The following is a 55048-nucleotide window of genomic DNA, read 5'->3' as shown; positions in this document are numbered from 1 at the left end:
ACAACGATGAAAATGGGCCGTCGCGCCCTGATTGCAACTGCGGTTGCTACCTTGGGTCTTGGCAATGCAGCCTTCGCTGATGGCCACCAAGTCCTGGATGATATCCACTTCATTATTCCTGGCGGCGCTGGTGGCGGCTGGGACGGCACAGCCCGCGGAACCGGTGAAGCCTTGACCGAAGCTGGCATCGTCGGCACGGCAACATATGAAAACATGTCTGGTGGCGGCGGTGGCGTTGCGATTGGCTACATGATCGAAAATGCAGACAGCAACCACGGCACATTGATGGTCAACTCGACCCCAATCGTGATCCGCTCGCTTACAGGCGTTTTCCCGCATAACTTCCGTGACCTAACATTGGTTTCAGGAACGATCGGTGACTATGCTGCAATCGTTGTACCTGCGGGTAGTGACGTGACCAACATGGAAGAGTTCTTGGCCATGTTCGACGCAGACCCAGCTGGCACACCAATTGGTGGCGGTTCGGTTCCAGGTGGCATGGACCACCTTGTTGCTGCGATGGTTATGGAAGCATCCGGCCGTGACGCATTGGGTGTGAACTACATCCCATACGACGCTGGTGGTACCGCGATGGCGGCTTTGCTGTCTGGTGAAATCAAAGCACTTTCCACTGGTTTCTCTGAAGCGGTCGATCTGGCCAATCAGGGTGAAGTTCAAATTATCGGTGTGACATCAGACGCTCGCGTTGACGCGGCACCAGAAGCCATGACCATGATGGAGCAGGGCATCGATACAACCTTCGTCAACTGGCGCGGTTTCTTTGCGGTTCCTGGCCTGCCGGAAGAGCAGCTGACGGCGTACCAAGACGCGATTGCTGCGATGTATGACACCGAAGAGTGGGAAGCAGTGCGCGCCCGCAACGGTTGGGTCAACATCCACAACTCAGGTGATGATTTCCAAACGTTCCTCGAAGAGCAGGAAACAGTCATTGGTGATCTGATGACAAAATTGGGCTTCCTCTAAGCGAGGCACCTTTTGGCAGAGCGGCGCGTCCGCTCTGCCTCACTTCTTTTCTGAAAATTGGGGGTAGGCTGATGGCCTTAGATCGTTGGATCGCACTTGTCCTGTTGGGCATCTGCATCGTTTATGGGTACACCGCGTGGTTCACGATGGACGGTAGCCTTGCGCCTTTCATGCGTCGAAATCCGATCTGGCCTAGCACATTCCCGAAAGTACTTTCGATCATTGGCATCGTTGCCTCGCTCGTCATTTTGCTCGGGCTTGAGAAGGGCGAGGAGAAGATCGGCGATATCGATCACCGTCGTTTGGGCGACTACTTCATCGGGCAGGCCTTGTTCCTGTTAGGGCTGATGGTTGTTTACGCCCTATGTCTGCGCCCAATGGGATTTGTGTTCTCTACCTCGGCCTTTCTTATTGTTGGTTCGTTCATTCTAGGCGAACGAAAATGGCACGTTATGGTGCCTGTTGCGCTGATTGCGACGGGTGCAGTTTGGTATCTGGTTCAAGAGGTGCTCGGCATCTTCCTGCGCCCACTGCCGTTCTTCATGGGGGTGTAGAGCAATGTTAGAAGGTATTCTGATTGGCCTGCAAACGGCCCTATCCTTGCAGAACCTATTGGTCGTCATTGGCGGTTGTTTGATCGGGACATTCATTGGCATGTTGCCGGGCCTTGGCCCGATGTCGATCATTGCGATCATGATCCCAGTCGCGATTTCTATGGGTGATCCATCAGCTGCGCTGATCCTGTTGGCGGGTGTGTATTACGGTGCGATTTTTGGTGGGTCGACGTCGTCAATCCTTTTGAACGCACCGGGTGTGGCAGGAACAGTGGCTTCATCGTTTGATGGCTACCCGATGTCCCAACAAGGTAAAGCCGGTAAAGCCTTGACCATCGCGGCCATTGCAAGCTTTGCGGGTGGCACGATCGGTGCGATTCTGTTGATGATTTTTGCGCCAATGTTGTCGTCCGTGGCGTTGCTATTCCATTCGGCAGAGTATTTCGCGCTGATGGTCGTAGGACTGTCTGCGATTGCGGCCTTTGCCGGCCCGGGTCAGGTGACCAAGGCGGTTATGATGACTGTGCTTGGCTTGATCATGGCCACAGTGGGCGAGGGCGCATTGTTCAACATGCCACGCTTCACCGCAGGCATTATGGATCTTCAGTCCGGCTTTGGGTTTATTACCTTGGCAATGGCGATGTTTGCCCTTCCAGAAGCAGTTTTCCTTGTCCTGAAACCAAAAAACCTTGGGGACGATGGCGGCGAGATTAAGGATCTGCGCATTACACGCGCCGAAGCACGCGCCATCGCGCCCGTTATCGGACGCCAATCTTTACAAGGGTTCTTCATTGGGGTTTTGCCAGGTGCAGGTGCTACGATTGCGTCCTTCTTGGGCTATGCGGTCGAGCGCAACATCGCGCCAAAGGCCGAACAAGAAGAATTTGGTAAAGGGTCTATCAAAGGGTTGGCCGCGCCAGAAACAGCCAACAACGCTGCTTGTACGGGTTCGTTTGTTCCGCTGCTGACGTTGGGTATCCCCGGGTCAGGAACCACAGCGATCCTGCTTGGCGCGTTGATTGCATTGAATGTTACACCAGGGCCGCGCCTTATGGTCGATGAGCCACAAATTTTCTGGGCCGTCATCATGTCTATGTTCATCGGCAACCTTGTTTTGTTGATCCTGAACCTGCCGCTCATTCCGTACATTGCAAAGCTGTTGGCAATTCCACGGAACTACCTGATCCCGTTCATCTTGTTCTTTACTTTGATGGGCGCCTACATCGGGCAAAACAACGCAACCGAATTGCTGATCTTGGTTGGCTTCGGGGTTTGCGGAATTGCGTTGAAATTTGCAAACTTCCCGCTGCCTCCCTTGTTGATCGGGTTCATCTTGGGCGGAATGATGGAAGACAACTTCTCTAGGTCGATGCAGTTGTACGGTGGCGTTTCGTTTATTCTTGAGCGGCCAATGACACTGGGACTACTGGTAATCGCCGCTGGCCTGATCGTCTTGCCAATCCTGACGGCGCGAAGAACCAAGTCGTGAACGATAGGACACACACTTGAACAAACGCGGAAAGGTTGAGCTGATTTCCCGAAAATCCTTGTAGAAAGGAACGCCCGCGATCGTATCCGCGGGCGTCTTCGTTAACCCATTCGCTCGGATGCGAAGGAGCCAGGTGATGCGGGGAATACCACTGTTTTGCTGCCGTTGATGAATACACGGCGATGAATGTGGGCGTGGATTGCACGTGCAAGGACCGAGCTTTCGACATCGCGGCCCAACGACACGTAGTCATTTGGCGATTGCGCATGGGTCACGCGCACGATGTCTTGCTCAATGATTGGACCTTCGTCCAGATCAGCCGTCACATAATGCGACGTTGCTCCGATGAGTTTAACACCACGCTCATAGGCCTGCTTATATGGGTTCGCGCCCTTGAAACTTGGCAAGAAGGAGTGGTGGATGTTGATGATTTTGCCGGACATTTTCTGACACATCTCGTCAGATAGAATCTGCATGTATCGAGCTAGAACAATCAGATCGGCGCCCGCGTCATCAACCACAGACATAATCCGTGTTTCGGCCTCTGGCTTGTTCTCTTTTGTGACTTTGATGCAGTGAAACGGGATGTCGTTGTTCACGACGACCTTTTGATAATCCATGTGGTTAGAAATTACCGCGACGATATCAATCGGCAATGCACCAATGCGCCAGCGGTAGAGCAGGTCATTCAAGCAATGGCCGAAACGGGAGACCATGATGACGACCTTCATCTTTTCGGCCTCATCGTGGAATTGATACGCCATGTCAAAAGGCGCGGCGGAATCTGCGAACTTTGCGGACAAAGAAGCAAGGTCACCGTCAGAGGCCGTTTCAAAGCTGATGCGCATAAAGAAATTTCCCGTTTCCTTATCGTCGAACTGTGCGCTGTCGGTAATATTGCAGTCATTGTCTGCTAGATAATTGGCGATCGCAGCGACAATGCCGCGCTTCGATTGGCAGGTAACGGTGAGGGCGTATTGGCTCATTGTGGATGTCCTGTTCGGGTGGAAACGAAGTGCGTTGTTGCGTGAACATTGGCTTCAACCGTTCCTGATTGGGGGCGGTTTGGCTGGCGGGATGGAAGATTGCGTTGCTTAGTTTTGCAGATAGACCTCGGGACTTGTCATCAAGCGCATGTTTCCATTCTTTGAAGGCTTTGCAAGCGCCTTTCACGTCAAAGGAAAGATACTCGGTTTCCGAGATCAATTCTTTAATGAAATTGCCCTGATACAAGCTTGCGCAAAATCGCTTTCCCTACATCCTGTACAGTACCGAGGACGGCCACAAATACCCGCTCATATGCTTACGAATGGCCAATTCACATCGCAACAGATGCCAGCGCTCAGTCATTCACAAAGCTGATACCCCTTTGGATTGCTAAGAAATGGCTTGCCTGAAACGGTCGGTGTTGCGTTGGGAAAGCGTCGTTTGCAATGCGCACATTTTTTGGTCAGGTTAGCACAATGGAATTTCTTGAAGTCGACCATGACACGTTCTTGATTGTGATGGCCTGTGTCGTAGCGATGGCGGCTGGCTTTACCGGTCTGTCGATGACGCGTGACCTTTCGACCAAGCCGGTGTTTCACAAGAAGGCGCTTATCGCGCTTGCTTCTGTTGCCCTTGGCGGTGGAATCTGGGCAATGCATTTTGTGGCGATGCTGGGAATGCAGCTACCGATACTGTTTTATTATGATGCTGCAATCACGCTGGTCTCTGCTTTGACGGCAATACTGATCGTTGGGGCGGCGCTCATTATTTTGCACTTTGCCGAACGAACGCGGGCCACAATTGCACTGGCAGGTGGGATCGTGGGCGTCGGTGTTTTGGTTATGCATTACATCGGGATGGCGGGCTTAGAGCTGTGCCGAGCGATCTATTCGCCCCTAGGCGTGGCCGTGTCGTCCATTGTTGCCATAGGGCTTTGCATTTTGGCCTTCTGGGTCGCCTATGGCAAACGCACAAATCGGAACATTGCCCTTGGGACGTTGTGTTTCGCTGTCGCGGTTTGCTCGGTCCACTTCTTGGCGATGGCGGGTACCAACCTTGTGGCAGTTCCCAGCGGTGCGGAATTTGGCCCGTCCATGAGTAATGAGACCCTCGCGTTGGGTGTCATCTTCTTTAGCTTCGTGATCTTCGGGGCGTGTTTGTGGGTCAGTGTAACCTATTTTATCGCGCCAACGGGCACTCTGGGCGACGACATGGCAGACGGGCAAAACCAGTCCCCGCAGTTGCAATTTCCCTGTGAGAGGGACGGAGGAAAGGTTTACCTGACGCAAGGCGATGTCGTGTTTGTCCGTGCAGATGGTCACTACACCCAAGTCTATACCAAAGATGAAAGGTTGTTTTGCGCGTGGCCGATTGCCGAGGCGACAAAACGGCTATTGCCTGCCGGATTTCTACAAACCCACCGCAGTTATCTTGTGAACCCGGTCCACGTATCGCGGTTCGAGCGGACAAAGGACAAAGGGCGCTGTGTCTTTGCAGGGGCCGATTTGCCCCCTGCGCCTGTCAGTCGCTCTAAGCTCAAGGACGTCCAAGACGCGCTTGCGTCGCAGGTTGGTGCAATTCGTGCGAGCTGACGCGCATTTCGTGCAAAATAACCGTTTTTCATTGATTTCCTAAAGCCGCCGCATACCAGCGCATGCAGTAATCCCCCCTAGCCAGAACAAACGCTTTTAGGGAGGAGAGCCGATGATTCCAGCGGCATTTGAATACTATCGACCCAAGGATATGGCAGGTGTCTTGTCGATCCTTGTCGAGCACGGGGATGATGCCCGTGTCATGGCGGGGGGGCATAGCCTTATCCCGATGATGAAACTCCGCATGGCGGATGTTCCTCATCTTATCGATCTTCAGGACATTCCTGATCTGTCTAACATCACAGTGACAAGCGACAGTATTCGCATCGGTGCGATGGTGACGCAGGCGGACTTGATCGACGATGCAGAACTCTCCGCCGCAGCGCCAATCTTGCGAGAGGCAGCGCTGCAGATTGCTGATCCACAGGTGCGCTACATGGGCACGATCGGTGGCAACGTGGCCAACGGTGACCCAGGTAACGACATGCCGGGCCTGATGCAGTGCCTTGATGCGACGTTTCATTTAATTGGACCTGATGGCGAACGAGACGTCGCCGCTCGTGATTTTTACGAGGCGGCCTATATGACCGACCGCGAGGACGACGAAGTCTTGGTTGGCGTGACCTTTCCAACACCGTCGGGTGGGTATGCTTACGAAAAGCAGAAACGCAAGATTGGAGATTATGCGACAGCCGCTGCTGCCGTTCAAATCGTCAAAGACGGCGACACATGCACATTTGCGTCCGTGGCCATGACCAACCTCAGCGATACGCCGATCTATTCCGCTGATGCGGTTGACGCGTTGGTCGGCTCAAAGATCGATGATGCAGCCATCAAGGCAGCGATTGCCGCCATGTTGGAAGACATCGATCCATCAGAGGACAACCGCGGCCCAGTCGCATTCAAAAACCATGTGGCCGGCGTGATTTTACGCCGCACCATCGAACGCGCTTGGTCGCGGGCATAAGGGAGGGATCACATGTCTAATAAGAAACACGTCAAACTAAACGTGAACGGCAAGGACGAAGAATTCCTCGCTGAACCACGCGAATTGCTGATCTACACGTTGCGCGAACGCTTGGACATCACGGGCCCACACATTGGGTGCGAGACATCCCATTGCGGGGCATGCACAGTCACCATCGATGGCAAGTCCGTGAAATCCTGCACCATGTACACGGTTCAAGCCGAAGGTAAGGACGTCACGACCATCGAAGGTATCGGTGGTCCAGATGATCTACACCCGCTGCAGACGGCGTTCAAAGAACACCACGGCTTGCAGTGCGGTTATTGCACTCCGGGTATGATCACACGTGCCACAAAACTTCTGGAAGAAAACCCCACTCCGACCGAGGAAGAAATCCGGTTTGGTATGGCGGGCAATATTTGCCGCTGCACGGGCTACCAGAACATCGTGAAATCCATTCAGGCTGCGGCCACTGAAATGAATGCAGCCAAGGAGGCCGCAGAATGAAGGACGAAATTAGTCGCGAGGAACGCGTCGAAAACCTTAAGGGTATGGGGTGTTCACGCAAACGGGTTGAAGACGCCCGTTTCACACAAGGCAAAGGCAATTACGTTGATGACGTAAAGCTGGATGGAATGCTGTTTGGCGATTTCGTACGCTCGCCCTATGCACACGCCAACATCAAAAGCATCGACACCGAAGCGGCGCTAAAAGTGCCAGGTGTTGTGGCTGTTCTGACAGCCGCTGACCTGGAGCCGCTTGGCTTGCATTGGATGCCGACATTGGCCGGCGACAAGCAGATGGTTCTGGCAGACGGCAAGGTTTTATACCAAGGCCAAGAAGTTGCCTATGTTGTGGCCGAAGATCGCTATGCCGCGGCTGACGGTATTGAAGCCGTAGAGGTTGAGTACGAAGAGCTCCAAGTCATTGTTGACCCTTTCGAGTCGCTGAAATCCGATGTGATTTTGCGTCCTGATACCGTTGATGAAAACGGTAAGGCGGTTGACGGCGCCCACGGGCCTCGTGATCATCCCAATCACATCTTCACGTGGGAAGCCGGTGACAAGGACCCAACCGAAGAAGTTATCGCCAACGCAGACGTCGTTGCCGAAGAGGAAATGTATTACCACCGTACGCACCCTTGCCCACTGGAAACATGTGGCTGTGTTGCGTCGATGGATAAGGTCAACGGCAAGCTGACGCTTTGGGGTACATTCCAAGCGCCGCACGCCATTCGTACAATCGTTTCCCTGATTTCCGGCATTGAAGAACACAACATTCGTGTGATTTCGCCAGACATCGGCGGTGGGTTCGGCAACAAGGTTGGCGCCTATCCTGGGTATGTCTGTTCCGTCGTCGCATCCATCGTGACAGGTAAGCCTGTTAAGTGGATCGAAGACCGCATGGACAATCTGATGACCACCGCCTTCGCGCGTGATTATTGGATGAAGGGTAAGATTTCGGCGACACCTGAGGGTAAAATTACAGGTCTGCACTGTCATGTGACAGCCGACCACGGTGGCTTTGACGCCTGTGCTGACCCGACCAAGTTCCCTGCAGGGTTCATGAACATCTGCACGGGGTCTTACGACATCCCCACCGCCTATCTGGCCGTGGACGGTGTTTACACAAACAAAGCACCGGGCGGCGTATCCTACCGTTGTTCTTTCCGCGTGACCGAGGCTGTGTATTTCATCGAACGCATGATCGAGGTTCTGGCGATTAAGCTGAACATGGATTCAGCCGAGCTGCGCCGGATCAACTTTATCAAGAAAGAACAGTTCCCGTATAAAGCTGCCCTTGGATGGGAATACGACTCCGGTGATTACCACACCGCGTGGGACAAGGCGCTAAAGGCTGTCGATTATGACGGTCTGCGCGCTGAACAGGCCCAACGCGTTGAGGATTTCAAAGCCGGAAAAACCCGTAAACTGATGGGTGTTGGCCTGTCGTTCTTCACCGAAATCGTTGGTGCCGGTCCGGTTAAGAACTGTGATATCCTAGGGATGGGCATGTTCGATAGCTGTGAAATTCGCATTCACCCGACGGGGTCTGCGATTGCACGGTTGGGTACGATTTCCCAAGGTCAGGGTCACGCAACAACATTCGCGCAAATTTTGGCGACCGAGATCGGCCTGTCAGCGGACAGCATCACCATCGAAGAAGGTGATACGGATACTGCACCATATGGTTTGGGCACCTACGGGTCCCGTTCCACACCGGTTGCGGGGGCTGCTGCGGCGATGGTTGGACGTAAAATTCGTGCCAAGGCACAAATGATTGCGGCCTACTTGCTGGAAGTTCACGACGATGACGTCGAATTTGACGTTGATCGGTTTGTGGTCAAAGGCGCGCCAGAGCGGTTCAAGACGATGAAGGAAATTGCTTTCGCGTCCTACAATCAGGCGATCCCAGGTTTAGAGCCAGGTCTGGAAGCGGTCAGCTATTACGATCCACCGAACATGACCTATCCGTTCGGGGCCTACGTTTGTGTCATGGACATCGATGTTGATACGGGCGTCACCGAAATCCGCCGTTTCTATGCGCTGGATGACTGTGGCACACGGATCAACCCGATGGTGATCGAAGGCCAAATCCACGGTGGTTTGACCGAAGCACTTGCCGTCGCATTGGGCCAGGAAATTGCCTATGATGACATGGGCAACTGTAAGACAGCTACGTTGATGGATTTCTTCCTGCCAACTGCGTGGGAAGTGCCAAACTACGAAACGGACTACACTGTCACTCCATCCCCGCACCACCCGATCGGTGCAAAGGGTGTGGGTGAAAGCCCCCACGTGGGCGGCGTGCCGTGTTTCTCCAACGCTGTACAGGATGCGTTCCGCGCCTTTGGCAATACGCACACCAATATGCCGCATGATCATTGGCGGATTTGGAAGACAGCGAACGAGCTGGGCTTGCACGATTAATCCAACAGCGGGGGCGGGTTTTGGCCCGCCCCCAGACTGACCACCTGTAGGACCTGTTATGATCTGGACTGATTTACAAACCGCGCTGTCGCGCGAAGGATACGTTGCATCTGACGATCTGGCCGTTGCTTTGCATCTGGCGTTGACGTTGGGCCGCCCTTTGCTGCTGGAAGGCGCTGCGGGCGTGGGCAAAACCGAAGTTGCCCGCACGCTTGCCGCTGTACGCGAGGCGGAATTGATCCGGTTGCAATGTTACGAAGGTCTCGACGCCGCGCAAGCGATTTACGAATGGAATTACCAACGACAGCTTTTGACGATCCGTGCGGCAGCAGAAGATGGCGAAACGGGCAAGACGGTTGAGGATCGCATTTTCTCTCGTGATTTCCTGTTAGAGCGTCCGTTGCTGGCCGCGATTACAAAAGAAGCGCCACCAGTCCTGTTGATCGACGAGATCGACCGCGCGGATGAAGAGTTCGAAGCCTACCTGCTGGAAATATTGTCGGACTATCAGGTGTCTGTGCCGGAACTGGGGACGATCAAGGCGACCAGCAAACCGATTGTTATTTTGACCTGCAACGGTACGCGCGATTTGTCAGACGCGTTGCGTCGGCGGTGTTTGTACACCTATGTGGAATACCCTGATCGCCAAACCGAGTTGGCGATTTTGAAGGCGCGATGCCCACAGATTGAAGCGCATTTGGGCAACCAAGTCGTGGGGTTTGTGCAAAAGCTGCGCGAGGAAGATTTAGAAAAGACGCCCGGTGTCGCCGAGATGTTGGATTTTGCAGCCGCGCTGATGGGGCTTGGGATCGCAGATTTGACGGACGATCCTGCGACCTTGCAGCATACTTTGACCACATTGCTGAAAACCCAGAGCGACCAAGCACATATCACGCCTGAGGTTGCAGGTCGTATTGCGGGGAAAGCCGCATGAGCCGCGTCACCCGTTTTGCTGGACGCGACGATGGTGCGTCGGCCCGCGTGGCGGGGTTTGTGGCGCATTTGCGTGAAAACGGTTTGCGGTTGGGCGTCGCTGAGGCGGAGGTTGCGCTGACAGCGTTGACCCATGTCGAAGCCGCCAAACCCGATGAAACACGCCGCGCTCTAAAGGCCGTGTGCACAGGGTGCAAAGAAGAAGCCGAACGGTTCGACGAGTTGTTCACAAGTTACTGGATGGACATGGGCCGTGTGCGGCAGAAATCAGTGCCAAGCAAATCGAATGCGAATTCAGATGACGTACATTCATCGCGAGATGCGCAAGGCCAAGAGGCCGGATCAGCAGGCCAAGCGACAGCGCCTGATGATCACGGCCGCGACGACGCCGAAAGCGACGGAACCGGAAAACTTATTGCGACCGAGGTCCGAAACCTCAGCCGCAAAGACTTGCGCGACATGGTCCGTCCAGAGGAGATCGCTGAAGCCGAAGATGTCGCCCGTCGATTGGGTGCAGCGCTTAGGGATAAACGGTCTCGTCGCCGTATCGCGGCGCGCAAAGGCGACCGGTTGCACTTTCGCAAAACCATTCGCGAGAGCCTATCCACAGGTGGGGAACCTGTGCGCTTGCTGCGCAAAAAACGCCCTGACCGTACACGTAAGATCGTCGCCTTGTGCGATGTGTCGGGGTCGATGACAATTTATGCGCAGGTGTTTCTCGCGTTCTTGGCAGGGCTGATGCGTGCCGATACTGCCGCTGATGCCTATCTGTTTCACACACGGTTGATACGTATCACCGAAGCCTTGCGTGACCGCGATGCGATGCGCGCTATCGGACGATTGTCTTTGATGGCTGATGGATTTGGCGGCGGCACCGAGATCGGCCCGTCATTGTCGCGGTTCGCCGGCACCTATGCACGCCGGTTCGTGGATGGTCGCTCTGTCGTAATCATCTTGTCAGATGGCTACGATACGGCCCCGCCCGAAATCATGGGCGAGGCATTGGAAAAGCTGCGCAAACGTGGCTGCAAAATCATCTGGCTGAATCCTCTTAAGGGCTGGAAAGACTATGAACCGGTCGCCAGCGGCATGGCGGCTGCGTTGCCACATATCGATTTGTTCAAAGCGGCAAATACGCTTTCCGATCTGGCCCATTTGGAACGGGAGCTTGCCGCTTTATGACACCTGCTGAAATCATGTCCTCTGATCTTGCCGACGTTGCGCAAGAAATGCGCGATCGCGCCGAACCCTTTGCGTTTGCAACAATCGTGCGCACGGCTGGGTCTACGGCGGCGAAACCCGGTGCGAAAGCGTTGCTTGGCACGGATGGAGCGATACTGCACGGATGGCTTGGCGGTGGGTGCACGCGCGGGGCGGTTAAGAAAGCAGCCGTCGCTGCACTACAGGATGGGAAACCCCAGTTGATTTCGGTTGCCCCAGAAGAATTGCTCGCCGAGAGGGGTGTCAGTTCAGGGGATGAGGTTGATGGCACCACATTTGCGCGCAACGGGTGCCCGTCCAAAGGCACCGTAGATATCTTTATTGAGCCGTACATGCCGATGCCGCAACTCGTCGTGTTCGGTACCTCCCCAGTGGCCAATGCGCTTACCGCGTTAGCGCCGCAGTTTCACTGGGCGGTCACCGAAACGTCCACCGAGGCATTGGAACAGGCCGTGCCACAGCGCATGATCGTCATTGCAACACAAGGGCAGGGCGACGTTGCAGCCTTGGAAGCGGCGCTGGGCGTACAATCAAACTACGTTGCCTTTGTCGGCAGCCAAAGAAAGTTCAAAGCGCTCGCTGATAAGCTGGCGCAAAAAGGCATTCCACCAGCTCAAATCGCAGCAGTGAGGGCCCCCGCCGGATTGGACCTTGGCGCTGTGACACCGGAAGAAATCGCCTTGTCGATCCTCGCAGAACTCGTTCGCGTACGCCGTTCACCCGTTGAGGTGCCCGATGGGTGACGTCGCAGCAATCATACTTGCGGCAGGTCTTTCACGTCGCATGGGAACAGAAAACAAACTTCTGTTGCCTGTCGATGGGGTTCCCATGGTTCAACATGTCGTAGCGCAATACTGCGAAGCGTTGAGCGGACCGATTACCGTCGTCACGGGCCATGAAGCGTCCTTGGTTGAGGCGGCTCTCTCGGGCTTTGATGTGCGATGTGTCATCAACGACAATTACGCATCGGGACAGCAATCGTCTGTGGCGTTTGGACTGAAACATTGCCCTGACGCCGACGTTGTGTTGATCGGTTTGGGAGATCAGCCGTTCCTAAAATCGCAAGATATTTCTGATCTTCTGGCGGCACATTCTACGGGAGATCGTAGGAAAATTTCCGTACCGGTTTTAGGTGCAGATCGCGGCAATCCTATCGTTATTCCGCGCAACATACGTCCGCAGTTGACGGCTAATCCAAACCGTCCCGGCTGCATGCGCTTCACCCGTGAAAACCCGGACTTTGTCCAAAGGCTTCCATTGAAGGCCGAAGGGTTCTTTCGCGACATCGACACGCCAGCCGCCTACGCGGACCTGCGCCAACAAGAGGACCATCGCATATGAAATCTCTCTTTAAGACGTTCCGCCGTCTGCGCCGGAAATTGGCCCTTACACCCGAACAAGCGGATAAAATTCGCTTTCCCTGTTGTTAATAAAAGGAAAAATCATGGAACTTTCAGACGAAATCATCATCAATGCCCCTAAAGACCAGGTCTACGCGGCGCTGAATGATCCCGAAATTTTGCAGCAATGCATTCCCGGTTGTGAAGAACTTATCAAGCATTCGGACTCCGAACTTGAAGCGAAGGTCGTACTAAAAGTTGGGCCAGTTAAGGCGCGTTTTAGCGGTAATGTGCAGCTCGATACGGCTGGCGCTCCCGATGCTTTCTCTCTTACGGGGCAAGGCAATGGTGGGGCTGCTGGCCACGCGAAAGGCGGGGCGGATGTGACGCTTACTGCTGATGGGGATCAAACAATCCTACGGTATGAAGCAAAAGCCGACATTGGCGGTAAACTGGCCCAACTGGGCAGCCGTTTAATCCAAAGCACAGCTAAGAAACTTGCTTCGAAATTCTTCAAGTCTTTTGCAAATGTTGTGAATGCAGACGTTTCCGCCTGAGGGCATAACCTACACTGAACACGCCGCGGATATCGTTTCCAAAGCATCGGAGTTGATTAAGAGCGGACGGAGGTTCGCTCTGATCACTTCGGTGGGAATCGAAGGTGGTGCCGCGCGCGATGTCGGGTCGCTTGCATTGGTTTCCGATGATGATCGGATGACTGGCTATTTGTCGAACGGCTGTATCGATCGTGACATCCAGCACCATGCAATGGGCGCGCTTGAAACAGGCCAGAAGGCCCTGATCCGTTACGGTGACGGGTCGCGTTATGCTGATTTGAAACTGCCTTGTGGCGGTGCGCTTGATGTACTTATCGACCCAAACCCCGATTTGAATGCACTCTTAAACGCCAAACAGTCTTTTCAGAGGCGTTGCCCCGTGACGCTGGCGTTTAGGAGTGAAGAGACAGGAAGTCCGACCTATCAATTCACATACGCGCCGCCGTTTCGGTTGTATCTTGCGGGGCGTGGCGCGATTTTTCGTGCCGCGGCGAAGGCAGGGCATGCGGCCGGATTTGATATTTGCCTGTTGTCTCCCGAAGCTGAAGATTTAGCGGCGGTAAACCACCTCGCGTCGATCCCGCCAGTGCACTTAACGTCGCCAGATAAAGTCGCGGCGATGGATGCCTTAGATGAACACTCGGCTTTCCTCACATTGTTCCACGACCATGACTGGGAGCCAAGCTTACTGAAAGCGGCGCTCCAAACAAAAGCGAGTTTTATTGGAAGTTTAGGTAGCCGCAGAACCCATGCTATGCGGTGCGAAACGCTTCGTCAGATCGGTGTTTCAGACGATGAATTGGCCCGACTACGTGGCCCCATCGGTTTGGTCCCATCACTTCGAAATGCATCCTTCATCGCCATCTCTGCACTCGCTGAAATTGTGGGGAATTGCCCCGCGTCGATTCAACAGGCCGGTGATATTTGGCCGGCGGAATTTGAAGGCGTCCAGCGAAACGGTTGATTGAGCGGGTGATCGAAACGAACGTCGCATGCTGTGGCCCTGCGTTCGAAGGCACGTTAAAAGAGCTGACCAGCGCTTTAGCAGTTCGCCAGAAGCAGAATGAGTAACGGAGCGATACGTATGACCCAACCACAATTTGCCAACTACCCGTCGCTAAAGGGTAAGACCGTTTTTGTCACCGGTGGTGCGTCAGGGATTGGCGCCGACATTGTGCGCAGCTTTGCTTCCCAAGGCGCGAAAGTAGGTTTCGTTGATTTGGACGTTGATGCATCTCAAGCGTTAAAAGATGCCACAGCAGGTGAAGTTGTTTTTGCCACCTGTGATCTACGCGACATCGACGGTCTGAAGGGTGCGTTTTCCGAGTTGGTCCAAAAGATCGGCCCGGCACAGGTTTTGGTGAACAACGCCGCCCGTGATGACCGTCATGATTGGAAAGACGTCACGCCTGAGTATTGGGATGAACGGTTCCATACAAACCTGCGCCACATGTTCTTTGCGATCCAATCGGTCGCGCCGGAAATGATTAAGGCAGGGGCAGGGTCTATCATTAACATCGGATCCAATTCTTGGTGGGAAGCGGGGGGCGGTTTTCCAGCCTACGCGACCTCAAAGTCTGCCGTGCATGGTCTGACGCGGACAATGGCCCGTGATTTGGGAGAGCACCGCATTCGGGTGAACACCGTTGTACCAGGATGGATCATGACAGAGCGTCAAAAGGACCTATGGGTTACACCAGAAGCCTTGGCCAAGCAGGTCGACCGACAGGTGCTGCCTGATCCGATTGACCCAATTTATGTCGCACGCATGGCCGTGTTCCTTGCGTCAGATGATGCAGGGATGTGTAGCGCGCAGAACTTTATGGTTGAGGCTGGATCGATCTAGATGTCGCCCCCTAAAGATCCAGAAGGTTTGACCGTTCAAAGCTCGTCATGAATTGGCTGACTTTCCCTTTTGAAATTTGCATACTAGTGTGCCGATCAAAGGATTCATGACATGAGCAATATCGTTGAGGTGCGCAGCCTTACTAAAACGTATGATGGTGGCTTTGAGGCGCTAAAGTCCGTTGATTTGGATATCAAGCAAGGCGAGATCATTGCGCTGCTTGGGCCGAACGGTGCTGGTAAGACCACGCTGATCTCAAGCATTTGCGGTATTACGCGTGCCACTAGTGGGACCATCAGCATTGGCGGGCATGATAATGTCACCGCGTTTCGTGCGGCCCGCAATCTTGTTGGATTGGTGCCGCAAGAGATCAATCTTGAACCATTTGAGAAGGTCATCAACACCGTACGCTTTTCGCGTGGGTTGTTCGGTAAAGCACCCAATGACGCCTATCTTGAGGCAGTTCTGAAATCCTTATCCTTGTGGGACAAGAAAGACGCCAAGGTCATGACGTTATCGGGCGGCATGAAGCGCCGTGTTTTAATCGCCAAGGCGCTCGCTCATGAGCCGCGCGTGTTGTTCTTGGACGAACCCACCGCAGGCGTTGATGTCGAGTTGCGTAAAGATATGTGGGACGTCGTCGCACAGCTAAAAGAGGACGGCGTCACGATCATCCTCACCACGCACTACATCGAGGAAGCCGAGGCGATTGCCGACCGGATTGGTGTGATTGCCAAAGGCGAGATTCTTTTGGTTGAAGACAAAGCCGATCTGATGACCCGCATGGGGCAGAAGACGCTGAAGGTTGATCTGGCCGAACCTATTACGGAAATTCCTAAAGGTTTGTCGGACTATGATCTGACGATTGAGGGCGAAGGTTTGCTCTATTCCTATGACACAAGCACGGAACGTACGGGTATCACGAGCCTTCTGGCAGACTTGCAGAAAGCCGGGCTTAAGATGGCAGACTTGCAAACACGCCAATCGTCTTTGGAAGAAATATTCGTGTCCCTCGTGGCCGAAAAGGAGGGCGGGGCATGAACTTCCAAGCTATAAAATCGATCTATGTATTCGAGATGGCGCGGTTCTTTCGCACGCTGATGCAAAGCTTTATTAGCCCCGTTATTTCCACGTCTCTCTATTTTGTGGTCTTTGGCACGGCCATCGGATCACGCATTGAAAGCGTCGAAGGCGTTGGGTACGGCGCGTTCATTGTGCCTGGGCTCATCATGCTGTCAGTGATGACACAGGCAACAAGCAACGCGTCCTTCGGCATCTATTTCCCCAAGTTCATTGGCACGATTTATGAACTTTTGTCCGCCCCGGTCAGCTTTTTCGAGATCACGGTTGGCTACGTTGGCGCAGCTGCGACTAAGGCGATGTTTATCGGCATCGTGATCCTCGCCACCTCATTCCTATTCGTTGATTTCACGATTGAGCACCCAATTGCCATGATCGCGTTCCTAACGCTGACCTGTCTTTCATTCAGCTTGCTTGGATTTATCATTGGGATTTGGGCAGGCAACTTCGAGCAATTACAGCTGATCCCACTGCTGATCATCACGCCATTGGTTTTCCTGGGTGGCTCGTTTTATTCGGTCTCGATGCTGCCGCCGATCTGGCAAACGATCACGATGTTCAATCCCGTGGTCTACCTGATTTCAGGTTTCCGTTGGTCGTTCTTTGGCACTGCTGATGTGCCCATCGGGCTTAGCCTGTTTGCGATTGGGGTGTTCACCTGCATCTGTTTGGGCATCATCGCGTGGATATTCCGCACAGGCTGGCGCATTCGCCAATGATGGGTGGCCTTGTTTCTGAACGGTATGCGTCCTAAATGGACCACATGAAACGCTGGATACCTTTTCTCAAATCAGACCCGCATGTGGCTGTTGTTCGCCTGCAAGGGACGATTGCCGCGTCTGGTCGTTCGCTGAATGATCGCGGACTGGCGAATTCTATTGAAAAGGCATTTCGCAGTAAGCCGAAAGCAGTCGCGCTGGAAATCAGCTCTCCGGGTGGATCGCCGGTGCAATCTTCATTGATTGCGGCGCGTATTCGCAGGCTTGCGGATGAAAAAGACATTCCTGTTTTTGCCTTCGTTGAAGACGTCGCTGCGTCGGGCGGCTACTGGCTCGCAACGGCGGCGGATGAGATTTACGTTGATCGTGGTTCTATCGTTGGTTCCATCGGTGTGATTTCCGCAGGCTTCGGTTTGACCGGCACGATGGAGAAAATCGGTGCCGAGCGGCGTGTTTATACAGCCGGTAAGTCCAAAAGCATGCTTGATCCGTTTCAGGCCGAAAAGCCGGCAGACGTTAAGCGCCTGAAGGGGCTGCTTGACGATATGCATGTGTATTTCAAAGACCACGTAAACGCGCGACGTGCTGGTAAGCTTGCGGAACAAGACCTGTTCACGGGCGACATCTGGGTGGGTGAGAAATCCATCGACGTTGGCTTGGCTGACCATGTTGGCCACCTCGTTCCTGCGATGAAGGACCGCTTTGGCGACAAAGTGAAGTTCCGCCGTTTCGGTCAGAAGAAACCGTTCTTGTCGCGTTTCGGTATGCAAATCGTGGATGACGCGGTTTCTGGCATTGAGGAACGCGCAGCCTATGCGCGGTTCGGCCTGTAAATGATATTCAAAATTGTCTCACTCTTTCTGGTTGGCATGGGTGTGCTTGCGATGTTTGGCAAGCTTACCGTGCCGGGTATGAAACGACTGACTGACGCGAAGTGCCGGTCCTGCGGGAAGTTCACTTTCGGTAAACCCTGCACCTGTAAGGAACGCAAATAAATGCTCGATTGGCTTTCTATTCCCGCTGGTCCCGTAACGGACTGGGCTTTCACGATTGTAGGCTTGGTCCTTCTTCTTTTGGCGGGCGATAGCCTTGTTAAGGGCGCGGTGAACATGTCGCTGCGCCTTGGCGTACCTGCGTTGATTGTGTCGCTGACAGTTGTTGCGTTTGGTACTTCTGCGCCTGAACTGTTGATTGCGATCCAGGCGATTGTTGATGGTGTGCCAGACTTGGCGCTGGGCAATGTTGTGGGCTCGAACACGGCCAACGTTCTGTTGGTTTTGGGTATTCCCGCGATGATGGCTGTGATGCACACAAGCGGATGTGACACGCGCAACAGCTATTTGCAGATGCTTGGTGGGACCGTGCTGTTTATCGCACTGGCGTATCGTGGTGTGTTTGATTGGATCGCGGGTATCGTGCTGTTGATTGCACTTGCGGCAATGCTGATCACAGCGGCTTTGGCTGCACAACGTCACCGTAAAGAAGGCAAAGCCAGCGCTGAGGATGAGTTAGAAGACCTCGAGGGCGCCGATCCTGACCTTCCGTGGTCCAAGATCATTCTTTTCCTCGTGCTTGGTCTGATTGGTCTGCCGCTTGGCGCGAACCTTTTGGTTGAAGGCGCATCCAGCATTGCGCGCGATTATGGCATTTCGGATGCGGTAATTGGTTTGACGCTGGTTGCGATTGGCACGTCGTTGCCGGAACTGGCGACCACCGTAATGGCGGCGTTGCGTCGGCAAGCGGACGTTGCGATCGGTAACGTCATCGGGTCAAATATGTTCAACCTTCTCGGTATTATCGGTGTGGCCTCACTTGTTGGAGCGATCCCGGTGAAGGACATCTTCTTTGAGCGCGATCTATGGATCATGCTGGGGGCGACGCTGATGTTGATCCCATTTGTTTTCTTCAAGCTGGATCTAACGCGCATTTGGGGCATTGTTCTGACTGCGCTGTACGTAACCTATTTGTTCGTGGTGCTCTGATGCCAGCAGCACTGGTCACAGGTGGCGGTGCGCGGCTTGGTAAGGCGATGGCGCTTTACCTCGCACAGCGCGGCTATGACGTGGCAGTGCACTACAACGAAAGCGCCAAGGGTGCCGAGGACGTTGCAACCGCGTGCGGTGGGAACTCTTTAGCTGTGCAGGCGGATCTGTTGGATGAAGCGCAGACATCTGCACTGCTACCAGAGGCCGCGCAAAAGCTTGGGCAGCCGATTAGCGTGTTGGTGAATAACGCCTCGATTTTTGAATACGACACCGTTGAGACCGCGACCAAAGAAAGCTGGGATCGACACATGGGATCGAACCTACGCGCCCCGTTTTTGTTGACGCAGGCTTTGGCAAAGCAAGCGCCCCAAGCTGAAATAGACGAGAACGGCGAGAGCATCGCCAGCGCGTTGGTAATCAACATGTTAGACCAACGCGTGCGAAAGCTTACGCCGGAATTCATGACCTATACTCTGGCCAAGATGGGGCTTTGGGCGTTCACGCAAACTGCAGCAATGGGGCTCGCCCCACATGTGCGGGTTAACGCGATTGGGCCTGGACCAACCTTGCAGGGCGCGCGGCAAACTGACGCCCATTTTCAGGGACAGCGCAGCAACACGGTTCTGAAACGTGGGGCGAACACATCCGATATTACCGCGGCGCTGGGCTACTTCCTCGATGCGTCGGCTGTCACAGGGCAACTGTTGTGTGTCGATGGCGGGCAGCATATCGGCTGGAAAACACAGGATATTCTTGGGGTTGAGTGACCGCCTAGGCCTTACGCCACGACAACTTGTGCACCGCCGATTGAAGTTGTCACAAAACGGTTACTTTTCTTTAATGTTTTCAGGTATTTGCCGCATGTAAAAATTAATTCCCTTTATTTTCAAATACCTACAGCAGTGCCTAAAAATTAGGCAGACCAGGTAAGCGTTAAGAAAACAAAGGATTTATCGACCTCAGGCAGAATTGCCCACGAGGTTATCCACAGATTCCGTGGGTATGTTTTGTCTTGCGGGGGGTGCTTTGTCATTGCAGCGCGACATGAGAATCATAGGTTAGGGATATGAGTAGCGAAACCACTGACATTCCAACCGGACATGATGTGATCCAGGGCTATCTGCGCACGCTGGACAGCTCTCCGGGGGTGTACCGGATGCTCGATAGTGAAAGTCGGGTGCTCTATGTTGGTAAGGCCCGCAATCTGAAAAACCGCGTCAGTAACTACGCGCGGCCTGCAGGTCATTCCGCGCGTATTGCGACGATGATTTCGCACACTGCGACGATGATGTTTCTGACGACTAAGACGGAAACCGAAGCGCTACTGCTAGAACAGAACCTGATCAAGCAGCTGAAACCAAAGTACAACGTGCTGCTTCGTGACGATAAGTCGTTCCCTAATATTCTGATTTCAGGCGATCACGATTTCCCGCGTATTGAAAAGCATCGCGGTGCAAAAAAGAAGAAGGGAAACTATTACGGTCCTTTCGCGTCGGCCGGTGCCGTGAACCGTACACTCAACACGTTGCAACGTGCATTTTTGCTGCGAACCTGCAGTGACAGCGACTATGAAAGCCGTACGCGGCCATGCTTACAGTACCAAATCAAACGGTGTTCTGCGCCCTGCGTGGGTAAGGTCGATCCAAGCGATTACAAACAGCTTGTAAAAGACGCTGAGCGGTTCTTGTCAGGTAAATCTACCGAGATGCAGGCAAGCCTTGCGGAGCGGATGAACGCAGCATCCGAGGAGATGGAGTTCGAACGCGCGGCTGCATTGCGCGACCGTATCAAGGCGTTGACGCAAGTGCAGACATCCCAAGGGATCAACCCACGTGGTGTGACCGAGGCCGACGTCATTGCGTTGCACCGTGATGGTGGGCAAGCCTGCGTTCAGGTGTTCTTTATCCGTGCCAATCAGAACTGGGGCAACAAAGACTATTACCCACGCGTGTCCGGTGATGAGGACGCAAGCGAAGTGATGCAGGCGTTTGTTGGCCAGTTCTATTCTGATCGCGACCCGCCGCGCATGTTGTTGCTGTCCCACGGGTTAGACGACGAAGATTTGGTCGTTGAGGCCTTGGCTGAAAAAGGCGGACGCAAGGTTGAGGTGATCGTACCGCAACGGGGCGAAAAGGCTGAGTTGGTCAGTAATGCTGCACGCAATGCCCGCGAAAGTCTGGGCCGCAAAATGTCGGAAACAGCAACACAGGCGCGTTTGTTGCGCGGGCTTAAGGATGCGTTTGACTTACCCGAGGTTCCGCAACGGGTTGAGGTTTATGATAACTCGCACATTCAAGGGGCGTTCGCGGTTGGCGCGATGATTGTCGCTGGGCCCGAAGGGTTCGACAAAAACCAATATCGCAAGTTCAACATTAAAGGTGATGACCTGACCCCCGGAGATGACTTCGGAATGATGAAGGAAGTTCTGACACGGCGTTTTAAGCGTTTGTTGAAAGAGGACCCTGACCGCGAACTCGGCACATGGCCTGGGCTGCTGTTGATTGATGGTGGTGCTGGGCAGGTCAGCGCTGTCCGTGAAATCATGTCTGAACTCGGCGTGAATGATGTGCCGATGGTCGGTGTTGCTAAAGGCGTAGATCGTGATCACGGCAAAGAGGAATTCTACCGAACGGGCAAGCCTGTCTTTGCATTGCAGCGCAATGATCCGGTTTTGTATTTCGTACAGCGGATGCGCGATGAGGCGCATAGATTTGCGATTGGCACACACCGTGCGAAACGCTCCAAAGCGATTGGAGCAACCCCATTGGATGATGTGCAAGGCGTTGGCGCAAAACGCAAACGCGCTTTGCTGCAGCATTTTGGGTCGGCTAAGGCAGTGGGTCGTGCAGCGCTCGCGGACTTGAAGGCCGTTGACGGGATTTCGGACAACATGGCCGAGACAATTTACGGATATTTCAATGAGAAAGGGTGAGATCGAATTTGCTTCGCAAATCCGACCCGTGGGGGCCAGCCCCCGTCCTTCGGACTCTCCCGAGGTTTTAGAAACAAAAGAAGCTGGGGTGTGGTGTGTGAATTGGAAAGGGCTTAGATAGGGTTCATGGTTTGGAATGTCCCTAATATCTTGACGCTTTTGCGTTTGCTGGCCGCACCAGGTGTGGCGATCATGTTTTTGTATTTTTCGCGCCCCTACGCAGATTGGTTTGCGCTGATCCTGTTCGTTGTCGCCGCGACGACGGATTGGGTGGACGGCTATCTTGCACGTGCGTGGAACCAACAAACCAAGTTTGGCGCGATGTTGGACCCGATTGCAGATAAAGCGATGGTGGTTATTGCCCTACTGGTCATCTGTGGTTTTTCAGGGATGAACCCATGGATTCTGATACCCGCGACATTGATCATGTTTCGGGAGACGTTTGTGTCTGGCTTGCGGGAATTTCTCGGGGATACGGCTGGTACGTTGAAGGTGACGTCGCTGGCTAAGTGGAAAACGGCAGCGCAGATGACCGCGATTGCGGTTCTGTTTTCAACAGGCGCGTTTGAGACCTATTTCAACATGTCGATTGAGGGGATGGATCAGGCGACCTTTGATGGCATCCGCTTGGGCGAAATTCCCGATGAAGGCGGCGTGATGTGGAAGCTGAACGGCATGACCTATTCATGGTGGATCGGCATCTCACTTTTGTGGATCGCAATGGTGCTGACGGTTATCACAGGCGCGGATTATTTGCGCAAAGCCATGCCGTTTCTAAAGGAGGGGTGATGCAGGTTCTTTATTTTGCATGGGTACGTGAACGTGTCGGCATCCCGCGCGAGGAGGTTGAGACGTCTGCCGCGACGGTAAACGATCTGGTCGCTGAATTGCGCGCCCGAGAAGAGCGGTACGAGGTTGCATTCGCAGACACGTCAGCATTGCGCGTTGCACTTGACCAAGAGTTGGCGGAATTTGATGCGCCCCTTTCAGGCGTGCGGGAAGTGGCGTTTTTCCCACCGATGACCGGCGGATGATACGCGTTCAGTCCGAGGTGTTTGACGCTGGCGCGGAACTTAACGCGTTTTCAAATCGCGTCGCGGGTGCAGGTGCCGTCGTGAGCTTTACAGGTGTCGTGCGCGACGTGACGGGCGGATTGTCCGGCATGGAAATTGAACACTATGAGGGAATGACCGAAAAGGCGCTGGCCGCAATTCGTGCTGATGCCATGCAGCGTTGGGAACTTGCCGATGCTTTGGTCATTCACCGGTTTGGGCGACTTGAGGCCGGCGAAGTTATTATGATGGTCGCGACGGCGTCAAAGCACCGCAAGGATGCGTTTGAGGCGGCGGAATTTTTGATGGACTACCTCAAATCACGCGCGCCATTTTGGAAGAAAGAAGTCACTTCTGATGGTGCCGATTGGGTCGCATCAAAGGATGAAGACGAAGACGCTTTATCGCGGTGGTGAGGCCAATGCCTTGCAGGGCTCAAACTGCGGGCAATTCGTCAGGTGGTCATTGACCAAACCGCAGGCCTGCATCCAAGCATAGACGATTGTCGGACCGCAGAATTTGAAGCCCATTTTCTTTAGGTCTTTGGAGAATTGGGTTGAGATATCGGTGAACCCAGGAACATCGGCCAGCGTTTTACGGTTTGTTTGTAAGGGTGCACCATCAACATAAGACCAGCACAGCGCCGAGAAGTCGTGGATCTTTAAATACGCCTGCGCGTTGCCGATGGTGGCTTGGATTTTTCCACGATGACGGATGATACCTTCGTTTTGCAACAACCGCTCGACGTCGCTTTCACCCCATGTTGCGATGACTTCGGGATCAAAGCCCGCGAATGCCTCGCGAAAGTTGTCACGCTTCTTCAGAATTGTGATCCAGCTAAGTCCGGCTTGAAACCCGTCCAGAATGAGTTTTTCCCAAAGTGCGCGGCTGTCCCATTCAGGCACGCCCCATTCGGTGTCGTGATAGTCCGTGTAGATAGGTTCTGATCCGGCCCAGCCGCAACGTTCTGACATCGTGTCCTCCGAAAATGTGCGTTCAATTGAATTCAAATGCGCGACCTTTACCAGCCCTTAAAGGTCCACATGCGATTGGGATGGGGAAGGGATCTGGGAATGGGACTGAAAAAACCTAGCAACGCTTGGGACGATCAAACGCCGCGTGATCCGCTGGAGTACGCGACCAGTGTGCGTGATCGGGACGTGTTGTCGATGGTACGCACTGCCCTTGCGACGAATAACTGCCAGTTGGCACTGCAACCTGTACGGACGACTGCCTCGGGATATCCGATTGCATTTCATGAATGCCTGATCCGTGTGATGGATGAGACAGGCCGCATTATTCCTGCGGCTCAGTTCATGGGGCAGATTGAGGAAACTAGCCTTGGTCGGGACATTGACGCCGCAAGTCTAAGGCTCGCGTTTCAATTGCTTCGCCAATACCCCAACCGGCGCCTTTCCGTGAACGTGTCTGCACGATCGCTGGGGGACGCTGCGTGGCGACGTGTTCTTGAGACAGAGTTGGCAAGTGGTACGCTACAGGCCGACCGCATGATCCTTGAGATTTCGGAAGACAGTGCGATGCAACTCCCCGAGGTTGTGATCCGCTTTATGGAGGAAATGCAGCCGCATGGATTGGCGTTCGCGTTGGACGATTTCGGCGCGGGCCTGACGGCGTTTCGTCACCTCAAGGATTTCTTCTTTGATTTGGTAAAGGTCGATGGCCATTTCACGCGTAACATTCATCAAGACCCAGATAACCAAGTTCTGGCTGAGGCGCTCATCACAGTGGCGCATCAGTTTGAGATGTTCGCAGTTGCTGAAGGTGTCGAATCACAGGCCGAGGCCGATTTCCTGATTTCGGTCGGGGTGGACTGCGTTCAGGGGTATCACTTCGGCGTCCCCAAGTTTTCTTTTTAGCGCTATCATCGCAGAGTTCCTTGGTGCGTCGACGTGGACAAGGCGAATTCGTTGCGAAAACTGCCGTGACGTCATATGCAAGGTCAACGACGGCAGTGGGGTGAGGTGCGACGTTTGTGTTTTGCCAACCCCTATTGCACCGTCGCATATTGCCGGAATTATAGGGAACCCCTTCAATGACCAACGTAGTTATCGCATCTGCAGCCCGCACAGCCGTGGGCAGCTTTGGTGGCGCATTCGCCAACACTCCAGCCCACGATCTAGGTGCAGCAGTTCTTGCTGAAGTCGCCTCACGTGCGGGCGTCGATCCATCTGAAGTCTCAGAAACGATCCTCGGTCAGGTGCTGACAGCGGGCCAAGGGCAAAACCCGGCACGCCAAGCGCACATCAATGCGGGTTTCGCTAAGGAAGCGGCCGCTTGGTCCTTGAACCAAGTGTGTGGTTCTGGCCTTCGTGCAGTTGCGCTTGGCGCGCAGCACATCATGCTCGGCGATGCATCTATCGTTGCAGCAGGTGGCCAAGAGAACATGACAATGTCCCCACACGCGCAAGCGATGCGTGCTGGTCAGAAAATGGGTGACATTAAGCTCATTGATACAATGATTAAAGATGGCCTTTGGGATGCGTTCAACCAGTATCACATGGGTCAAACTGCCGAGAACGTGGCAGAGCAATGGCAGATTTCCCGCGACATGCAGGATGAATTCGCTGTTGCGTCTCAGAACAAAGCTGAGGCCGCGCAGAAGGCTGGCAAGTTCGCAGACGAAATCGCAGCCTTCACGATCAAGACCCGTAAGGGCGATATCGTTGTGGACCAAGATGAGTACATCCGTCACGGCGCGACAATCGACGCAATGGCGAAGATGCGCCCAGCGTTCACCAAAGACGGCACTGTGACTGCGGCCAATGCTTCTGGCCTTAACGATGGCGCTGCGGCGACATTGTTGATGTCTGCTGACGAAGCTGAAAAGCGCGGGATTGAGCCGCTTGCACGTATCGCGTCTTACGCAACGGCAGGTTTGGACCCGTCCATCATGGGTGTCGGCCCGATCTATGCTTCGCGCAAGGCGTTGGATAAGGCGGGTTGGTCTGTTGATGACCTTGACCTCGTTGAGGCGAACGAAGCTTTCGCAGCGCAGGCATGTGCCGTGAACAAGGACATGGGTTGGGATCCATCCATCGTTAACGTTAATGGCGGCGCGATCGCAATTGGCCACCCGATCGGTGCTTCTGGTTGCCGCGTGTTGAATACGTTGTTGTTCGAAATGAAACGCCGCGATGCAAAGAAGGGTCTTGCGACCCTGTGCATCGGTGGCGGCATGGGTGTCGCTCTCTGTGTAGAGCGTCCATAATTTATTTTGCAACCGCAGCGTAATATTATTGCGCTGCGGTAAACTTACAGGTAATAACATTACCGAACGAATTCCTTGGAGGAGAATACTATGGGACGTGTTGCACTCGTAACAGGCGGCTCGCGCGGCATTGGCGAAGCTATTTCTAAGAAACTACTAGCGGATGGTTACACCGTTGCGGCGACATACGCTGGCAACGATGAGGCGGCTGCGAAGTTCACCGAAGCGACTGGGATCAAAACCTACAAGTGGAACGTTGCAGACTACGAAAGCTCTAAGGCTGGGATCGCACAAGTTGAAGCTGATCTTGGCCCGATTGAAGTTGTTGTCGCAAACGCGGGCATCACCCGCGACGCGCCGTTCCACAAGATGACACCAGAGCAGTGGCACGAAGTTATCGACACGAACCTGACCGGTGTTTTCAACACAGTTCACCCAATCTGGCCTGGTATGCGCGAGCGTAAGTTTGGCCGCGTTATCGTGATTTCTTCGATTAACGGTCAAAAGGGCCAGTTCGCACAAGTGAACTACGCTGCGACGAAGTCCGGTGACCTCGGTATTGTGAAATCCTTGGCGCAGGAAGGCGCACGCGCTGGCATTACAGCGAATGCGGTCTGCCCAGGTTACATTGGGACTGAAATGGTTATGGCGATTCCTGAAAAGGTTCGTGATTCCATCGTTGCAGGTATTCCTGCGGGTCGTCTTGGTGAGCCCGAAGAAATCGCGCGTTGCGTGGCGTTCCTTGCGTCTGACGAGTCCGGTTTCATCAACGGTTCAACGATTTCTGCAAACGGTGCGCAGTTCGTCGTCTAAGAGCTATACCTCGAAACACAAAAGGGCGGGGATAACCCCGCCCTTTTTGCATTCTGACCTTTGCTTCGCTTAGCGACCAAAGATACCTGAAATCATACGTCCGAAAGCACCAGCGCGTTCTGTACGTGCGCGTGCAATGATCTGGTTGATTTCTTTTTGTGAAAGCTGCTTGTACATTTTGTTTCCTATCAGGGAAGTTGTTTTCCTTGACCTAGAAATAACTGTTGGCACATGCAGCATAAACCGACGATCCGACAAACCCGCAATGCGCCAAACGCAGGGCTGCAGCTTGATAAGTGTGTGGATATTCAAGCATCTCGCGTCGAATGCGACGCACATAATCTGGTGCTTGCTCAGATGTGGGCGCTGGCGGTTCTTCGCCAGCACCGTGTTCGGTTACGCCGGGGTGAGCCGGTTAATTTCTTCCTTGAGGTGGAGCTTTTCTTTCTTGAGGCGTGATACTTCAAGGTCGTCGCTGCCAGGACTTCGCTGGGCTTTTTCGACGGCATCTGAAAGGTTTTCGTGCTTCTTCTTGAGTTCCTGCAGGTGGGACGTCAAGCTCATGTTATTCCTCCGATACTGGTTGAATGGTTCTGAAATTTGACCACAATTTTTCGCGTCTGTCACGCTGCACGGCAGCATTCAGGCGCAATCAGAAGAACACCGCCAAAACATTGCGAAAAAGTTAATCGGGCAGCTTAAACGCAAGGCCGTTGCGTAGAATGCCTGCTATTTCGGAACGGTAATCGGGCTGATCATCAACGTGCGAAGCACCTTCATGCAGCGGAATTGGCGCATGCAACTTGAACGGTCCACGTGCACCTTTGCGGGCACGTAAAATAAATCGATCAGCGGCGCGGTTGGCTCTGCCCGTGATCGGATAAACAGCCACATCACCCAGTCGGCTATCGATAGTGCGCAACACATCGGGCAAACGATCGGCCTTTTGGATCAACGAAAGCCACCCCTTTGGCTTTAAGCGCCGCGTGGCAGCATCAACCCAATCGACCATCGACGTGTCCCCCGCGAAGGCAATGTCGCGATCAGCTAATGGGCTGGCCTTGCCAGACGTCCGTTCGAAGTAGGGCGGATTGGAGATGACGTGGTCGAACGTGCGCGCAGTTACATCTTGCGGCAAGCTACGTAGGTCAGCCGTATAGATAAGCGCATCGACATCATTGGCGGTGGCGTTCTTACGACAAAGCTCAGCGTATTGGTGTTGTAGCTCAACACCACAAAGCGTGAGGTTCGCCACCCGCCGTCCAAGACAAAGCAACGCTGCACCGGTACCGCACCCAAGTTCCAATACCGATTGGCCTTCAACCGCGGGTACACTCGCAGCCAAAAGCACAGGATCAAGCCCCGCGCGGTAGCCTTTGGTGGGTTGTTCAAGCATCACCTGACCGCCAAGAAAGGCATCGACAGTTGTGTCGAACGCCTCGCTCACAGGCCTAAGTCGATATCGTTGGCTTTCATGACGGAGGTCGCGATGAAGTGATCCTCACGGCGGACCATCAAACGGCGTGGCAAAATGCCCAAGGACCCGTCGAGGATGCTCATATTTACGTCCAACTCGAACACCTCTATATCCTCACCCTGTAAAAGGGCTTTGGCAAAGGCGATGATTGTGATGTCATTTGTGCGAAGGAGTTCTTTCATACCCATGACTTAAGGTGCTAGCCGTACCTTTGTCGAGTAACTGACGGAGCTGTGATGAGCTTAGACCACGCCGCGACAAAACCACACGAACGTCTAGCTGCCGCTTTGGCAGTTGAGATGGATGCGGTGAACGTGCTTATTCGTGATCGCATGGCGTCCGAACATGCCCCGCGTATCCCCGAAGTCACCGCGCATTTGGTTGAAGCGGGCGGTAAACGTTTGCGTCCAATGTTGACGTTGGCGGCGGCTAAGCTGTGTGGCTATGACGGGCCGTATCATGTTCATCTGGCTGCAACGGTTGAGTTTATTCACACGGCGACGTTGTTGCATGACGATGTTGTTGACGAATCTGCGCAGCGACGTGGGCGGCCAACGGCGAACCTGCTGTGGGACAACACAAGCAGCGTATTGGTAGGCGATTACTTATTCGCGCGGTCATTTCAGTTAATGACAGAAACAGGCTCGCTCGATGTGCTGCGTATCCTGTCAAACGCCTCCGCGACGATAGCTGAAGGCGAAGTGCTTCAGCTTACCGCGGCAAGTGATCTGGCGACGACCGAAGAAATCTACCTTCAGGTTGTTCGCGGCAAAACAGCGGCGCTGTTTTCAGCGGCGATGGAAGTTGGCGGAGTTATTGCTGGGCGCGACGAGGCGACGGTGAAGGCGCTGTTTGATTACGGCGATGCACTGGGTGTTGGTTTCCAGATTGTAGATGACTTGTTGGATTACGCGGGCACTGACGCCATCGGCAAAAACATCGGCGACGATTTCCGCGAACGCAAACTGACGTTGCCGGTGATCAAGGCCATTGCACTGGCGGATGCTGATGAGCGCGTGTTTTGGGACCGTACGATTGCGAAAGGTCGCCAAGACGACGGCGATTTGGAAACCGCTCTTGAGCTTCTGGTCAAGCACGGCACGCTTGAGGCCACAAAACTGGAAGCTTTGGCATGGATGGAAAAGGCAAAGGCAGCCTTGGCACCGTTGCCCGACCACCCAGTTAAACCAATGCTGTTAGATCTCGCGGATTACGTCGTCGCCCGCGTTAAGTAGGCGCTTCGTCGGTCTTCGCCACCCACCATTCAGGATGTGCTAAGCGCAGTGCTTTGACTGCGGCGTCCTGTGCGTCGCTATCTTCAAACAATGCAAAACACGTCGCGCCGGAACCTGACATCCGCGCAAGCTCGCAACCGCGTTGCGCAGATAGGGCCGCGAGAACGTCGTTGATAACTGGTGCAGCGGCAAGGGCCGGCGTTTGCAAATCGTTGCGCTGACGGGCAAGCCAGTCAATCCACTCATCAATATCAAACGGGTCTGGCATATCGTTAGACATAGAGGCGTTGGATTTGCTACCAAGCCCGTTGAAAACGGTCGCCGTTGAAACACCAACATTAGGGTTCACCAAAACGATATCAAGCATCGGGGCAGGGCCGAGCTTTTCCAACTCATCCCCAATGCCACGCATTCGGGTCAGCTCTGATGTCATACAAACAGGCACGTCAGCCCCAAGCGCAAGGATGGTTTCCGCGTCTGGAATCGGAATGTCCCAGAGCCGCGATAACGCCCGCAACGTTGCAGCGGCATCCGCAGAGCCACCACCAATACCAGAGGCCACTGGTAGGTTTTTGTGCAACGTGATCGCCGCTCCATTTGGCACGCCAAACGACCGTGCGGCGCGCAGGACGAGATTATTATCATCAACGTCCAAATCAGTGGCAAACGGGCCTTCAATCGTCAGGGACAGCGTTTCGGCAGGTGCGACATGCACCGTGTCACCAAGGCTGGTGAACATCACCAAACTGTCGAGCAAATGATAGCCGTCCGCCCTTAACCCCGTCACATGCAACGACAGGTTTATCTTAGCGAAAGCGTTTTCAACGATGGTGCCGTTAGTCACCGTTCGCGACCTCAACAGTAGAAGGTGGCGAGACGCCTTCTTCGGCATAAACCGCGTGCAGACCGATCTGTAGCTTGCGGCGAATACGCTCGGCCTCGGCGTCTTCCGGGCCAAACGACAACGCACGACGCCATTGGAAACGCGCCTCAACCTCGCGTCCGACCATCCAGTAAACGTCACCGAGGTGATCGCTTAAGATCGGATCGTTCGGCTCTAGCTCGGCCGCCCGCTCGATGTGCGGCACAGCTTCTTGAAAGCGGCCAAGCTTGTAGTAGACCCATGCTAGGCTATCGACGATTGCACCACTATCTGGGCGAACGGCAACGGCCTTTTCAATCATCGCGAGGGCTTCGTCGTAGTTTTCGGTCTGGCCGCGATCGACCATCGAATAGCCGAGATAATTTAAAATAGATGGATCATCCGGATTTAGCGCAAGCGCCGCACGAAAATCTGCTTCTGCCGCGTCCCAATTATCTAAGCGTTCATTGGAAATGCCGCGTGAATATAGCAGCCACCAGCGGATCGTGGCCGTTTCGGGGTACCCATCAAGCGCGGCACTGTATGACGCCTGCGCTTCAGCGAATTGTTCTTCTCGGCGGTAAATATCGCCAAGGGATGCATGTGACAGGGGCAATTCAGGATGGCTGCGCGTCAACTGCATGAGAACTTCGATGGCATGCTCAGCCCGGCCCGCAAGACGAAGCGCTTCGGCACGGCCAATTTCCGCGCTGTGGTAAGCGGGGTCGTTTGTGGCAACCTGCGCAAATGTTTGCGCCGCAGAATCGTATTGGTCGAGCGCGTTTAGCAGCCGCGCAGCGGCGATATGGGCGTCCGCATCATTGGGCGCGATATACCGCGCGGCCTGTGCGTAAAGCAGCAGGTAGCTCTCGTTGGCTTCCCCTGCGAGAATATCGGACAGGCCCATGAACGCATAAGAAATGCCTTCGCTTGGTGTAGACACGACACGTTCCAGATTTGGGAGTTCGCCCGCTTCGATCGCATTGCGCAAGGCCGCGATCTCAGGTTCTGGATCATTTCCAAAGGCGCGGCTTGATATAGCTGCGGCTCGTTCAAACTCCCCGAGTTGGCAAAGGAGTTGTAGGTGCGCAACGACCGACGCACGGGTCGGTATGATTCCTTCATTAGCAGGCAAGTTATAGATCGCGTTCGCGCCCTCTAGATCACCAGACATCGCAAGCGCGAGGGCCTTATGTTGTTGCCCAAATCCGCGCAGGCCAGGGGTTTCGATGATCTCGTCAAAACGCATTAGCGCGTTTTCTAGCTCGTCTTTACCGACATAAGCCCACGCCTGACTTAACCCATCTATTAGCGGGCCGACCTCATGCCCAGCCTCGATCATATCAAAAATGGCATCCCAGTCTTGCGCGCGTGCCGCTTGCGCCATCAACGCAATATTAGCGATCTGGCTTTCGCCTCCGGCTTCAATAAACGGGCGCGAAATGCCGGCAGCTGATTGTATTTCACCCGTGCCAACAAAGGCTGTGATGGTTTGTTCCATCAGGGCCAAGTTATTGGCATCAGAAAGAAGTGCATCGCGAAAGTAGCCAGAAGCAGCGGGATAATCGCCAATCATGCCCGCTTGACGCGCTGCAAGGTATGCGCCCGCGTTCGGGTCAGCAGCGGCGTGGCTTGCAAAGGAAAGTGTCGCGGCACAAACCGAGAGGCGAAAGACCGTTGAAAGGCGTGATGGCAAGGGCAGCTCCGGCTATATGGGTTAACTTAGCCTAAGGCCGTGAAATCGCGGGGGCAAACAACATTTCCGCTATCTCAGCGTGTGCGCGGTTACTCGCACGGTTTGAAACGAAAAAGGCCCCGCAATAGCGAGGCCTTTCAAGCGCACTATCGAGTGCTACATATTTGGGTAATTTGGTCCATCACCGCCCTGTGGAACCGTCCATGTGATGTTCTGGCTCGGATCTTTGATGTCACAGGTCTTACAGTGAACGCAGTTTTGGAAGTTGATTTGGAACTTGCGATCCGCGCCATCACCGATGAATTCATAAACGCCTGCAGGGCAATACCGCGCAGATGGTCCTGCGAAGTCAGGGAAGTTCACCGACGTCGGGATGTTTTCATCCGTCAGCTTCAGGTGTGCGGGCTGGCTTTCTTCGTGGTTGGTGAAAGAAAACGCCACATTGGTAAGACGATCAAAGCTTAGCTTTCCGTCAGGCTTTGGATAATCGATCGGCTGATGCTTCACGGCCTGTTCAGTCGACTCAGCATCGGACTTGCCGTGCTTGATTGTCCCAAACAGTGAGAACCCGAATGTGTTGGTCCACATGTCCAAGCCGCCACCGAGAAGCGAAGCAACCATACCCCATCGTGACCACATCGGTTTGACGTTGCGCACTTTCTTCAGGTCTTGGCCAATTGCGCCTGTCCGCACTTCGGTTTCATAATCTGTCAGTTCATCAGAACTGCGACCAGCACCGATCGCTGCATGCGCGGCCTCGGCTGCGGCCATGCCAGACAGCATTGCGTTATGATTGCCCTTGATACGTGGCACGTTGACCATGCCGACGGAACAGCCAAGCAGTGCCACGCCGGGCGCGGTCATCTTGGGCATGGACTGATAGCCGCCCTCAGTGATGGCACGTGCGCCGTAGGCAATGCGTTTGCCGCCTTCCAACAGGTCAGCAACCATCGGGTGGTGCTTGAAGCGCTGGAATTCCATATAAGGGAATAGATGCGGGTTCTTGTAGTTCAGGTGAACCACGAAGCCGACATAAACCTGATTGTTCTCAAGATGGTAGATGAAAGACCCGCCACCTGCGTTGCTGCCCAGTGGCCAACCGCTAGTGTGCGTAACTGTGCCTTCTTTGTGCTTTGCTGGGTCGATTTCCCAGATTTCTTTCATGCCAAGACCGAACTTCTGCACGTCAGAATCGGCGGCAAGATCATATTTTGCGATGACTTCTTTGGACAGCGATCCGCGAACACCTTCAGACAGGAACACGTATTTGCCGTGCAGTTCCATCCCTGGTTCAGTATCGGGCCCGATTGTGCCATCAGCCTCAAGGCCGAACACGCCAGCAACGACGCCTTTGACTTCGCCGTTGTCACCGTAAACGAGTTCAGAACACGCCATACCGGGGAAGATTTCCACGCCAAGTTCTTCGGCTTGCTCGGCCATCCAACGGCAAACGTTGCCCATGGAAACGATGTAGTTGCCGTGGTTGTTCATAAGCGGTGGCATCGGGAAGTTCGGAATGCGCAGCTTTCCGCCTTCACCAAGTAGGTAAAAATTGTCCTTTTTAACTGGAACGTTAAGGGGGGCACCCTTGGCTTTCCAATCTGGGATCAAAGCATCAAGGCCACATGGGTCTAGAACCGCACCAGATAGAATGTGCGCCCCAACTTCAGAGCCTTTCTCAAGCACAACAACGGACAAATCCGCGTCTAATTGCTTTAGACGGATCGCTGCGGAAAGGCCGGCAGGCCCTGCACCAACGATAACAATGTCATATTCCATGGATTCGCGTTCAATCTCGGCCATATCGGGCCTCCCTGTGGTAAGCGTAAACTTTTGAAAGCTGGATATAGGACGACAAGGGTGACGGCAATCTCGCCGCGAAATAAAATTGCGCCTGCGCGTCGCAAACGTAACGTCTGCAAATAAAGGCCGACGCGATGTCGAACCCCCTTGAGGCGATGGCCGCCGGCGGGTTATGCATGTGCACTTGAAAAACCGAAGTTACGGATTGGTCGAAATGGAAAAAATACCGCTTACACGCGCAGGCTTTGACAAGTTGGATGCTGAACTCAAGCACCTGAAGTCTGTCGAGCGCCCTTTGATCATTCGTGCAATTTCGGATGCACGTGAACATGGCGACCTTTCTGAGAACGCGGAATACCATTCTGCCAAGGAAAAGCAGTCCTTCATCGAAGGCCGTGTAAAAGAACTTGAAGGCGTTATTTCACTCGCTGATGTCATCGACGTTAGCAAGCTAAGTGGCGCGATTAAGTTTGGCGCGCATGTGACTTTAGTGGATGAAGACACCGATAAAGAGACCACGTATCAAGTCGTTGGTGAATATGAGGCGGACATCGAGAATGGTCGTTTGAATATGAAGTCCCCAATCGCACGCGCGCTGATTGGAAAAGAAGAGGGCGACAGCGTCGAAGTTCGCACGCCAGGTGGTGTTAAGTCTTACGAAGTGCTCTCAATCGTTTTCAACTAAACTCCCAACTATTGGGCCAGTTAAATAAGGTACTTGGCGCATGACGGATGGCCCGAACAAAGCTGATGTTTCGCTCAAGGCGGGCGTGCGGTCTGACGGCATTCGTGTGACCGCTATCGAAGTCATTGCCATTGTTATCAGCCTGATTTGGCTTGTTGGCGTTGCGGTGTTCTTCCTCGTTTTACCCGGTGAAGACGAGGGCGTGGCGCAGGTTGATAGTCTGCGCTTCTTGATGACATTGATGGCGATCTTTTTGCCGATTGCGATGATTTGGATTGCAGCACTTGCTGCTCGGTCTGCCAAAGTCGTTCGTGAGGAAAGCCAACGCTTGCAGGCTGCCGTAGACGCTATGCGCCAAACCTATGTGGCGGATCGCCAAGCCCGCGGTGTAGGAATCGAACCAACCGTTGAGCGCAAGCTGAACGAAATTGCACGCGCGACCCAAAAGACAGAGACAACTCTGGCAACCTTTGCAACCTCGCGTCCGGCCGAGCGTGTGAAAGCAGCGCCAGCGCCCACCGCTACGGGGGCGGATGACCAGCCAAGTCTTGCGCTGGGCACAACTGCAGAAGAGATCGCACCACCGATTTCGCGCCCTGATTTGGTGCGTGCCTTGAATTTCCCTGACACCGAAGCCGACGAGGTCGGGTTTGCCGCCCTACGTCGTGCCTTGAAAGATCGTACCTCCAAGCAGTTGATCCAAGCCAGCCAAGATGTGCTGACGCTGATGTCGCAAGACGGGATTTACATGGATGATCTGCGCCCAGACCGCGCCCGCGCTGAAATCTGGCGCCGTTTCTCACAAGGCGAACGCGGCAAGTCTGTTGCGGCACTTGGCGGTATACGCGACCGATCCTCGCTTGCGCTTACGGCTGGCCGTATGCGTGAAGACGCGATTTTCCGCGATGCGGCGCACCACTTCTTACGCAAGTTCGACCAAATGCTGGTCGCGTTTGAAGCCGAGGCCAGTGATGAGGACATTGCAGCCCTTGCCGAAACCCGCACGAGCCGCGCGTTTATGCTGTTGGGGCGTGTTACAGGCGCGTTCGACTAGGTTTGACGGATCATAATCGTTGCGCTTTTGAACCCGAAAATGAACCTCAGTGGGCCAAGGTTTTGGCTTTCACCTGCAACAAAGCCCTTGCGTTCATATAGGGCCCGCGCCCGTGGGTTAGTGTCGATAACGTCAAGTCGCACTTCTTTGTAACCCCGATCACGGGCCTCATCACAAATGCCATTTAATAGCGCCGTACCAACGCCTTTTCCGCGCGCATTTTCGTGGACAAAGACGCCGTCCATCAAGAACCGCTCGTTTTCGGTGTCGCGCTCTAGCAACGCCAACAGACCCACACGCCACGTGCTTCCGATCCAACCATAATGGCGGGCAAGATCGCGCCACGTTCCCCCGACAAGTGCGCCATCAAATGTTTTGAACCCAGCGACCCCAAGTAAAACACCCGTTTCATCGCGGGCACAAATTGCATGCGTCGGATCCAAAACGCTTTCGATAAAGGCAATCGAACGGGATTCTGGGCCCATCACACGACCCAGTTTCTGGCCGAAGGCATCCCAATACATCGCAGCAATTTGCGCACTTTCGTTTTGGGCAAACCCTTTTGAAACGATTACAGCCATTGTGCCGCTGTGTTCAGATCATCGTTGGTGTTGATGTTGAAAAACGACGGCGGCGACGTGTCGGGAAATTGCGCAATCGCTGCGTTCTGGGCTTGTGTGAACGTGCTAACCTTGCGTTGCCCGTCTGCAAGGAACGCAGAAAGTGGGTCGCGCAATGAAACGGGCCAGATTCCAAAGGTGCCGTGTAACCCGTCCGTCGTGGCCGCAACCGCAAGACCCTCAGGATGCGCCAAGCCTGCCATAAGGAGCTGCGGAACAAGATCACAAGGAAAGAACGGGGTATCCACTGCGACGCTTACAATATGCGTCGCATTCTGTTCACGGGCCCAGTCTAGGCCGGCCAAAATTCCAGCAAGTGGGCCAAAGTTCTCAGGCGTTGTATCCGCGACAACGGGTAGCTTGGTCGCAACGGGCACATTGGAATTCACCACCAGTCCAGCGACCTGGGGCTCCAGCCGATCAGCCACACGGGCAAGCAGCGTTGCGCCACCCAGTAACAAGTCGGATTTCAGGGCGCCGCCCATTCGAGAGCCAAGTCCGCCTGAAAGGATCAGTCCCAAAGGTTCGCGCATCTTTGAACGCCTTATTGTCAATTGGTTGGGCCAAAGCTATGGCGGTTGTAGCAAAATGTAAGGCAGCTTGATGTCCGACGCGACCCAGAAATCATATTATTGGCTTGGTTTTCGAACAGGGGTTCCGTTCCTGTTGGTCGTCGTTCCATTCGGGTTGTTGTTCGGTGTGATCGCAACCGAAGCTGGTTTCACGAGCATTCAAACGATGGCCTTTTCCTCGGTCGTTTTTGCCGGCGCTGCACAGTTCACCGCGCTGCAGCTCATGGCGGAAGATGGGCCTTTCTTGATCATAATCGCAACGGCCTTGGCGGTGAATTTACGCATGGCGATGTATTCTGCATCGTTGGCGGTTTGGTTGGGCAAGGCGCCGTTGTGGAAGCGCGCGCTTATTGCCTATGTGAATGTCGATCAAAGCTATGCTGTGTCCATCAATCGCTTCGAGGATGAGCCTGACCTGACGCTGTCTCAGCGGATCAGTTTCTTTTTTGGTGCGGTTACACCTGTTTGTCCCATGTGGATTGTGGCGACGGGGCTTGGGATTTGGGTCGGTGATACGATCCCTGATTGGATGGCGTTGGATTTCGCGGTGCCGATTTGTTTCCTCGCGATCATTGCTCCAATGATGCGCAGCTTGGCGCATATGATTGCGGCCGTGGTGTCCATCGTTTTGGCGCTTGTCCTTGCGGGCCTGCCTTACAACCTCGGACTGCTCGTTGCAGCGGCCGTTGCAATGATCGTTGGCGCACAGATTGAGGTTTTGATGAGCCGGAGGGCCGCGAATGATCAATGACATGAGCGCAGGTTACATCTGGACGATCATCATTGTGCTTGGTGTTGGCACTTACCTGATTCGCTTTTCGTTCTTGGGTCTGATTGGTGGCAAAGACCTCCCCGAATGGGTGCTGCGTCATTTGCGTTATACAGCTGTTGCTGTCTTGCCGGGGCTTGTCGCTCCACTGGTGCTTTGGCCTGCTGCAAACGGCGGCGATGTAGAACCCGCCCGCTTATGTGCGGCCTTGGTAACGTTTGCCGTAGGATTACTCACCCGTAATGTCGTCGCGGCCATTACGCTTGGCGGGGCGACGCTATTTGGCATGATCTGGTTGTTGGGCGCTTACTGAGTGCCGCTAAGTTCGCGGTCAATCTCGGCCGCAGCTATGCTTTTATCATCGCTGTCAGTTTCATAGTACTCGCGGCTACGTACACCTGGAATCTTGGCGAAATCATCCGACAGGTTCCCCGGAAAGAACGTGCGGCGAAGGCTAGAAAAGCCCGGCAAACTCGCCAGCATTGCAGACGTATGCGTCGTGCAGGCGGCTTTGGGCGTTGGCCCGTTAGCGATCGCGCGCTGCAAGGCCATTTCTGCAACCTCTGGCGAAACCTCAACCTCTTGAATGAGGGAGTAGTATGTTTCGCGGGAATGGTAGGACAGATAATGCTGGTAGATCTGCGGGTTGATGCCGAAATGCACATCGTTGCGCTCAGGGATCGAAGAATGCCCAAACGTTCCCGCCGGATCCCAAAGCACCCGTTGGCTGGCATTGATCAGCAAGCCGGTGTGGGCACCGTTGTCTGATCCGACATTTTTCATGGTGAGCAACGTCAGCGTCTTCGGGCCGGGCTCAACATAAGCTACGCGTTCGATCGCGGATTGTGGCGCGAGAACTTCTTCACGCATAACAGCACCGCAGGCCGCAAGGCCAAGCGGTGCAGACAACATAAATGCGCGGCGTTTCATCGGTGGATTAACCGTTAACCAAAGCAATGAAGATCAGAAGTAGAATGCTGATAATTGCACCCTTCGTCACCATGCTCATGAAGCCATCGAATGTTTTTTCCTGAACTGAAATGTCCATTTCGCCGTGCTTGTGGTCTGCCATGTCGTGTTCCTTTAATCTCTTTGATCTCGATCTAGACGATTCAGGGGGCGTTGTCAGCCCCGCATAGGTCGTCAGGACGTCGCATCTTCCGCTTCTAGTTCCGCCGCGAGCCTAAACCCGATGCGTTCTGGTTCTTCAGCTTCAACTTGCTTTGGCAAAGCGCGCAGCATGACTGACAATTGGCTGACGTGCTGAATAAGCTGGGTCTTTGCACCAGACGGGTCAGCGCCATAGAACGTAATAATATCAGGGTCATAGTACCCCATGCCTTCAATTTTGATCACGCCAGAGCTGTCGCCGGCAAACCCCATCGCGACCTCGTGTTCATTGTCGAGCTGCTTTTCAAAGTTTTGGATGTACAAGATTAACCGTTCATAGGCCCAACGTGCAGGGCTTTTGGGTTCGGTTCCCTTGATCGCGCTGGCATCTGGCGCGCATTTCGACGGGTCTGTGTGGACCTCCCGTACCTGAGGAATAGCCGCTGATTCCAATACCTCGGCGGAGGTCACTATTTTATCATCCATGTCGGTCTCTTTGGCTAAAGGGGCAGGGCGGTCGTGTCTTTGATGTCTTCCATAACAAAGCTGGCGGAAATATCCGAAACAGGAATTCGTGATGTCAGTCGTTTATAGAAGGTATCGTAGGCCGCAACATCTGCAAGGCGAACCGTCAAAACATAGTCCAAATCCCCAGTCATGCGCTGGGCGGTTGTAATTTCAGGAAGCACCGAAACAGCCGCGGCAAAATCTTTACGCCACGCATCGGAATGGTGGTCCGTGCGAATCAAAACCAGCACAGTCAGCGGGCACCCGACCTTAATCGGATCAAGAAGCGCGACCCGCGCACGAATAACACCGCTCGCTTCCATCGCTTTGATGCGCCGCCAACATGCATTGCGCGAAAGGGCGACCTGCTCTGATATTGCGTCGACGGATTTGGTCGCATCTTTTTGCAGTATGCTAAGGATTCGATGGTCAATTGTATCTAAAACTTCGCTCATATTGGGATGGTATCCCAGTGCGCTGTGATTTGGCTAGTAAATTTGGGACGTGATTTATGGGCTCGCAGGGTAGGTTTGTAAAAAACCACTCATGGGAGCCAAACAATGTCAGACCTCAGCAATCCAAAACGCGCTACCAGCCTCATAGATCGTTGGTTCTTGGCGCATCCGGCAACGGTTAATGAAACGTATTTCCAGCACATGCGTTTTGCGTTCGGGTTCGCATTTTGGTTGGTAACGGCGGGTCTCGCGGCATTGGTTCATGCGATTTTCCCGGCCCTTTGCGAAACAACGGCCAGCCGCATTTTGCGCAAGTTGATGGATCGCATGGAGGCGCGTCACTGATATGTGTCGGATCGCAGCCTACTCCGGCCCATCAATTCCGCTAGAAAACATCATTGTGCGCCCTAAACATTCGTTGCTCGAACAAAGCCAACACGCGAGTGAAGCAAAATTGGCCGTGAACGGCGATGGATTCGGTATCGCATGGTACGATCAAGACGAAGCGCCAGGCCTTTATCGCGACGTGTTACCGGCTTGGGCCGATGGAAACCTGACGAGCTTGTGCCGCATGGTCCGATCGCGTCTGTTTATTGCCCATGTCCGTGCCAGCACTGTCGGCGAAACCAGTCGCCAAAATTGCCATCCGTTCAGCTATGGCCGTTGGTCGTTTTGTCACAACGGGCAGGTGCCGCATTTCCCAGCGATCCGGCGTCGCCTTGAGGCAGCTTTGCCTGATCATCTCTACGGCGCGCGTGGCGGGTCAACTGACAGCGAGATGATCTTCCTGACATTGCTGGCAAATGGTTTGGCTGATGATCCAAATACCGCGATGGCAAAGACACTCGAACAGATAGGTGAGGGGCGTGAACCGGTTAAGCTGACTTGTGTGTTCTCAGATGGTCAGACGCTATTTGGGTTCCGCTATGCATCCAAAGGTAAGGCACCGACGCTTTATGCGTCAGACACATTAGATAACGGCGGATTGGCGTTCGCATCCGAACCGTTGGACGGCGATAAATGGGACGAAGTGCCCCAAGGCAAGATCGTGGAATTGGGCGCGCTTAAGACCCGTCAAGCCGCCTGAAACCAATAGGCCTCATTGCGTAATTCGCGCGTTGCTTGGCCGGTTTGATGCAGGTGGTTCAGGTGGGCAAGCGCTTCGACCAAGGCGAGACCATAAACACCTTCACCGATTTCACGCTTGAACAGCGGTGCAAAGCAATCACCGGCGCGTTTCGGTTCGGCGATGTGGGTCATTAGGCGGGTTAGCGCACCGTGATGGTTATCGATGAGCTGCGTCATGCGTTTCGGCAGCCCGCTGAACGGCAACTTGTGCCCGCCCAAAACCAGATGATCTTCCCGTGCGAACTGCGCAAGGCGTTCGCAGGCCTCGAGCCATTCTGCAAGCGGATCGGCGTCAGGTTCGGTCGGATAAACACCGATGTTGGGGCTGATTGACGGCAGCAACTGATCGCCGCCGATCACCAGATTATCGTCGCGGCTCCAGAAAGTTGCATGTTCCGGTGCATGGCCGTTGCCCATGCGAATATCCCACGTGCGCCCGCCCATTTGGATCGTGTCGCCTTCTTGCAACCGTGTGAAACCAAGCGGCATTGGGTGAACGCAATCCGCAAAGTTGAACGGGCGGTCTTCGCGGCGTTTGGCCAGCATGTCAGCGTCCATGCCTGCGCGTTGGTAGAATTTGATCGATTGGGAAGGATAGGCTGGCTGTTCATCCAGCGTCAGCATACGCGCCATAAGCCAACCAGTGCGCGGCATCGCAAGGTCCGCACCAGCCTCTTGGAACCATCCGGCTAAGCCGATGTGATCAGGGTGGTGATGGGTGCCGATGACGCGGCTTACAGGTTTTCCGGCCAGCGGGCCCACCAGCAGCGTTTCCCAAATTGCGCGTGTCTTTCGGGTGTCAAAGCCGGTGTCGACAATTGTCCAGCCGTCCCCGTCATCCAACGCGTAAACATTCACATGATCCAACGCCATCGGAAGCGGCAAGCGCATCCAAAGCACGCCATCCGCGATGACAGTGGCTTCGCCGTGTTCAGGTGGTTCGGACCAAGGGTAGTGAATTTTTCCGTCAGACATTTCGAGGATGATCTTTCGCAAGCCGCTCGTTTCCACGGCGATAATTTCCGGTCAAACGAGCCATAATATCTTGCGCGTCCAATGGCGATGCTTCGTTCATATCTTCGATGAATTCTGCGGCAGTGTCACCACGCAACGTCGTCGCGACCCGCCCATGATGCGAGATCACAACGTCGCCGTTCTTCCGGTGTTTATACGAAAAACCGGAAGGGTCACCACTCATGACGCGAGATCGTCCAAGGTGACGGCCATAAGATCATCCGCACCTTCACGAACATGCGCCAAAAGACCGATGTGTTCAGGCAAAATGCGTTTAATGTAGAAGGTTGCCAAACGTGTGCGCGGCGCGTCGTCGGTCAGTGCCGCTGCGAGGTGATAATGCCCCCCAAGAACACGTGCAAAGGCCCGCAGGTACGGCACGGCGCCTGCAAATCTATCGTTCAACTCTTGCGACACCAGCCACTCGGTGGCTTCACGCAACGTTTCGGCGGCTTGCCAAACGGGTTCCGCCAGATCTGGTAGCGTTGCCTTTCCTGCTTCTGCGGCGGCCTCGATTTCATCGAGTAACGCAAAAGCAGCATCGCCGTTGTCCATCATCTTGCGGGCCACAAGGTCCATCGCTTGGATCCCATTCGTTCCCTCATAGATCGCTGTCACGCGAACATCGCGGGCGAACTGCGCGGCCCCTGTTTCCTCAATATACCCCATACCGCCATGGGTCTGAATGCCAGTCGTGGAAACCTCGACGCCGATGTCTGTTCCAAACGCCTTGGAAATTGGGGTGAGTAAGGCCGCACGCGCATTCCACGCGTCGTCACCCGTCGCACTCGCCATGTCGATCGCAACAGCATTCGCGAGGGAAATAGCCCGCGCTGTGAATACGTCGGCCTTCATTGATGCAAGCATCCGACGCACATCTGCGTGCTCTGCGATCGTTCCCGTACCGCCGGCTTTGCCTTGTTTACGCTCCGTCGCATATGCGAGCGCATGTTGATAAGCGGCTTCTGCGACACCAATGCCTTGGGTCGCAACGCCAAGACGTGCGTTGTTCATCATCGTAAACATCGCGGCCAAACCCGCGTGCGGCTCTCCGACAAGCCAGCCCGTGGCGTTGTCATATTCCATGACTGCAGTCGGTGAGCCGTGAAGCCCCATCTTGTGTTCCAAGCTGACAACACGCAGTGAATTTCGGGCACCCAAGGTTCCGTCGCTATTGGGAATAACTTTGGGCACCATAAACAGGCTGATGCCCTTCACGCCGTCCACTGCGTCGGGCAAGCGCGCCAAGACAAGATGGCAAACGTTCTCGGTGAAATCATTGTCCGCCCAAGAGATGTAAATCTTTTGCCCCGATATCGCATAGCTACCGTCATCGTTCGGCTCAGCCTTTGACCGCAACGCACCGACGTCAGAACCGGCCTGTGGTTCAGTCAGGTTCATCGTGCCTGTCCACTCGCCTGAAATCAGCTTTGGCAGGTAGGTCTCTTTAAGGGCATCGCTCGCGTGGTGTTCTAGGGCTTCGATCTGGCCCTGACACATCAACGGATTGAGCTGCAGCGACAGGCACGCGCCCGCCATCATGTCGTTTACAGCTGTCGCCAAGGTCAATGGCAAACCCATACCGCCATTTTCAGGCGAGGCCGAAATGCCAATCCAGCCACCTTCTGCGATTGCTTTGAACCCTTCGGCAAACCCCGGTGAGGTCCGCACGATCCCGTTTTCCAAGACAGCAGGATGCTCATCACCGGATTTTTGCAGCGGCGCGAGGACTTCGTCACTTAGTTTTGCGGCTTCGGTCAGGATCGCGTCACACATTTCTGATGTGGCTTCGGCAAAACGATCTGTGGCGGGAACTTGGTCAAAACCAACGACATGATCCATAATAAATCGGAAATCGGTGATGGGCGAACGATAGGGCATAGTAGGTCTCCAACGGGAGGATATGTTAAATTGGGTGCCTTGGAATCAAAAGGGCAGCCGCGTATGTGGGTGCTAACTGAAAGGCTAATCACATGCGCCAGACCCGCAACCAGAACGCAGCGTCATGAATAATGTGACGACTGAGGTATTTGCCGCCGATGATGCGGGACTGTCTAGTGCTGCTTGCGTTTTGGAACAAGGTGGGCTTGTCGCGTTCCCGACTGAAACGGTTTATGGATTGGGCGTGGATGCGCGTGATAGCGACGCTGTCGCACGGCTTTATCAAGCGAAAGGGCGCCCTAGCTTCAATCCGCTGATTGTACATGTCGCCAGCCTAGAAATCGCTGAAAAATACGTTGTGTTTGACGCGGTCGCGCGTTCATTGGCGCAAGCATTTTGGCCGGGTGCATTGACGCTTGTGCTGCCCCTGCGCCTAGATGCTGGGATCTCGCCCTTGGTTACCGCAGGCTTGGATACGCTCGCCATTCGCGTGCCGGACAACTCGGTTGCGCAAGGTTTGATGGCGGCATTCGACGGGCCTATCGCTGCGCCGTCTGCAAACCCGTCTGGTCAGGTCAGCCCGACCAAGTTCACCCACGTGCAAAGCCAAATGGCTGGCCGGATTAATGGTATCGTTGACGGTGGCGACTGTGGTGTCGGGCTCGAGTCTACGATCGTTGCAACACAACCTGTGCCCACGCTTTTGCGTGCAGGGGGGCTTCCTGCTGAGGCGTTAGAAGCCGCGCTTGGCGACACGCTTGCGCTTGCGGGTGAAACGACAGCACCTTCATCGCCCGGACAATTGGCATCGCATTATGCGCCAAAGGGAACCGTGCGTTTGAACGCGGTAGATGTTGAACCCGATGAAACCTTACTTGGGTTTGGTGCCATTGAGGCAACCGTCAACCTTTCCCCATCTGGCGACTTGGTTGAGGCGGCCGCGGCTTTGTTTGACGCGTTGCACCAATTGAACGCGCTTGGAGCGGAAAAGATTGCAGTGTCTCCAATTCCCGATAACGGGCTCGGACGCGCGATCAATGACAGGCTGCGCCGTGCAGCCGCACCACGTTCAGGCGCTGCCACCTGAGGCGGACAACATCAGCGGATCAACACCAAGGATTTTCAATGCGGCGGTCCATTTATGCTCGGCTGCGCGGCCAAACAGAATGTCCTCATTGGCGTCACAGACCAGCCAACCATTGCTGACAAGCTCGCCCTCCAACTGCCCCGGCCCCCAACCCGCGTAGCCAAGACCAAGCATAGACCGTTTCGGCCCGCTGCCCATCGCGATGTCTTCCAAAATGTCGAGGGTCGCTGTCATGGCTATGCCGCCCGCGACCTCCATCGTTCCCGCGCCTGACGTATAATCAGACGTATGCAAAACAAAGCCGCGCCCTGTTTCGACAGGTCCACCGTAATGGATGCGGACATCTACCGTCAGTTCACCTTCATCAATCGACAGCTGCTCAAGCAGGTCTGAGAACCGAACATCCGGCGCAGGTTTGTTGATGATCAGCCCCATTGATCCATCCGGTGAGTGCGCGCAAATATAGATCACAGAATGATCAAAACGCGGATCGCCCATATCGGGCATCGCAATCAGAAGTTTGCCGGTAAGGTTCGTGATGTCTGTCATAGCTTAATGATGGGGGTGCGGCCTGCCGTGCGCAAGAGCCACACCGCGCGTTACTGACATATCTCTAACCCAAACGTGACTTCCTATTGAGGGGCGTTTGTCCGACTAAGGCGTATGACATCAAAGATTCTCTCTTCTGTTCTCGCAATGTGTATGGCTGCCCCCGCTTTGGCTGGGCCAACGGATGGCGTTGTGGAATTGGAAATCCTAGAGGGTTGGCGCACGGAAAACGGCACGCATATGGCGGGCTTGCAGGTGCGTCTTGCGCCCGGTTGGAAGACCTATTGGCGCTCGCCTGGTGATGGTGGCATTCCACCCCGCTTTGGCTGGCAGGGGTCTAGCAACTTTGACGGCGTTGCGATGCATTGGCCCGTGCCAGAAGTGTTTCACCAAAGCGATATGCGGTCCATCGGGTATAGCGACGTTGTCGTAATTCCGATGGAGTTGAACGTCACAGACCAAGGTGAACCCGTGCAGATGCGTGGGCAGCTGCAAATTGGCATTTGCGAGGAAATTTGCGTTCCTGTTTTGCTAGACTTTGATGCGACTCTTCCAGCGGCTGGCGCACGTGACCCAATGATTGTCGCTGCGTTGCTGGATCGCCCGCAAACGGCGCAAGAGGCGGGCGTTGGTGCGGTGACCTGTGCGATCACCCCGATCGAAGATGGGCTACAGGTGACGACTCGGTTGGCAATGGCCCCGCTCGGCGCAAATGAAGATGTGGTCATCGAAGCAGGTGATCAGCAGGTCTGGGTTTCACAGCCACAAACGTGGCGCGAAGGCGATGCGTTGTTTGCGCGTTCAGATATGATCCATGTGAACGGCGGCAGCTTTGCGCTGAACCGTTCTGAAGTGCGCATCACCGTGATGGCGGATGGGCGTTCTGTCGATATCCAAGGCTGCGACGCGGGTTAAGCCGTTTTGCTGGTCCGCGCCATCATTAGCGCCACGACAACGTAGACCGCCAATAACCACATTAGTGTTGCGACCAAGAACAAGCCAATCGCCATGGCCACGCCGGTAATCGGCAACGGGATAAGCGCCCATTTCGCGCCTGTTAGCATTACGGGCAATACGATTGCCGCAAACAGTCCAACAGCCCCGAATGCTGCGACGCGCGTTGGCGTTGAAATGCCTCGCGAGGTGCTTGTTAAACCACGTTTGGCCGAACGAACCTGAACTGCAACATCCCCCTGCATCGCCATCAAGGACGGCACGATAAACAACACCAAGACCATGCCGAACCCCAACCCGTAAACGAGGGTGATAACGGTCGGCTTCAGGAACTCGGCTTGGCTGGACCCCTCATATAGCAGCGGGGCGAGACCCAGAACCGTGGTCAGTGTCGTAAGCAAAACTGGGCGCAAACGGTCGCTGACACCGTCGATGATCGCAGGAATGATCCCGCGCGTTTCGGCGTATTCGTCGATGGTTTTTACTAGGACAATCGAGTCGTTGATGATGATGCCCGTCATGCCAAGCAAACCGACAACCGTGAACATCGACAGCGGCACATCCCAAACGGCGTGGCCATAAATCGTTCCGATCAAACCGAACGGAATGATCGCCATGACAACAATCGGTCGGGTCCAGCTTTGGAAAATCCACGCAAGTGTCAGGAAAATTCCGGTTAGGCAAAATATCAATCCTGTTCGCGCATCGTTTAGGAATGCATCTTCCTGCTCGCTCAATCCAGACAAGGACGTGGACACACCATAAGATGCCTCGACCCTTGGCAAGATGTCCTCTTGGATCAGCGTTTGAATTTCTGCCGCGCGATCCGCGTCGTCATCCGTCAAATCGCCTGTCACCGAAATCAGCTGAACGCCATTCTCGCGGTTAACCGTAGAAAACCCGGTGCGTGATTGCACTGTCACGATGTCGGCCAGCGGAACATAGGCACCTGACGTTGCGCGCATTTGCGTGCGATCAAGGAAGTCCGCTGTTAGCTCTCCATTGGGCAGCTCAACACGGATCGTCGCAGATCGCGGACCATCCGGATAGGTCGCCGCCTCGATGCCGCCCAGACGGTTACGTAACACGCGCCCAAGACCATCAATGGTGAAACCAAGGGCCTGACCTTGCGGGGTTAGCTCCAAAATCAGTTCTTCTTTGTCATAGGCCAGTGAATCCTCAACCGCTGACACCTCGCCGAACTGCGTCAGTTCGGTTTTTAGGGCTTCGGCTGCGGCTTTGAGGATATCGGAGGAGGCACCGAAAAGCTGAATGTCGATGTCATCCCCGCCGGGCCCGCTGCCAAAGCGACGGAATGAAACTGTCTCTAACATCGGATGGCGGACCACCCGTTCTTGCAGGTCAGAAATAAAGGCAAAGCTAGAATACGGGCGACTGTCCGCATCAATCAGTTCAATTGCGATGGCGCCCAATTGGTCGGCGTCTTTGTTTTCAGTTCCTGCAATCCCGCGCCCAGAATTTCCGCCGATTTCCGCAATCACGTAGTCCAACGGATTGACGCCATGCTCGGCTTCATATTCCGCTCCGACGGCCTGTGTGATCTCTTGCAGGGACGCCATCATTTCCAACGTGTCTTCGCGGGTCGCACCGGGCAGCATGGCGAAATTGGCGGTGACGCTGCCTTGCTCGGGCGAGTTGAAGAACCGCCACTGGACATCACCCCGAATGAAGGATGCGGCTTGGAATGACAGCAAAACAATCGCAAGCGCCAAAACTGGATAACGCGCCCAAATCACGCCAGCCATAAACGGGCGGAACACATGGAGCTTAAACCAGTCAAACCCAATGTTCACGAAACGCGACGGCGCATCATACCACTTCTTACCGCCTGCATGGGACAATGCCTTGTTCATGTGGTGCGGCAGAATGAAGAAACATTCGATCAAAGATGCGATGAGAACGACGATCACAGTGAACGGAATATCCGCGATCAAATCTCCAAACCGCCCGCCAATGACGACCAAGCCAAAGAACGCGATGATCGTTGTTATGGTTGCTGAAAACACCGGACTAAACATCTTCTTGGCCGCGTTTTCTGCGGCGTCAGCGGGACTTTCACCCAGTTTTCTAAACCGGTAATCGGCATGTTCGCCCACGACAATCGCGTCATCAACAACAATACCAAGCGTGATAATCAACGCGAAAAGCGAGATCATATTGATCGTCAGCCCTGCCGCATACATCAGCGCAATCGCACCACACATCGCAACAGGAATACCCGCCGCAACCCAAAAAGCGGTACGCGCGTTCAGGAACAAGAACAGCAGCGTAACAACCAGCCCTAGCCCCATCAGCGCGTTTTCATAAAGGATCGTCAAACGTCCCGTAATCAGTTCAGCGCGTGCGCGGATAAGTTCGATGCTGGACCCAGCAGGTAGGGTTGCAGCGTAGGCTTCAGCAACCTCTTCAACGGTGGCTTGTACCTTGATGGCGTCGCCCGTCGCGGCACGATCCACGCGGATGGTGATGGCGGGGTCGTCGCCGACAAAATAGGCGCGTTCACGATCAACCCCTTCGACAAACACCTTTGCGATATCGCCAATCAATAGGGTCGCGCCGGTTTCGTCCGTACGTAGGACAATTGATTCAATCTCGTCGGCGGTTCGCTTCTCGACACCTGTGCGCACGCGTGCTGAACTTGTTACATCGCCCGCAGGATCTGCGTTCACTTCCTCAGCTATCGCGGCAGAAATATCTGCCATTGATATATCGTTTTGGATCAACGCGAGGGACGGCACTTCGATAATCGTAGAAGGTGCTGCGACCCCGCGAATGGTGGTGCGCGTCACGCCTTGTGCAAACAAACGTACGCTAAATTCATCGGCAAAACGGCCCAACTGGTCGGGCGCAACGGGACCGGTGATAACAACATCCGTCACGCGGTCAGACCATTGCCCGCGCCGCACGTTCGGATCTTCTGCATCATCGGGCAGGTTCGATGTGGCATCAACGGCCAACTGCACGTCTTCGGTGGCCTTAGCCATGTCCCAACCGGGCGAGAACTCCATTGAAATCCGCGCAGACCCCTCGGATGAGGTGGAAAATGTATTTGTCACGCCTTCAACGCCAAGCAACGCGGGCTGCAAAACTTGCACAATCGCATCGTCCACATCTTCTGCACCGGCACCTGACCATTGGACCGTGACAGAAACGTTGTCGACAATCACATCAGGGAAGAACTGCGCGCGCATCTTGGGATAGGCGGCAAAACCAGCCGCCAACACGATCACCATAAGAAGGTTCGCGGCGGTCCGGTGTCGGGTCATGTATGAAAGGATGCCGCTTATCATGAATTAGGTCCCCATCCGATCTTCGAGGCGGTTCACAACGTCGGCGGGCACTTCGTCTTGCTCTAGCTGCCCAAGGGTGCGCGTTTTGACCGGCGGTGGCATACGTGACCCTTCGACAAATTCGATCAACCGCGCGCGGCGTTCTGGGTCAAGGGCGATCATCTCTAGTGGTGCGGCAGGCGTTGCAGGTTCAGCGGTCGCATTCGGATCGATCGGTTGCACCGCGATTCCTGCGCCCAATAGCGGCGAGCGTTCCGCGACAATCTGTTGGCCATAAAGCGAAGGCGCACGTATAATTTCATCGTCTCCTTGTCTGCGCAAAACCTCGACGGGGATTTCTGCAAGACGATTGCCGTCTGCGAGTAACAAAACGCTGCTGTTCGACCCCACGGCGGTAGATGGAACCATCGCAACGCCGCGCAGTTCTGGTTCGGTTACAGTGACCGTCACAAAATCGCCCGAGCGAAGGCCAGCTGCAGTATCGAGACGTGCAAACAACAATCGCCCTGTTTGTCCGTCGCCCACATTTGCGCTTTCGCGTGTGATCTGGCCCGTCGCTTCTAAACGCAGGTCTTGTGCATCAAGCGAAACGACGACGTCAGCGTTGCCAAGCGTGCCGTCTTCCCCTGTCAGTCGTGCATATTGAACTGTGGAAAGGCGAAAGGACACTTCGAGTTTGTCATTTTCAACCAGATCGCCCAAGTGCTCGTTTGATGTAACGCGTACACCTTGTGCAATATTCACATCAGTTAGGGTGCCAGAAAACGGCGCGAAGATCTCGGTGTCCGCGACGACGCGATCCGCATCCTCTAGGTTTAGGCGCGCACGGTCCAATCGAGTTGCCGCTTGATCTAAACGCGCCTGCGCCTGCGCAAGAACTTGGCGGCGCGACAGGACGGCTTGGTTCGCGCCGGACAGGGCGAGCTCTGCGGTTTCGACGGCCGCAGCGGTGCCAACTCCACGTGATGACAGATCGTTTTGACGGGTCAGTGCCTGTTGGCGCAAAACGGCCTGTTGTTCGGCGGCAGCAACTTCATCGCCTTCCAAAATCAGCGCGCGATCTGCGTCACGAACCTCTGCTTCAGCGTCGCGTAAATCAGCCGCTATGCGATCCCGTGCGGATTGCGCGTCGCGTGGGTCAATCTTGACGATCAACTCGCCTTCCTCAACGCGCCCGCCATCCACAAAGTTTGGCGAAACTTCTAGAACGGTGCCACCCGACAGCGCACGCAATGCGAAGGTGTTGGCGCTGTTCAACTCTCCGAAGACAACCAATTCTGGCGCAATCATTTCAGGCGTCACCGTTACCACGTTTACAGACAGCACACGTTCGCGCTGCGGGAAGCTACGTGGTTCAGCGTTCATGCGTTCATTCACCGCGAGGCGCACGGTGTTACCCGCCCACGCGAACAAGGCCAGCGTAAGCGCCAACAGAAAAATACCAACCAGGCTACGTCTTAGAAACTGCATGTCTTAGGCCTTTTATCGATTGAATACCAACGTAGCGCATGACGATGTAGGGCCAAGCCAAATGGCGTCACGCTGGGGTAATACGCACGGGATTGTTATTTCCGTCGCTGATGTTCGTCTAATCTCGGAAGTATTTCGACAAAATTGCATGGGCTGTGCCGATAATCGAGCTGCTTAACTAAAATTTCGTCCCAAGCATCCTTGCAGGCACCTGTGCTACCGGGCAGCGCGAAAAGATAGGTTCCATTCGCCACGCCACCCGTTGCGCGGCTTTGCACGGCACTTGTGCCTATTTTCTGCATAGAGACAATTGTGAATACGGTTCCGAAGGCGTCGATCTCTTTTTCATAGACATCGCGGTGTGCTTCGACGGTTACATCGCGCCCCGTTAAGCCCGTGCCGCCCGTGCTCAGGATCACGTCAATCTCAGGATCAGCACACCAAGCGCGCAACTGGTCCGCGATTTCAGCACGCTCGTCGCGCAGGATATTGCGATCCGCTAGGATATGGCCCGCCTTTTCCAGTCTATCGACCAAGGTTTGCCCTGATCGGTCATCTTCAATACCGCGCGTATCGCTTACGCTTAGGATGGCGATGCGAACGGGGATAAATGTACGGGTTTCATCAAGGCTCATGTCAGGTCTTTCAAACGCGCTTTGAGGGACAACAGGTCCGCCCAAGCATCCCGTTTCGCCGCTGGGTTGGTCAGCAAATAGGCTGGCGCGAACATCGGAATGGCAGGCAGGCCCGCGGCCTCGGTCCATCCGCCACGCAATCGTGTCATGCCGCTTTTCTTAATGAGGGCATGGCAGGGGCCATTGCCCATGAGAATTATAACTTTTGGCGCGGCTAACTCGATATGGCGCTCAAGGAACGGCTGCATCATCGCCAGTTCCGCAGCGTTCGGGTCGCGGTTTTGCGGGGGGTTCCATGGAATAACGGGGGCCATATACACAGGCGCATCTCCGCTGCGTCCCAGCCCGATGGCGGCAAGCATTTTATCAAGAAGGATACCGGCACGCCCTGCGAACATTTCACCAGCGCGGTCATCTTCGCGGTCCGGTGCATCCGATATGATCATGACAGGCGCACCCGCTTCGCCACCCGAGAACACCAGATTGCGCGCAGCTTCTTTCAACGCGCAGCCTTCAAACGCGGCCATTGCGGCCTTTAGACCTGCAAGATCCTGCGCGGCGCTTGCACTTTCACGGGCCAGTGCGTTGTGGTCGATTTCAGGTGGCGCGGGCGGCACTGGCGGTGCCGTGTCAGGCAATGCCGCAACTTTCGGCTTAGGTTTGGAAACCTCAAGCGCGTAGCGGTCAATCGGCTCATCGCCAATCGCCTCATCCACGCCCATCTCGACCTGCCAATCAAGCAGCGCCTTCGCGGTCCAATATTCGATCCCTGATTCCATGCGCCACCTTAGCCTGTGCAAATCATGAGATCACGCGCTGATCTTGCCGACACGCCCAACCGCCCATATAAGCGGCGCAGTCAAATCGGAGGTCCCATGACATTTCGCGCGCCGCACCTGCTTGGCATAGAGCACCTCCACCCTACTGAAATCACCACATTGTTGGATTTGGCGGACAAATACGCCGAAGATAACCGCAAGGGTCGCGCCCATCGAAACGTTCTCGAGGGGTTGACCCAAATCAACATGTTTTTCGAAAACTCGACCCGCACACAGGCGAGTTTCGAAATTGCCGGCAAACGCCTTGGCGCAGATGTGATGAACATGGCGATGCAAGCCAGTTCCATCAAAAAGGGCGAGACGCTGATTGATACCGCGTTGACGCTGAACGCGATGCACCCTGATTTGCTGGTCGTGCGTCACCCTAATTCAGGTGCTGTCGATCTGTTGGCGCAAAAGGTGAACTGTGCTGTGCTGAATGCGGGCGACGGCCGCCACGAACACCCAACGCAGGCCTTACTTGATGCGCTGACAATCCGCCGCGCGAAGGGCCGTTTGCATCGCCTGTCGATCGCGATTTGTGGCGATGTGGCGCATAGCCGTGTGGCGCGATCAAACATTATGTTGCTTGGAAAAATGGAAAACCGCGTGCGCTTGGTTGGCCCACCAACGTTGCTGCCATCCGGTGTCGAAGAATTCGGTGTCGAAGTGTTCCACGACATGCGCGAAGGCCTCAAAGACGTCGATGTCGTGATGATGCTGCGCCTACAGAAGGAACGCATGGATGGCGGGTTCATCCCGTCTGAACGCGAATATTTCCACCGCTATGGTTTGGATGCTGAAAAGCTCAGCTATGCCAAAGACGATGCGATCGTCATGCACCCCGGCCCAATGAACCGCGGCGTTGAAATTGACGGCACCATTGCCGACGACATCAACCGCAGCGTGATCCAAGAACAGGTCGAAATGGGCGTCGCTGTGCGTATGGCCGCGATGGACCTTTTGGCCCAGAACCTACGCGCGAAACGGGGCGCAAAAGCAGCTGGGGTGATGGTGTGAAGACAGCGCCGCAACTGGCTGAGGGCGAGGAAGTTCTTCACCAACACGTCCCGAACCTTGGGGCGTTCAAGCGTACAGCGCTTTTGATGTTGGCAATTACGATCCTTCCAACCGTTGTGATCCTCATGCAGTTTCCCGACACGCTTTGGGGCGTCGCGCCGATGTTCGTGACCTGTCTTTTGCTGATGCAAGAACGTTTCAATTTGGGCAAATACGCCGCGTGGATCACGAACCAGCGGGTATTGCTGCAAAGCGACGAGGAAATCGCGCTGGGCGATATCGCCAAGACAGATACCTTTGGCAATGCAGTGCGACTGCACCACAAAGACAGCGGCCAGAAAACCAAGCTATACTACGCGAAAGATCGTGGCGCTTTGCGTCAACTGATCGAAACGGCGCGGCAGGGGGCAGCATGAACAACACAGTTGGTGAGAATGAAATCGGTTGTGTCAGGGTGTTCCACTTTGATCCGCCAAGTGACGACGGCCCGATTTTCCAATTTCAATCTGCAATCGGTGTTACGGGACTGAATGCCGAAGACGTCCAGCATGTGGTTCTGGCCGATTTGGGCGACATGCCGCTGCGCAGCTTTCTGTCCGTTGCTTACGAAATTGATGCGGCAGCCTTGGACAAAGTTACTGAACTGGACGGGTTGACGGGGCATGTCTTTATTGTTCGTTCATCCGCGTTTCTTGATCGGCCTGTGACACTGAAAACCGACAGCGCCGCGCGGCTCGTTGCGACGTTATGGGAACCCAGTAAGGTTGGTGGATTTGCTCCGCCCATCAAAACCGAAAGCGCCGAAGGCATATTGACGCCACCGACTAAAAAGAAACCCTCTGATGCCGCGATGTCGGGCCGTATCGCGACGATTGCGTTGCTGGTGATGGGTTTGTTGGTTTGGGTCATGATCAAGGTTGGTGGATGATGTTAGCTAAAATTGTTTACGCACCGCAAAGCGACGGTCAAAAGGGATGCTATGAACACGCACTTTAAGAACGCCCGCCTGATTGATCCTGAAACAGGAACCGAAACCCTTGGCGATTTGTTCGTCGCGGACGGGGTTATCGTTGAAACCTGCAAGGCAGACGAGGTGATCGACTGTGGCGGTAAATGCCTCGCACCC

Annotated in this window: 61 protein-coding genes (2 of these 61 cut by a window edge); 39 read left to right on the top strand and 22 right to left on the bottom strand. The window is 54.6% G+C overall.

What is annotated here, in order from left to right:
- The 3 genes from OSB_RS14580 to OSB_RS14570 all read left to right on the top strand — a co-directional run.
- Window positions 1-984, top strand: partial view of a Bug family tripartite tricarboxylate transporter substrate binding protein gene (locus OSB_RS14580; RefSeq protein WP_049835680.1) — the 3' portion only. 3 nt of this gene lie to the left of the window's left edge; 984 of the gene's 987 nt are visible here — the last part of the coding sequence; the start codon falls outside the window, past its left edge; the stop codon is at window positions 982-984.
- Between the two features lie 71 nt (window positions 985-1055).
- Window positions 1056-1538, top strand: coding sequence for a tripartite tricarboxylate transporter TctB family protein (locus OSB_RS14575; protein ID WP_049835679.1), 483 nt, complete (start codon window positions 1056-1058; stop codon window positions 1536-1538).
- Between the two features lie 4 nt (window positions 1539-1542).
- Window positions 1543-3027 (top strand): tripartite tricarboxylate transporter permease, encoded by a 1485-nt coding sequence (locus tag OSB_RS14570; RefSeq protein ID WP_049835678.1) that lies wholly within the window; start codon window positions 1543-1545, stop codon window positions 3025-3027.
- Between the two features lie 101 nt (window positions 3028-3128).
- On the opposite strand, the gene purU is transcribed toward OSB_RS14570, so the two are convergent.
- Window positions 3129-4013, bottom strand: coding sequence for a formyltetrahydrofolate deformylase (gene purU, locus OSB_RS14565; RefSeq protein WP_049835677.1), 885 nt, complete (start codon window positions 4011-4013; stop codon window positions 3129-3131).
- Window positions 4014-4490: 477 nt separating this feature from the next.
- Between purU and OSB_RS14560 the strand changes: the two genes are divergently transcribed.
- The 20 genes from OSB_RS14560 (at window position 4491) to OSB_RS14460 (ending at window position 23584) form a co-directional block, all read left to right on the top strand.
- Window positions 4491-5606: an MHYT domain-containing protein gene (locus OSB_RS14560; RefSeq protein ID WP_049836196.1), complete on the top strand. Its 1116-nt coding sequence runs from the start codon at window positions 4491-4493 to the stop codon at window positions 5604-5606.
- A 112-nt stretch (window positions 5607-5718) separates the two neighbouring features.
- Window positions 5719-6573, top strand: a complete 855-nt coding sequence (locus tag OSB_RS14555; protein WP_049835676.1) for an FAD binding domain-containing protein — start codon at window positions 5719-5721, stop codon at window positions 6571-6573.
- 12 nt (window positions 6574-6585) lie between these two features.
- Window positions 6586-7080: a (2Fe-2S)-binding protein gene (locus tag OSB_RS14550; RefSeq protein ID WP_049835675.1), complete on the top strand. Its 495-nt coding sequence runs from the start codon at window positions 6586-6588 to the stop codon at window positions 7078-7080.
- Window positions 7077-9503 (top strand): aerobic carbon-monoxide dehydrogenase large subunit, encoded by a 2427-nt coding sequence (locus OSB_RS14545; RefSeq protein ID WP_049835674.1) that lies wholly within the window; start codon window positions 7077-7079, stop codon window positions 9501-9503. Before OSB_RS14550 ends, OSB_RS14545 begins: the two co-directional genes overlap by 4 nt.
- A gap of 58 nt (window positions 9504-9561) precedes the next feature.
- The gene (locus tag OSB_RS14540) at window positions 9562-10437 is read left to right on the top strand and encodes an AAA family ATPase (RefSeq protein ID WP_049835673.1); all 876 of its coding nucleotides are present in this window, start codon (window positions 9562-9564) and stop codon (window positions 10435-10437) included.
- On the top strand, window positions 10434-11618 hold the full coding sequence (locus OSB_RS14535; protein ID WP_049835672.1) for a vWA domain-containing protein: 1185 nt from the start codon (window positions 10434-10436) through the stop codon (window positions 11616-11618). Before OSB_RS14540 ends, OSB_RS14535 begins: the two co-directional genes overlap by 4 nt.
- Window positions 11615-12400, top strand: a complete 786-nt coding sequence (locus OSB_RS14530; protein WP_049835671.1) for an XdhC family protein — start codon at window positions 11615-11617, stop codon at window positions 12398-12400. Before OSB_RS14535 ends, OSB_RS14530 begins: the two co-directional genes overlap by 4 nt.
- Window positions 12393-12998 carry a nucleotidyltransferase family protein gene (locus OSB_RS14525; protein ID WP_049835670.1) on the top strand — a complete coding sequence of 202 codons (606 nt, stop codon included), beginning with the start codon at window positions 12393-12395 and terminating at the stop codon, window positions 12996-12998. Before OSB_RS14530 ends, OSB_RS14525 begins: the two co-directional genes overlap by 8 nt.
- A gap of 103 nt (window positions 12999-13101) precedes the next feature.
- A complete protein-coding gene (locus tag OSB_RS14520; RefSeq protein WP_049835669.1) occupies window positions 13102-13554 on the top strand; it encodes an SRPBCC family protein in 453 nt (150 codons plus the stop codon).
- Entirely contained in the window at window positions 13535-14518 is a 984-nt protein-coding gene (locus OSB_RS14515; protein WP_074202289.1) for an XdhC family protein, read from the top strand. The genes OSB_RS14520 and OSB_RS14515 overlap by 20 nt, the downstream gene beginning before the upstream one ends.
- A gap of 120 nt (window positions 14519-14638) precedes the next feature.
- The gene (locus OSB_RS14510; protein ID WP_049835668.1) at window positions 14639-15400 is read left to right on the top strand and encodes an SDR family NAD(P)-dependent oxidoreductase; all 762 of its coding nucleotides are present in this window, start codon (window positions 14639-14641) and stop codon (window positions 15398-15400) included.
- A gap of 111 nt (window positions 15401-15511) precedes the next feature.
- Entirely contained in the window at window positions 15512-16441 is a 930-nt protein-coding gene (locus tag OSB_RS14505; RefSeq protein ID WP_049835667.1) for an ABC transporter ATP-binding protein, read from the top strand.
- The gene (locus OSB_RS14500; RefSeq protein ID WP_049835666.1) at window positions 16438-17199 is read left to right on the top strand and encodes an ABC transporter permease; all 762 of its coding nucleotides are present in this window, start codon (window positions 16438-16440) and stop codon (window positions 17197-17199) included. The genes OSB_RS14505 and OSB_RS14500 overlap by 4 nt, the downstream gene beginning before the upstream one ends.
- A gap of 44 nt (window positions 17200-17243) precedes the next feature.
- Window positions 17244-18032, top strand: a complete 789-nt coding sequence (locus OSB_RS14495; RefSeq protein ID WP_049835665.1) for a S49 family peptidase — start codon at window positions 17244-17246, stop codon at window positions 18030-18032.
- A gap of 162 nt (window positions 18033-18194) precedes the next feature.
- Window positions 18195-19181 (top strand): calcium/sodium antiporter, encoded by a 987-nt coding sequence (locus OSB_RS14485; RefSeq protein WP_049835663.1) that lies wholly within the window; start codon window positions 18195-18197, stop codon window positions 19179-19181.
- Window positions 19181-19951: an SDR family oxidoreductase gene (locus tag OSB_RS14480; RefSeq protein WP_049835662.1), complete on the top strand. Its 771-nt coding sequence runs from the start codon at window positions 19181-19183 to the stop codon at window positions 19949-19951. The genes OSB_RS14485 and OSB_RS14480 overlap by 1 nt, the downstream gene beginning before the upstream one ends.
- A gap of 299 nt (window positions 19952-20250) precedes the next feature.
- Window positions 20251-22116, top strand: a complete 1866-nt coding sequence (gene uvrC, locus OSB_RS14475) for an excinuclease ABC subunit UvrC (RefSeq protein WP_049835661.1) — start codon at window positions 20251-20253, stop codon at window positions 22114-22116.
- Window positions 22117-22242: 126 nt separating this feature from the next.
- Window positions 22243-22905, top strand: a complete 663-nt coding sequence (gene pgsA, locus OSB_RS14470; RefSeq protein WP_049835660.1) for a CDP-diacylglycerol--glycerol-3-phosphate 3-phosphatidyltransferase — start codon at window positions 22243-22245, stop codon at window positions 22903-22905.
- Entirely contained in the window at window positions 22905-23150 is a 246-nt protein-coding gene (moaD, locus tag OSB_RS14465; RefSeq protein ID WP_049835659.1) for a molybdopterin converting factor subunit 1, read from the top strand. Before pgsA ends, moaD begins: the two co-directional genes overlap by 1 nt.
- Window positions 23147-23584, top strand: coding sequence for a molybdenum cofactor biosynthesis protein MoaE (locus OSB_RS14460; protein ID WP_049835658.1), 438 nt, complete (start codon window positions 23147-23149; stop codon window positions 23582-23584). The genes moaD and OSB_RS14460 overlap by 4 nt, the downstream gene beginning before the upstream one ends.
- Here the strand turns inward: OSB_RS14460 and OSB_RS14455 are convergent.
- On the bottom strand, window positions 23570-24142 hold the full coding sequence (locus tag OSB_RS14455) for a DNA-3-methyladenine glycosylase I (protein WP_049836195.1): 573 nt from the start codon (window positions 24140-24142) through the stop codon (window positions 23570-23572). The genes OSB_RS14460 and OSB_RS14455 overlap by 15 nt on opposite strands.
- A gap of 99 nt (window positions 24143-24241) precedes the next feature.
- Here OSB_RS14455 and OSB_RS14450 point away from each other — a divergent pair, with 99 nt between their 5' ends.
- The 3 genes from OSB_RS14450 to phbB all read left to right on the top strand — a co-directional run bounded on the left by OSB_RS14450 (window position 24242) and on the right by phbB (window position 27210).
- Entirely contained in the window at window positions 24242-25045 is an 804-nt protein-coding gene (locus tag OSB_RS14450) for an EAL domain-containing protein (protein WP_049835657.1), read from the top strand.
- A gap of 176 nt (window positions 25046-25221) precedes the next feature.
- On the top strand, window positions 25222-26397 hold the full coding sequence (locus OSB_RS14445) for an acetyl-CoA C-acetyltransferase (RefSeq protein ID WP_049835656.1): 1176 nt from the start codon (window positions 25222-25224) through the stop codon (window positions 26395-26397).
- 90 nt (window positions 26398-26487) lie between these two features.
- A complete protein-coding gene (phbB, locus tag OSB_RS14440) occupies window positions 26488-27210 on the top strand; it encodes an acetoacetyl-CoA reductase (RefSeq protein ID WP_049835655.1) in 723 nt (240 codons plus the stop codon).
- 396 nt (window positions 27211-27606) lie between these two features.
- Here phbB and OSB_RS16545 read toward each other — a convergent pair whose 3' ends face one another.
- The 3 genes from OSB_RS16545 to OSB_RS14430 form a co-directional block, all read right to left on the bottom strand.
- Window positions 27607-27774, bottom strand: a complete 168-nt coding sequence (locus OSB_RS16545; protein ID WP_074202290.1) for a YdcH family protein — start codon at window positions 27772-27774, stop codon at window positions 27607-27609.
- Between the two features lie 121 nt (window positions 27775-27895).
- Window positions 27896-28657 (bottom strand): tRNA1(Val) (adenine(37)-N6)-methyltransferase, encoded by a 762-nt coding sequence (locus OSB_RS14435; protein WP_049835654.1) that lies wholly within the window; start codon window positions 28655-28657, stop codon window positions 27896-27898.
- Entirely contained in the window at window positions 28654-28869 is a 216-nt protein-coding gene (locus OSB_RS14430) for a putative signal transducing protein (RefSeq protein ID WP_049836194.1), read from the bottom strand. The genes OSB_RS14435 and OSB_RS14430 overlap by 4 nt, the downstream gene beginning before the upstream one ends.
- 54 nt (window positions 28870-28923) lie before the next feature.
- On the opposite strand from OSB_RS14430, the gene OSB_RS14425 reads away from it, so the two are divergent.
- A complete protein-coding gene (locus OSB_RS14425; protein ID WP_049835653.1) occupies window positions 28924-29922 on the top strand; it encodes a polyprenyl synthetase family protein in 999 nt (332 codons plus the stop codon).
- On the opposite strand, the gene OSB_RS14420 is transcribed toward OSB_RS14425, so the two are convergent.
- The 3 genes from OSB_RS14420 to OSB_RS14410 all read right to left on the bottom strand — a co-directional run bounded on the left by OSB_RS14420 (window position 29915) and on the right by OSB_RS14410 (window position 34283).
- A complete protein-coding gene (locus OSB_RS14420) occupies window positions 29915-30766 on the bottom strand; it encodes a 4-(cytidine 5'-diphospho)-2-C-methyl-D-erythritol kinase (protein WP_234967423.1) in 852 nt (283 codons plus the stop codon). The genes OSB_RS14425 and OSB_RS14420 overlap by 8 nt on opposite strands.
- On the bottom strand, window positions 30759-32480 hold the full coding sequence (locus tag OSB_RS14415) for a tetratricopeptide repeat protein (protein ID WP_049835652.1): 1722 nt from the start codon (window positions 32478-32480) through the stop codon (window positions 30759-30761). The genes OSB_RS14420 and OSB_RS14415 overlap by 8 nt, the downstream gene beginning before the upstream one ends.
- A gap of 156 nt (window positions 32481-32636) precedes the next feature.
- Entirely contained in the window at window positions 32637-34283 is a 1647-nt protein-coding gene (locus OSB_RS14410) for an electron transfer flavoprotein-ubiquinone oxidoreductase (RefSeq protein ID WP_049835651.1), read from the bottom strand.
- Window positions 34284-34497: 214 nt separating this feature from the next.
- Between OSB_RS14410 and greA the strand changes: the two genes are divergently transcribed.
- Together greA and OSB_RS14400 are read left to right on the top strand one after the other, a co-directional pair.
- Complete coding sequence (gene greA, locus OSB_RS14405) at window positions 34498-34968, top strand: transcription elongation factor GreA (RefSeq protein ID WP_049835650.1); 471 nt, start codon at window positions 34498-34500, stop codon at window positions 34966-34968.
- A gap of 40 nt (window positions 34969-35008) precedes the next feature.
- Complete coding sequence (locus OSB_RS14400) at window positions 35009-36022, top strand: MFS transporter (RefSeq protein ID WP_049835649.1); 1014 nt, start codon at window positions 35009-35011, stop codon at window positions 36020-36022.
- Here the strand turns inward: OSB_RS14400 and OSB_RS14395 are convergent.
- Complete coding sequence (locus OSB_RS14395; RefSeq protein WP_049835648.1) at window positions 36019-36603, bottom strand: GNAT family N-acetyltransferase; 585 nt, start codon at window positions 36601-36603, stop codon at window positions 36019-36021. The genes OSB_RS14400 and OSB_RS14395 overlap by 4 nt on opposite strands.
- Window positions 36594-37175 (bottom strand): molybdenum cofactor guanylyltransferase MobA, encoded by a 582-nt coding sequence (mobA, locus tag OSB_RS14390; protein WP_049835647.1) that lies wholly within the window; start codon window positions 37173-37175, stop codon window positions 36594-36596. The genes OSB_RS14395 and mobA overlap by 10 nt, the downstream gene beginning before the upstream one ends.
- Window positions 37176-37245: 70 nt before the next feature.
- Between mobA and OSB_RS14385 the strand changes: the two genes are divergently transcribed.
- Window positions 37246-37965 (top strand): AzlC family ABC transporter permease, encoded by a 720-nt coding sequence (locus OSB_RS14385; protein WP_049835646.1) that lies wholly within the window; start codon window positions 37246-37248, stop codon window positions 37963-37965.
- Window position 37966: 1 nt separating this feature from the next.
- Complete coding sequence (locus tag OSB_RS14380) at window positions 37967-38296, top strand: AzlD domain-containing protein (protein WP_143831345.1); 330 nt, start codon at window positions 37967-37969, stop codon at window positions 38294-38296.
- Here OSB_RS14380 and OSB_RS14375 read toward each other — a convergent pair.
- The 4 genes from OSB_RS14375 to OSB_RS14360 all read right to left on the bottom strand — a co-directional run bounded on the left by OSB_RS14375 (window position 38290) and on the right by OSB_RS14360 (window position 40055).
- Complete coding sequence (locus OSB_RS14375; protein WP_049835644.1) at window positions 38290-38913, bottom strand: hypothetical protein; 624 nt, start codon at window positions 38911-38913, stop codon at window positions 38290-38292. The two genes, OSB_RS14380 and OSB_RS14375, sit on opposite strands and share 7 nt — an antisense overlap.
- A gap of 7 nt (window positions 38914-38920) precedes the next feature.
- Window positions 38921-39055 (bottom strand): aa3-type cytochrome c oxidase subunit IV, encoded by a 135-nt coding sequence (locus tag OSB_RS14370; RefSeq protein ID WP_049835643.1) that lies wholly within the window; start codon window positions 39053-39055, stop codon window positions 38921-38923.
- A 71-nt stretch (window positions 39056-39126) separates the two neighbouring features.
- The gene (locus tag OSB_RS14365) at window positions 39127-39579 is read right to left on the bottom strand and encodes a DUF6173 family protein (RefSeq protein ID WP_049835642.1); all 453 of its coding nucleotides are present in this window, start codon (window positions 39577-39579) and stop codon (window positions 39127-39129) included.
- Window positions 39580-39593: 14 nt separating this feature from the next.
- Window positions 39594-40055, bottom strand: coding sequence for an Lrp/AsnC family transcriptional regulator (locus OSB_RS14360; protein ID WP_049835641.1), 462 nt, complete (start codon window positions 40053-40055; stop codon window positions 39594-39596).
- A gap of 105 nt (window positions 40056-40160) precedes the next feature.
- On the opposite strand from OSB_RS14360, the gene OSB_RS14355 reads away from it, so the two are divergent.
- Together OSB_RS14355 and OSB_RS14350 are read left to right on the top strand one after the other, a co-directional pair.
- A complete protein-coding gene (locus OSB_RS14355) occupies window positions 40161-40400 on the top strand; it encodes a DUF6356 family protein (protein WP_049835640.1) in 240 nt (79 codons plus the stop codon).
- 1 nt (window position 40401) lies between these two features.
- Window positions 40402-41142 (top strand): class II glutamine amidotransferase, encoded by a 741-nt coding sequence (locus OSB_RS14350; protein WP_049835639.1) that lies wholly within the window; start codon window positions 40402-40404, stop codon window positions 41140-41142.
- Here the strand turns inward: OSB_RS14350 and OSB_RS14345 are convergent.
- Genes OSB_RS14345 through OSB_RS14335 form a run of 3 tightly spaced genes read right to left on the bottom strand, consistent with a single transcriptional unit; the run spans window position 41130 to window position 44078 of the window.
- Window positions 41130-42158 (bottom strand): MBL fold metallo-hydrolase, encoded by a 1029-nt coding sequence (locus tag OSB_RS14345; protein ID WP_049835638.1) that lies wholly within the window; start codon window positions 42156-42158, stop codon window positions 41130-41132. The genes OSB_RS14350 and OSB_RS14345 overlap by 13 nt on opposite strands.
- The gene (locus OSB_RS14340) at window positions 42151-42381 is read right to left on the bottom strand and encodes a hypothetical protein (protein ID WP_049835637.1); all 231 of its coding nucleotides are present in this window, start codon (window positions 42379-42381) and stop codon (window positions 42151-42153) included. Before OSB_RS14340 ends, OSB_RS14345 begins: the two co-directional genes overlap by 8 nt.
- On the bottom strand, window positions 42378-44078 hold the full coding sequence (locus tag OSB_RS14335; protein ID WP_049835636.1) for an acyl-CoA dehydrogenase: 1701 nt from the start codon (window positions 44076-44078) through the stop codon (window positions 42378-42380). The genes OSB_RS14340 and OSB_RS14335 overlap by 4 nt, the downstream gene beginning before the upstream one ends.
- Window positions 44079-44202: 124 nt before the next feature.
- Between OSB_RS14335 and OSB_RS14330 the strand changes: the two genes are divergently transcribed.
- Window positions 44203-45165, top strand: coding sequence for an L-threonylcarbamoyladenylate synthase (locus tag OSB_RS14330; protein ID WP_049835635.1), 963 nt, complete (start codon window positions 44203-44205; stop codon window positions 45163-45165).
- On the opposite strand, the gene OSB_RS14325 is transcribed toward OSB_RS14330, so the two are convergent.
- Window positions 45148-45714: a YqgE/AlgH family protein gene (locus OSB_RS14325; RefSeq protein ID WP_049835634.1), complete on the bottom strand. Its 567-nt coding sequence runs from the start codon at window positions 45712-45714 to the stop codon at window positions 45148-45150. The genes OSB_RS14330 and OSB_RS14325 overlap by 18 nt on opposite strands.
- Before the next feature lie 114 nt (window positions 45715-45828).
- On the opposite strand from OSB_RS14325, the gene OSB_RS14320 reads away from it, so the two are divergent.
- On the top strand, window positions 45829-46629 hold the full coding sequence (locus OSB_RS14320) for a protein-disulfide reductase DsbD domain-containing protein (RefSeq protein ID WP_049835633.1): 801 nt from the start codon (window positions 45829-45831) through the stop codon (window positions 46627-46629).
- Here OSB_RS14320 and OSB_RS14315 read toward each other — a convergent pair.
- The 4 genes from OSB_RS14315 to OSB_RS14300 form a co-directional block, all read right to left on the bottom strand.
- Window positions 46626-49979 carry an efflux RND transporter permease subunit gene (locus OSB_RS14315; protein ID WP_049835632.1) on the bottom strand — a complete coding sequence of 1118 codons (3354 nt, stop codon included), beginning with the start codon at window positions 49977-49979 and terminating at the stop codon, window positions 46626-46628. The two genes, OSB_RS14320 and OSB_RS14315, sit on opposite strands and share 4 nt — an antisense overlap.
- A 3-nt stretch (window positions 49980-49982) precedes the next feature.
- Window positions 49983-51449 carry an efflux RND transporter periplasmic adaptor subunit gene (locus OSB_RS14310; protein ID WP_049835631.1) on the bottom strand — a complete coding sequence of 489 codons (1467 nt, stop codon included), beginning with the start codon at window positions 51447-51449 and terminating at the stop codon, window positions 49983-49985.
- Window positions 51450-51544: 95 nt separating this feature from the next.
- Window positions 51545-52084, bottom strand: a complete 540-nt coding sequence (gene moaB, locus OSB_RS14305) for a molybdenum cofactor biosynthesis protein B (RefSeq protein WP_049835630.1) — start codon at window positions 52082-52084, stop codon at window positions 51545-51547.
- A complete protein-coding gene (locus OSB_RS14300; protein ID WP_049835629.1) occupies window positions 52081-52863 on the bottom strand; it encodes a uracil-DNA glycosylase in 783 nt (260 codons plus the stop codon). Before OSB_RS14300 ends, moaB begins: the two co-directional genes overlap by 4 nt.
- Before the next feature lie 96 nt (window positions 52864-52959).
- Between OSB_RS14300 and OSB_RS14295 the strand changes: the two genes are divergently transcribed.
- The 4 genes in view from OSB_RS14295 to pyrC are tightly spaced (at most 51 nt apart) and all read left to right on the top strand, a layout consistent with a single transcriptional unit that may run on beyond the window.
- Entirely contained in the window at window positions 52960-53922 is a 963-nt protein-coding gene (locus OSB_RS14295; protein ID WP_049835628.1) for an aspartate carbamoyltransferase catalytic subunit, read from the top strand.
- Window positions 53919-54338, top strand: coding sequence for a hypothetical protein (locus tag OSB_RS14290; protein ID WP_049835627.1), 420 nt, complete (start codon window positions 53919-53921; stop codon window positions 54336-54338). Before OSB_RS14295 ends, OSB_RS14290 begins: the two co-directional genes overlap by 4 nt.
- The gene (locus tag OSB_RS14285) at window positions 54335-54850 is read left to right on the top strand and encodes a hypothetical protein (RefSeq protein WP_049835626.1); all 516 of its coding nucleotides are present in this window, start codon (window positions 54335-54337) and stop codon (window positions 54848-54850) included. Before OSB_RS14290 ends, OSB_RS14285 begins: the two co-directional genes overlap by 4 nt.
- A gap of 51 nt (window positions 54851-54901) precedes the next feature.
- Window positions 54902-55048 carry the 5' end (the start) of a dihydroorotase gene (gene pyrC, locus OSB_RS14280; RefSeq protein ID WP_049835625.1) on the top strand. The gene runs 1122 nt beyond the window's last position, so the window shows 147 of its 1269 coding nt (coding positions 1-147); the start codon lies at window positions 54902-54904; its stop codon lies off the right edge, out of view.

The sequence above is a fragment of the Octadecabacter temperatus genome, assembly GCF_001187845.1.
In the GTDB taxonomy this organism is placed as follows: domain Bacteria; phylum Pseudomonadota; class Alphaproteobacteria; order Rhodobacterales; family Rhodobacteraceae; genus Octadecabacter; species Octadecabacter temperatus.
This window is presented reverse-complemented; position numbering and strand designations above follow the sequence as displayed.

Coding starts and splice junctions, on each gene's coding strand:
- OSB_RS14575 (WP_049835679.1), top strand. CDS start 1,056: ATGGCCTTAGATCGTTGGATCGCACTTGTCCTGTTGGGCATCTGCATC.
- OSB_RS14570 (WP_049835678.1), top strand. CDS start 1,543: ATGTTAGAAGGTATTCTGATTGGCCTGCAAACGGCCCTATCCTTGCAG.
- purU (WP_049835677.1), bottom strand. CDS start 4,013: ATGAGCCAATACGCCCTCACCGTTACCTGCCAATCGAAGCGCGGCATT.
- OSB_RS14560 (WP_049836196.1), top strand. CDS start 4,491: ATGGAATTTCTTGAAGTCGACCATGACACGTTCTTGATTGTGATGGCC.
- OSB_RS14555 (WP_049835676.1), top strand. CDS start 5,719: ATGATTCCAGCGGCATTTGAATACTATCGACCCAAGGATATGGCAGGT.
- OSB_RS14550 (WP_049835675.1), top strand. CDS start 6,586: ATGTCTAATAAGAAACACGTCAAACTAAACGTGAACGGCAAGGACGAA.
- OSB_RS14545 (WP_049835674.1), top strand. CDS start 7,077: ATGAAGGACGAAATTAGTCGCGAGGAACGCGTCGAAAACCTTAAGGGT.
- OSB_RS14540 (WP_049835673.1), top strand. CDS start 9,562: ATGATCTGGACTGATTTACAAACCGCGCTGTCGCGCGAAGGATACGTT.
- OSB_RS14535 (WP_049835672.1), top strand. CDS start 10,434: ATGAGCCGCGTCACCCGTTTTGCTGGACGCGACGATGGTGCGTCGGCC.
- OSB_RS14530 (WP_049835671.1), top strand. CDS start 11,615: ATGACACCTGCTGAAATCATGTCCTCTGATCTTGCCGACGTTGCGCAA.
- OSB_RS14525 (WP_049835670.1), top strand. CDS start 12,393: ATGGGTGACGTCGCAGCAATCATACTTGCGGCAGGTCTTTCACGTCGC.
- OSB_RS14520 (WP_049835669.1), top strand. CDS start 13,102: ATGGAACTTTCAGACGAAATCATCATCAATGCCCCTAAAGACCAGGTC.
- OSB_RS14515 (WP_074202289.1), top strand. CDS start 13,535: ATGCAGACGTTTCCGCCTGAGGGCATAACCTACACTGAACACGCCGCG.
- OSB_RS14510 (WP_049835668.1), top strand. CDS start 14,639: ATGACCCAACCACAATTTGCCAACTACCCGTCGCTAAAGGGTAAGACC.
- OSB_RS14505 (WP_049835667.1), top strand. CDS start 15,512: ATGAGCAATATCGTTGAGGTGCGCAGCCTTACTAAAACGTATGATGGT.
- OSB_RS14500 (WP_049835666.1), top strand. CDS start 16,438: ATGAACTTCCAAGCTATAAAATCGATCTATGTATTCGAGATGGCGCGG.
- OSB_RS14495 (WP_049835665.1), top strand. CDS start 17,244: ATGAAACGCTGGATACCTTTTCTCAAATCAGACCCGCATGTGGCTGTT.
- OSB_RS14485 (WP_049835663.1), top strand. CDS start 18,195: ATGCTCGATTGGCTTTCTATTCCCGCTGGTCCCGTAACGGACTGGGCT.
- OSB_RS14480 (WP_049835662.1), top strand. CDS start 19,181: ATGCCAGCAGCACTGGTCACAGGTGGCGGTGCGCGGCTTGGTAAGGCG.
- uvrC (WP_049835661.1), top strand. CDS start 20,251: ATGAGTAGCGAAACCACTGACATTCCAACCGGACATGATGTGATCCAG.
- pgsA (WP_049835660.1), top strand. CDS start 22,243: ATGGTTTGGAATGTCCCTAATATCTTGACGCTTTTGCGTTTGCTGGCC.
- moaD (WP_049835659.1), top strand. CDS start 22,905: ATGCAGGTTCTTTATTTTGCATGGGTACGTGAACGTGTCGGCATCCCG.
- OSB_RS14460 (WP_049835658.1), top strand. CDS start 23,147: ATGATACGCGTTCAGTCCGAGGTGTTTGACGCTGGCGCGGAACTTAAC.
- OSB_RS14455 (WP_049836195.1), bottom strand. CDS start 24,142: ATGTCAGAACGTTGCGGCTGGGCCGGATCAGAACCTATCTACACGGAC.
- OSB_RS14450 (WP_049835657.1), top strand. CDS start 24,242: ATGGGACTGAAAAAACCTAGCAACGCTTGGGACGATCAAACGCCGCGT.
- OSB_RS14445 (WP_049835656.1), top strand. CDS start 25,222: ATGACCAACGTAGTTATCGCATCTGCAGCCCGCACAGCCGTGGGCAGC.
- phbB (WP_049835655.1), top strand. CDS start 26,488: ATGGGACGTGTTGCACTCGTAACAGGCGGCTCGCGCGGCATTGGCGAA.
- OSB_RS16545 (WP_074202290.1), bottom strand. CDS start 27,774: ATGAGCTTGACGTCCCACCTGCAGGAACTCAAGAAGAAGCACGAAAAC.
- OSB_RS14430 (WP_049836194.1), bottom strand. CDS start 28,869: ATGAAAGAACTCCTTCGCACAAATGACATCACAATCATCGCCTTTGCC.
- OSB_RS14425 (WP_049835653.1), top strand. CDS start 28,924: ATGAGCTTAGACCACGCCGCGACAAAACCACACGAACGTCTAGCTGCC.
- OSB_RS14410 (WP_049835651.1), bottom strand. CDS start 34,283: ATGGCCGAGATTGAACGCGAATCCATGGAATATGACATTGTTATCGTT.
- greA (WP_049835650.1), top strand. CDS start 34,498: ATGGAAAAAATACCGCTTACACGCGCAGGCTTTGACAAGTTGGATGCT.
- OSB_RS14400 (WP_049835649.1), top strand. CDS start 35,009: ATGACGGATGGCCCGAACAAAGCTGATGTTTCGCTCAAGGCGGGCGTG.
- OSB_RS14395 (WP_049835648.1), bottom strand. CDS start 36,603: ATGGCTGTAATCGTTTCAAAAGGGTTTGCCCAAAACGAAAGTGCGCAA.
- mobA (WP_049835647.1), bottom strand. CDS start 37,175: ATGCGCGAACCTTTGGGACTGATCCTTTCAGGCGGACTTGGCTCTCGA.
- OSB_RS14385 (WP_049835646.1), top strand. CDS start 37,246: ATGTCCGACGCGACCCAGAAATCATATTATTGGCTTGGTTTTCGAACA.
- OSB_RS14380 (WP_143831345.1), top strand. CDS start 37,967: ATGAGCGCAGGTTACATCTGGACGATCATCATTGTGCTTGGTGTTGGC.
- OSB_RS14375 (WP_049835644.1), bottom strand. CDS start 38,913: ATGAAACGCCGCGCATTTATGTTGTCTGCACCGCTTGGCCTTGCGGCC.
- OSB_RS14370 (WP_049835643.1), bottom strand. CDS start 39,055: ATGGCAGACCACAAGCACGGCGAAATGGACATTTCAGTTCAGGAAAAA.
- OSB_RS14365 (WP_049835642.1), bottom strand. CDS start 39,579: ATGGATGATAAAATAGTGACCTCCGCCGAGGTATTGGAATCAGCGGCT.
- OSB_RS14360 (WP_049835641.1), bottom strand. CDS start 40,055: ATGAGCGAAGTTTTAGATACAATTGACCATCGAATCCTTAGCATACTG.
- OSB_RS14355 (WP_049835640.1), top strand. CDS start 40,161: ATGTCAGACCTCAGCAATCCAAAACGCGCTACCAGCCTCATAGATCGT.
- OSB_RS14350 (WP_049835639.1), top strand. CDS start 40,402: ATGTGTCGGATCGCAGCCTACTCCGGCCCATCAATTCCGCTAGAAAAC.
- OSB_RS14345 (WP_049835638.1), bottom strand. CDS start 42,158: ATGTCTGACGGAAAAATTCACTACCCTTGGTCCGAACCACCTGAACAC.
- OSB_RS14340 (WP_049835637.1), bottom strand. CDS start 42,381: ATGAGTGGTGACCCTTCCGGTTTTTCGTATAAACACCGGAAGAACGGC.
- OSB_RS14335 (WP_049835636.1), bottom strand. CDS start 44,078: ATGCCCTATCGTTCGCCCATCACCGATTTCCGATTTATTATGGATCAT.
- OSB_RS14330 (WP_049835635.1), top strand. CDS start 44,203: ATGAATAATGTGACGACTGAGGTATTTGCCGCCGATGATGCGGGACTG.
- OSB_RS14325 (WP_049835634.1), bottom strand. CDS start 45,714: ATGACAGACATCACGAACCTTACCGGCAAACTTCTGATTGCGATGCCC.
- OSB_RS14320 (WP_049835633.1), top strand. CDS start 45,829: ATGACATCAAAGATTCTCTCTTCTGTTCTCGCAATGTGTATGGCTGCC.
- OSB_RS14315 (WP_049835632.1), bottom strand. CDS start 49,979: ATGATAAGCGGCATCCTTTCATACATGACCCGACACCGGACCGCCGCG.
- OSB_RS14310 (WP_049835631.1), bottom strand. CDS start 51,449: ATGCAGTTTCTAAGACGTAGCCTGGTTGGTATTTTTCTGTTGGCGCTT.
- moaB (WP_049835630.1), bottom strand. CDS start 52,084: ATGAGCCTTGATGAAACCCGTACATTTATCCCCGTTCGCATCGCCATC.
- OSB_RS14300 (WP_049835629.1), bottom strand. CDS start 52,863: ATGGAATCAGGGATCGAATATTGGACCGCGAAGGCGCTGCTTGATTGG.
- OSB_RS14295 (WP_049835628.1), top strand. CDS start 52,960: ATGACATTTCGCGCGCCGCACCTGCTTGGCATAGAGCACCTCCACCCT.
- OSB_RS14285 (WP_049835626.1), top strand. CDS start 54,335: ATGAACAACACAGTTGGTGAGAATGAAATCGGTTGTGTCAGGGTGTTC.